This is a genomic window from Nocardia sp. NPDC004582, assembly GCF_053602115.1.
Window position 1 is genome coordinate 1 of sequence record NZ_JBSGCY010000040.1, and the last position, 46,317, is coordinate 46,317.

Annotated in this window: 46 protein-coding genes and 3 pseudogenes; 29 read left to right on the forward strand and 20 right to left on the reverse strand. The window is 69.4% G+C overall.

The window, feature by feature from the left end; all coding sequences use genetic code 11:
• The 3 genes and pseudogenes from ACWELJ_RS14105 to ACWELJ_RS14115 form a co-directional block, all read right to left on the reverse strand.
• The coding region (locus ACWELJ_RS14105) for an SDR family oxidoreductase (RefSeq protein WP_452366559.1) at positions 1 to 516 on the reverse strand (516 nt) is incomplete at its 3' end.
• Positions 517 to 565: 49 nt separating this feature from the next.
• Positions 566 to 1,584: pseudogene (locus ACWELJ_RS14110) on the reverse strand (alcohol dehydrogenase catalytic domain-containing protein).
• A 209-nt stretch (positions 1,585 to 1,793) separates the two neighbouring features.
• Complete coding sequence (locus tag ACWELJ_RS14115) at positions 1,794 to 2,726, reverse strand: helix-turn-helix transcriptional regulator (protein WP_452366560.1); 933 nt, start codon at positions 2,724 to 2,726, stop codon at positions 1,794 to 1,796.
• Between the two features lie 26 nt (positions 2,727 to 2,752).
• Between ACWELJ_RS14115 and ACWELJ_RS14120 the strand changes: the two genes are divergently transcribed.
• The 4 genes and pseudogenes from ACWELJ_RS14120 (at position 2,753) to ACWELJ_RS14135 (ending at position 6,759) form a co-directional block, all read left to right on the forward strand.
• Entirely contained in the window at positions 2,753 to 3,487 is a 735-nt protein-coding gene (locus ACWELJ_RS14120; protein ID WP_452366561.1) for an SDR family oxidoreductase, read from the forward strand.
• Positions 3,488 to 3,654: 167 nt separating this feature from the next.
• Complete coding sequence (locus ACWELJ_RS14125; protein ID WP_452366602.1) at positions 3,655 to 4,506, forward strand: oxidoreductase; 852 nt, start codon at positions 3,655 to 3,657, stop codon at positions 4,504 to 4,506.
• The gene (locus tag ACWELJ_RS14130; RefSeq protein WP_452366562.1) at positions 4,503 to 5,384 is read left to right on the forward strand and encodes an aldo/keto reductase; all 882 of its coding nucleotides are present in this window, start codon (positions 4,503 to 4,505) and stop codon (positions 5,382 to 5,384) included. Before ACWELJ_RS14125 ends, ACWELJ_RS14130 begins: the two co-directional genes overlap by 4 nt.
• Positions 5,385 to 5,521: 137 nt before the next feature.
• Positions 5,522 to 6,759 (forward strand): annotated as a pseudogene (locus ACWELJ_RS14135) (thiolase family protein).
• A gap of 79 nt (positions 6,760 to 6,838) precedes the next feature.
• Here the strand turns inward: ACWELJ_RS14135 and ACWELJ_RS14140 are convergent.
• Positions 6,839 to 8,521 (reverse strand): alpha-keto acid decarboxylase family protein, encoded by a 1,683-nt coding sequence (locus ACWELJ_RS14140; RefSeq protein ID WP_452366563.1) that lies wholly within the window; start codon positions 8,519 to 8,521, stop codon positions 6,839 to 6,841.
• Between the two features lie 195 nt (positions 8,522 to 8,716).
• Here ACWELJ_RS14140 and ACWELJ_RS14145 point away from each other — a divergent pair, with 195 nt between their 5' ends.
• On the forward strand, positions 8,717 to 9,139 hold the full coding sequence (locus tag ACWELJ_RS14145; protein WP_452366564.1) for a CBS domain-containing protein: 423 nt from the start codon (positions 8,717 to 8,719) through the stop codon (positions 9,137 to 9,139).
• 256 nt (positions 9,140 to 9,395) lie between these two features.
• On the opposite strand, the gene ACWELJ_RS14150 is transcribed toward ACWELJ_RS14145, so the two are convergent.
• Positions 9,396 to 9,587 (reverse strand): hypothetical protein, encoded by a 192-nt coding sequence (locus tag ACWELJ_RS14150; protein WP_452366565.1) that lies wholly within the window; start codon positions 9,585 to 9,587, stop codon positions 9,396 to 9,398.
• 291 nt (positions 9,588 to 9,878) lie between these two features.
• Here ACWELJ_RS14150 and ACWELJ_RS14155 point away from each other — a divergent pair, with 291 nt between their 5' ends.
• The 4 genes from ACWELJ_RS14155 to ACWELJ_RS14170 all read left to right on the forward strand — a co-directional run bounded on the left by ACWELJ_RS14155 (position 9,879) and on the right by ACWELJ_RS14170 (position 13,449).
• Positions 9,879 to 11,006 carry a carboxylate-amine ligase gene (locus ACWELJ_RS14155; protein WP_452366566.1) on the forward strand — a complete coding sequence of 376 codons (1,128 nt, stop codon included), beginning with the start codon at positions 9,879 to 9,881 and terminating at the stop codon, positions 11,004 to 11,006.
• Positions 11,007 to 11,096: 90 nt separating this feature from the next.
• Complete coding sequence (locus tag ACWELJ_RS14160; RefSeq protein WP_452366567.1) at positions 11,097 to 11,339, forward strand: hypothetical protein; 243 nt, start codon at positions 11,097 to 11,099, stop codon at positions 11,337 to 11,339.
• A gap of 111 nt (positions 11,340 to 11,450) precedes the next feature.
• Entirely contained in the window at positions 11,451 to 11,873 is a 423-nt protein-coding gene (locus tag ACWELJ_RS14165; protein WP_452366568.1) for a VOC family protein, read from the forward strand.
• A 205-nt stretch (positions 11,874 to 12,078) separates the two neighbouring features.
• Positions 12,079 to 13,449, forward strand: a complete 1,371-nt coding sequence (locus tag ACWELJ_RS14170; RefSeq protein ID WP_452366569.1) for a dihydrolipoyl dehydrogenase family protein — start codon at positions 12,079 to 12,081, stop codon at positions 13,447 to 13,449.
• A 72-nt stretch (positions 13,450 to 13,521) separates the two neighbouring features.
• Here the strand turns inward: ACWELJ_RS14170 and ACWELJ_RS14175 are convergent, their stop codons facing one another.
• From ACWELJ_RS14175 to ACWELJ_RS14225, 11 genes and pseudogenes are all read right to left on the reverse strand, one after another.
• Positions 13,522 to 14,307 (reverse strand): SDR family NAD(P)-dependent oxidoreductase, encoded by a 786-nt coding sequence (locus ACWELJ_RS14175; protein WP_452366570.1) that lies wholly within the window; start codon positions 14,305 to 14,307, stop codon positions 13,522 to 13,524.
• A 28-nt stretch (positions 14,308 to 14,335) separates the two neighbouring features.
• Positions 14,336 to 14,581: a hypothetical protein gene (locus ACWELJ_RS14180; RefSeq protein ID WP_452366571.1), complete on the reverse strand. Its 246-nt coding sequence runs from the start codon at positions 14,579 to 14,581 to the stop codon at positions 14,336 to 14,338.
• A gap of 152 nt (positions 14,582 to 14,733) precedes the next feature.
• A complete protein-coding gene (locus ACWELJ_RS14185) occupies positions 14,734 to 15,456 on the reverse strand; it encodes a hypothetical protein (protein ID WP_452366572.1) in 723 nt (240 codons plus the stop codon).
• A gap of 147 nt (positions 15,457 to 15,603) precedes the next feature.
• Positions 15,604 to 15,804: pseudogene (locus tag ACWELJ_RS14190) on the reverse strand (universal stress protein); the annotation flags it as partial.
• 139 nt (positions 15,805 to 15,943) lie between these two features.
• Positions 15,944 to 18,697, reverse strand: coding sequence for an AAA family ATPase (locus ACWELJ_RS14195; protein ID WP_452366573.1), 2,754 nt, complete (start codon positions 18,695 to 18,697; stop codon positions 15,944 to 15,946).
• A gap of 42 nt (positions 18,698 to 18,739) precedes the next feature.
• Positions 18,740 to 19,618: an alpha/beta fold hydrolase gene (locus ACWELJ_RS14200; protein ID WP_452366574.1), complete on the reverse strand. Its 879-nt coding sequence runs from the start codon at positions 19,616 to 19,618 to the stop codon at positions 18,740 to 18,742.
• Positions 19,619 to 19,635: 17 nt separating this feature from the next.
• Complete coding sequence (locus ACWELJ_RS14205; protein WP_452366575.1) at positions 19,636 to 20,643, reverse strand: zinc-dependent alcohol dehydrogenase family protein; 1,008 nt, start codon at positions 20,641 to 20,643, stop codon at positions 19,636 to 19,638.
• The gene (locus tag ACWELJ_RS14210) at positions 20,640 to 21,092 is read right to left on the reverse strand and encodes a hypothetical protein (protein ID WP_452366576.1); all 453 of its coding nucleotides are present in this window, start codon (positions 21,090 to 21,092) and stop codon (positions 20,640 to 20,642) included. Before ACWELJ_RS14210 ends, ACWELJ_RS14205 begins: the two co-directional genes overlap by 4 nt.
• 46 nt (positions 21,093 to 21,138) lie before the next feature.
• Complete coding sequence (locus tag ACWELJ_RS14215) at positions 21,139 to 21,783, reverse strand: VOC family protein (RefSeq protein WP_452366577.1); 645 nt, start codon at positions 21,781 to 21,783, stop codon at positions 21,139 to 21,141.
• A gap of 138 nt (positions 21,784 to 21,921) precedes the next feature.
• Positions 21,922 to 23,619, reverse strand: a complete 1,698-nt coding sequence (locus ACWELJ_RS14220) for a SulP family inorganic anion transporter (protein ID WP_452366578.1) — start codon at positions 23,617 to 23,619, stop codon at positions 21,922 to 21,924.
• Positions 23,620 to 23,714: 95 nt separating this feature from the next.
• Complete coding sequence (locus ACWELJ_RS14225; protein ID WP_452366579.1) at positions 23,715 to 24,614, reverse strand: universal stress protein; 900 nt, start codon at positions 24,612 to 24,614, stop codon at positions 23,715 to 23,717.
• A 175-nt stretch (positions 24,615 to 24,789) separates the two neighbouring features.
• Here ACWELJ_RS14225 and ACWELJ_RS14230 point away from each other — a divergent pair, with 175 nt between their 5' ends.
• From ACWELJ_RS14230 to ACWELJ_RS14325, 20 genes are all read left to right on the forward strand, one after another.
• Complete coding sequence (locus ACWELJ_RS14230; RefSeq protein ID WP_452366580.1) at positions 24,790 to 25,878, forward strand: HoxN/HupN/NixA family nickel/cobalt transporter; 1,089 nt, start codon at positions 24,790 to 24,792, stop codon at positions 25,876 to 25,878.
• Positions 25,879 to 25,913: 35 nt separating this feature from the next.
• The gene (locus tag ACWELJ_RS14235) at positions 25,914 to 26,288 is read left to right on the forward strand and encodes a hydrogenase maturation nickel metallochaperone HypA/HybF (protein ID WP_452366581.1); all 375 of its coding nucleotides are present in this window, start codon (positions 25,914 to 25,916) and stop codon (positions 26,286 to 26,288) included.
• Positions 26,246 to 27,094, forward strand: coding sequence for a hydrogenase nickel incorporation protein HypB (gene hypB / locus ACWELJ_RS14240; RefSeq protein ID WP_452366582.1), 849 nt, complete (start codon positions 26,246 to 26,248; stop codon positions 27,092 to 27,094). Before ACWELJ_RS14235 ends, hypB begins: the two co-directional genes overlap by 43 nt.
• 88 nt (positions 27,095 to 27,182) lie before the next feature.
• Entirely contained in the window at positions 27,183 to 28,238 is a 1,056-nt protein-coding gene (locus tag ACWELJ_RS14245; protein WP_452366583.1) for an NADH-quinone oxidoreductase subunit B family protein, read from the forward strand.
• A gap of 10 nt (positions 28,239 to 28,248) precedes the next feature.
• Complete coding sequence (locus ACWELJ_RS14250) at positions 28,249 to 30,045, forward strand: nickel-dependent hydrogenase large subunit (RefSeq protein ID WP_452366584.1); 1,797 nt, start codon at positions 28,249 to 28,251, stop codon at positions 30,043 to 30,045.
• A 30-nt stretch (positions 30,046 to 30,075) separates the two neighbouring features.
• The gene (locus tag ACWELJ_RS14255) at positions 30,076 to 30,975 is read left to right on the forward strand and encodes a NifU family protein (protein WP_452366585.1); all 900 of its coding nucleotides are present in this window, start codon (positions 30,076 to 30,078) and stop codon (positions 30,973 to 30,975) included.
• On the forward strand, positions 30,972 to 31,616 hold the full coding sequence (locus tag ACWELJ_RS14260) for a DUF5947 family protein (RefSeq protein WP_452366586.1): 645 nt from the start codon (positions 30,972 to 30,974) through the stop codon (positions 31,614 to 31,616). Before ACWELJ_RS14255 ends, ACWELJ_RS14260 begins: the two co-directional genes overlap by 4 nt.
• The gene (locus ACWELJ_RS14265) at positions 31,613 to 32,263 is read left to right on the forward strand and encodes a DUF6084 family protein (RefSeq protein ID WP_452366587.1); all 651 of its coding nucleotides are present in this window, start codon (positions 31,613 to 31,615) and stop codon (positions 32,261 to 32,263) included. The genes ACWELJ_RS14260 and ACWELJ_RS14265 overlap by 4 nt, the downstream gene beginning before the upstream one ends.
• Positions 32,260 to 33,645 carry a hypothetical protein gene (locus ACWELJ_RS14270; protein WP_452366588.1) on the forward strand — a complete coding sequence of 462 codons (1,386 nt, stop codon included), beginning with the start codon at positions 32,260 to 32,262 and terminating at the stop codon, positions 33,643 to 33,645. The genes ACWELJ_RS14265 and ACWELJ_RS14270 overlap by 4 nt, the downstream gene beginning before the upstream one ends.
• A complete protein-coding gene (locus tag ACWELJ_RS14275) occupies positions 33,633 to 33,752 on the forward strand; it encodes a DUF6893 family small protein (RefSeq protein ID WP_379277310.1) in 120 nt (39 codons plus the stop codon). Before ACWELJ_RS14270 ends, ACWELJ_RS14275 begins: the two co-directional genes overlap by 13 nt.
• Before the next feature lie 4 nt (positions 33,753 to 33,756).
• Positions 33,757 to 34,233 (forward strand): hydrogenase maturation protease, encoded by a 477-nt coding sequence (locus ACWELJ_RS14280; protein WP_452366589.1) that lies wholly within the window; start codon positions 33,757 to 33,759, stop codon positions 34,231 to 34,233.
• A gap of 3 nt (positions 34,234 to 34,236) precedes the next feature.
• Positions 34,237 to 34,479 (forward strand): HypC/HybG/HupF family hydrogenase formation chaperone, encoded by a 243-nt coding sequence (locus ACWELJ_RS14285; RefSeq protein WP_452366590.1) that lies wholly within the window; start codon positions 34,237 to 34,239, stop codon positions 34,477 to 34,479.
• Positions 34,476 to 36,776 (forward strand): carbamoyltransferase HypF, encoded by a 2,301-nt coding sequence (hypF, locus tag ACWELJ_RS14290; protein ID WP_452366591.1) that lies wholly within the window; start codon positions 34,476 to 34,478, stop codon positions 36,774 to 36,776. Before ACWELJ_RS14285 ends, hypF begins: the two co-directional genes overlap by 4 nt.
• A 17-nt stretch (positions 36,777 to 36,793) precedes the next feature.
• Positions 36,794 to 37,117 (forward strand): HypC/HybG/HupF family hydrogenase formation chaperone, encoded by a 324-nt coding sequence (locus ACWELJ_RS14295; RefSeq protein ID WP_452366592.1) that lies wholly within the window; start codon positions 36,794 to 36,796, stop codon positions 37,115 to 37,117.
• A complete protein-coding gene (hypD, locus tag ACWELJ_RS14300; RefSeq protein WP_452366593.1) occupies positions 37,114 to 38,226 on the forward strand; it encodes a hydrogenase formation protein HypD in 1,113 nt (370 codons plus the stop codon). Before ACWELJ_RS14295 ends, hypD begins: the two co-directional genes overlap by 4 nt.
• Positions 38,219 to 39,298 carry a hydrogenase expression/formation protein HypE gene (hypE, locus tag ACWELJ_RS14305; RefSeq protein WP_452366594.1) on the forward strand — a complete coding sequence of 360 codons (1,080 nt, stop codon included), beginning with the start codon at positions 38,219 to 38,221 and terminating at the stop codon, positions 39,296 to 39,298. Before hypD ends, hypE begins: the two co-directional genes overlap by 8 nt.
• Positions 39,299 to 39,382: 84 nt before the next feature.
• On the forward strand, positions 39,383 to 40,093 hold the full coding sequence (locus ACWELJ_RS14310; protein ID WP_452366595.1) for a DUF6390 family protein: 711 nt from the start codon (positions 39,383 to 39,385) through the stop codon (positions 40,091 to 40,093).
• Between the two features lie 63 nt (positions 40,094 to 40,156).
• Positions 40,157 to 40,717, forward strand: coding sequence for a CAP domain-containing protein (locus ACWELJ_RS14315; protein WP_452366596.1), 561 nt, complete (start codon positions 40,157 to 40,159; stop codon positions 40,715 to 40,717).
• A gap of 57 nt (positions 40,718 to 40,774) precedes the next feature.
• Positions 40,775 to 41,776 (forward strand): zinc-binding alcohol dehydrogenase family protein, encoded by a 1,002-nt coding sequence (locus tag ACWELJ_RS14320; RefSeq protein ID WP_452366603.1) that lies wholly within the window; start codon positions 40,775 to 40,777, stop codon positions 41,774 to 41,776.
• A 29-nt stretch (positions 41,777 to 41,805) separates the two neighbouring features.
• Complete coding sequence (locus ACWELJ_RS14325; RefSeq protein WP_452366597.1) at positions 41,806 to 42,798, forward strand: potassium channel family protein; 993 nt, start codon at positions 41,806 to 41,808, stop codon at positions 42,796 to 42,798.
• 7 nt (positions 42,799 to 42,805) lie between these two features.
• Here ACWELJ_RS14325 and ACWELJ_RS14330 read toward each other — a convergent pair whose 3' ends face one another.
• The 4 genes from ACWELJ_RS14330 to ACWELJ_RS14345 all read right to left on the reverse strand — a co-directional run.
• Positions 42,806 to 43,600, reverse strand: a complete 795-nt coding sequence (locus ACWELJ_RS14330) for an ABC transporter permease subunit (RefSeq protein ID WP_452366598.1) — start codon at positions 43,598 to 43,600, stop codon at positions 42,806 to 42,808.
• Entirely contained in the window at positions 43,600 to 44,532 is a 933-nt protein-coding gene (locus ACWELJ_RS14335; RefSeq protein ID WP_452366599.1) for an ABC transporter ATP-binding protein, read from the reverse strand. The genes ACWELJ_RS14330 and ACWELJ_RS14335 overlap by 1 nt, the downstream gene beginning before the upstream one ends.
• Complete coding sequence (locus ACWELJ_RS14340; RefSeq protein WP_452366600.1) at positions 44,529 to 45,443, reverse strand: universal stress protein; 915 nt, start codon at positions 45,441 to 45,443, stop codon at positions 44,529 to 44,531. The genes ACWELJ_RS14335 and ACWELJ_RS14340 overlap by 4 nt, the downstream gene beginning before the upstream one ends.
• 115 nt (positions 45,444 to 45,558) lie before the next feature.
• Positions 45,559 to 46,317 (reverse strand): flavodoxin domain-containing protein (locus ACWELJ_RS14345; RefSeq protein WP_452366601.1); only part of this gene is annotated, 759 nt, incomplete at its 5' end.

The window sequence follows — 46,317 nt, forward strand, 5'->3', positions numbered from 1 at the left end:
GGCCGCACCGACGGCGGCGGACACATCCGCGGCGGCCATCGGCTGCACGGCCGCACCCGACAGCCGCACCGCGCCGTCGGCGGTGGCGGAATCGGCGATCTGCCCGGCGAATTCGAAGAACTGGGTGGCGCGCACGATCGAGTACGACAGCGCGGAAGCTGTGATCAGCTCCTCCTGCGCCACCTTCGCCCGCAGGTACCCGGACTCCGGCAGGCGGTCGGTGCCCACCACCGACAGCGCCACGTAGTGCCCGACGCCGGCGGCACCGGCGGCATCGAGAAGGGTTCGGGTGGAGGTTCGGAAGAACTCCATGACGTCGTCGTCCTGGAACGACGGCGAGTTGGAGACGTCGACCACCACGTTCGCGTCCTGCAGTACCTCCTTCACGCCCTCGCCGGTGAGCGCGTTCACTCCCGTGCTGGGCGCGGCCGGAACCGCCTCGTGGCCACGTTCGACGAGGCCGGCCACGACCTTCGAACCGATCAGCCCGGTGCCACCGATAACGACGATCTTCACTGCCCACTCCTTCCACTCGAGCCCTTGCGGTGCGGGTTCCGGGACGCGATCACAGTCCTGTTGTCAGGACCACGCGGAACCGGGCTTTGCCGCTGAGGGCGTGGCGATATGCAGCGGGCGCGTCGTCGAGCGACCGCTCCTCGATCATGGCCCGGATGCCGGTCATGGCCGCGAAGTCGAGGGTGCGCTCGACGTCGCGGGCGGTGCCGGCCGGGTGCCCACGCACCGCCCGGGACTGAAAGATCAGCTGGAACGGACTGACCGGGATCGGCGTCGGAACCGCGCCGATGACGATCAGCTCGCCGTCGGTGGACAGGCCGTCGATCGTGGCGGCCATCGCCTCCGAGCTCGCGGCGGTGGCCTGCACGACGCGGGCGCCGCCGAGCCGGCGGAGTTCGGCGGCGACATCCTGGGTCGTGGAGTCGATGTAGTGCCGGGCCCCGAGTTTCGTGGCGAGCGGTTCCTTGTCCTCGCCCCGCGCGATCGCGACGGTGTCGAAGCCCATCTTCGCGGCGAACTGGACTCCGAGGTGCCCGAGCCCTCCGATGCCGAGGATCGCGACCAGATCGCCGGGACGGGCCTGGCTACGGCGCAGCGAGTTGTAGGTGGTCACGCCGGGCAGGCCATCGGTCCGGCATCGACCGCGGTGAACCCGTCGGGGATGCGGGCGATCGCGCTGGCCGGCACGACCACCGCTTCGGCGTATCCGCCGCGATACTGCCAGCCCGGCACCTGGAGGTTCTCGCAATGCATGAAGTCCCCGTCACGACAGTGGTCGCAGTACAGGCACGCACCGCCGAACCAGCCGACGGCCACCCGATCGCCGGGACGCCAGCGGGCAACACCGTCGCCGACCGCGTCGATACGACCCGCGATCTCGTGGCCGGGCGTCAGCGGGAACGTCAGGCCGGGCAACGCATTGGTGACGAACGCATTGTCGGAGTGGCAGATACCGCAGGCTTCGACGGTGACCCGCACCTGTCCCGGCCCCGGATCGGGTATTTCGCGAGTGGTCAGGAACAGTTCGCCGTCCGGGCGGTCCACCTGGACGGATCGGATGCTGGGCATCAGCGGAACTCCCTCCGGCTGTGAGCGGGCGTGCCATGCAGTTCGCGCAGAATCGCTACTGAGATCGATTGGCATCGAACAGAACTGCCTGAGCGCGGTCCTGTCCGTCACGGTCCTCCGCCGGACCGCCGGGGCACCTTCGAGGGTAATGCCCCCACCCACCCGGGTCGATACGAACACTCGTTCGACAGCCGGGGCGTTGCCGATTCTCAGAGTGTTCGCAGGGCCTTGTCGGATGGGGATCCGGGCTCGACGGTGTAGAGCCCGAGGGTTTGATCGAGATCGCCGCTGGGCGTGAAGGCTTCGAAGCCGAGGCTGAGTTCCCCGGCGGTCGGGTGGCGGTAGCGCTTGGTGCCGAAGGTCGGCCGATAGACGTCCTGCCGGGACCACCAGCGCCGGAAATCCGGATCGTCGGACAGTTCGCCGACCAGTGCGGAGAGCCTGGGATCACGCGGGTGGTGGCCGGCGTAGAGATGCAGCATGCCGATGTTCTCGCGAGCTGTCTCGGACCAGTCGAGGTAGAGGTCGCGGGCGGCGGGGTCGAGAAACATGAACCGGGCCATGTTCCACTCACCGGCCGCGGCGTCGTCGAAGCCGGGGTAGAAGGTGCGCGCCAGGCGATTCATCGCCAGTACGTCGAGCCGGTGTCCGAGAACCATCGCGGGGATCTCGGTGATGTTGTGCAGAACCCGCAGCAGACCGGGACGTACCTGCTGGAGGGCCGGTGGTGGCTGTGGGCCGGCGGGTTTCGCCAAGGCGAACAGGTGATCGCGTTCGGTGTCGTCGAGCCGCAGCACGCGTGCCACCGCATCGAGCACCGCGGCGGAGACATGGGTGTTGCGGCCACGCTCGAGCCGCACGTAGTAATCGACGCTGACCCCGGCCAGCTGTGCGACTTCCTCGCGGCGCAGGCCCGGCACCCTGCGGATCCCCGGATGCGGGGGCAGGCCGGCGGCCTCTGGGCTGATACGCGCCCGCCGAGAGCGCAGGAACTCCCGAAGGTCGGTTTCGATCACGGTTGCCCAGGCTAACGGCACTCGGTGCGCAGCGGGGGTACATCCGTGCCCCCGGTACGTCGTACCACGGGAAAAACCGTAGTCTGCCGGCGACTTCGCGGCGGTGGTGTGCTCAATGGGTCCCATCCACCACCGACGGAGGTCGTAAGGAAATGAATGAATCCAAGATCATCCTGGTGACCGGAGCATCCAGCGGTATCGGCGAGGCCACGGCTCGCCGGCTGGCCGCCGCCGGCCATCACGTCGTCCTGGGCGCGCGGCGCACGGACCGCTTGGCTCAGCTGGTCACGGAGCTGAAGGACGCCGGATACGACGCCGAGTACGCGCACCTGGACGTCACGAACCTGGATAACGTACGCGCGGTCGTGACCGACGTGCGCGCCCGCCATGGGCGGGTCGATGTCCTGGTCAACAATGCCGGTGTCATGCCGCTGTCGATGGTCGAAGACCTGCGGGTCGACGACTGGAACCGGATGATCGATGTCAACCTGCGCGGTGTGCTGCACGGCATCGCGGCGGTGCTGCCCTCGATGCGCGAGCGCAGATCAGGGCACATCATCACTATCGCGTCCACCGCCGCGGACCGCGTGGACCCGACCGGAGTGGTGTACTCGGCGACCAAGTACGCCGTCCGCGCCATCTCCGAAGGGCTGCGCCAGGAGACCTCCGATATCCGGGTCACCCTCGTCAACCCCGGGCTCACCCACACCGAACTCACGCACTCCGGCGGTGCGCCCGAACTGCAGAACGCGATCCGCGAAGCGCTCGCCACAGCCGGTCTCGACGCCTCCGCCATCGCCGCGGCCATCGACTACGCCGTCGGCCAGCCCGATGGCGTCGACGTCAACGAGATCGTCGTCCGCTCGACCACGTCGCTGCAGGGCTAGAAAGGCGCAATCGTCACGGTCTCCGGCCGCACCGAGCCGATGAAGTCGATCATCGCCTCGCGATACACGGTGCCGTGAACGGGGCGATCAGCCCCGGAAAGTCCCTATGGCACAGCGGCCACGGGGACAAAGCCTTCCCCGGACCAAGGAGTTACGCCATGCCGACGATGCACCCGAGAACCTGGTTGATCACCGGAAGCTCCCGCGGTTTCGGCCGCAGCCTCGCCCGCGCCGTCCTCGCCGCCGGCGACACTCTCGTCGCCACCGCGCGAAATCCTGTGGACGTCAGCGATCTCGCCGACGAATTCGGCGCACGGGTCCTGCCGTTCCCCCTCGACGTGACCCGGCCCGAGCAGGCCCGGCTCGCTGTCGCCGCGGCGGTCGAGCGTTTCGGGCGGCTCGACGTGGTCGTCAACAATGCCGGCTACGCCAATCTGGACTCGATCGAACACATCGCGGAGGACGATCTGCGCGCCCAGGTGGAAACCAATCTGTGGGGCGTCGTCAACGTCACTCGTGCCGCGCTGCCGGTACTGCATCGCCAGCGCGCCGGGCACATCATCCAATTCTCATCGATCGGAGGGCGGCAGGGCTCGCCCGCACTCGGTGCGTACCAGCTGTCCAAATTCGCGGTCGGCGGATTCTCCGAGGTGCTCGCCGCAGAGGTCGCTCCGCTGGGCATCAAAGTCACGATCATCGAGCCCGGCGGCTTTCGCACCGATTGGGCCGGCATGTCGATGCGCACCCCACTGGCCCTGGACCCTGATTACGAGCCCACCGTCGGGGCGATGATCACGCGACTGCGTGACAATCACGGCCGGGAGGACGGCGACCCCGACCGCGCCGCCCAGGTCATACTCGACCTCGTCGGGCTCGCGGACCCGCCACTACGACTGCTGCTGGGCAGCTATGCGCTCGAACGCGCCGCCGACATCCTCGAACGACAATCGGCGTCCGATCGGAAATGGGCATACCTGAGCAAGCGAACCGACTTTCAACCTCTGGACGGCGTGAAATGACAAGCGCGGCAACCGAAAACATCACCATCGGCGGCGAGTTGACCGTCGGCCGCGTCGGCTACGGCGCCATGCGGCTGACCGGGCCGAAGGTCTGGGGCGAATACCCCCACCGAGAACACGGAATCGCGCTGCTGCGCGCCGTCGTGGAGCAGGGCGTGACCTTCATCGACACCGCCGACGTCTACGGTCCGCACTCGAATGAGGAGCTCATTCGCGACGCACTGCACCCCTATCCGGACGATGTGGTAATCGCCACCAAAGGCGGCTTCGTCCGCGGCGGTCCCGAGTACAGCGATATGGGCGCGGTCGGGAACCGGAACTACCTGCGGCAAGCGGCCTACATGAGCGCTCGCCGACTCGGCTTGGACCACCTCGACCTGTACTACCTGCACACGCCGACAATGACCGACGCTCCCTACGAGGACATCATCGGCACCCTCGCGCAGATGCGTGACGATGGGCTTATCCGCCACATCGGACTGTCCAACGTCGATGCCGACCAACTGCGCGTTGCGCTCGACATCACCGACATTGCCGCTGTCACAGTGCATTACAACGTCGGCGAGCGTCGCGGCAGCGCCGTCCGGCAGCTCGCGCAGCAATCGGGCCTCGTCTTCTCGCCGTGGCATCCCGGGGCTCTCCCCACGGGCGAGAAGGGCAAGCCGTTCCACCGCGTGATCGATCCCATCGCCGCCGAACACCACGCCACACCACAACAGATCGCCCTGGCCTGGCAACTGCACCGTGGCGGCCAGTCGCTCCCCATCCCCGGTACGACCAGCATCGAGCACCTGAAGGAGAACCTCGCCGCCGCGAACATCGAACTCTCCCCGGCCCAGGTCGCCGCCATCACCGCCCTTGTCCCCGAAGACTATTGAGGCAGACTACGCGTCAGGGCCGCGGCGCGCCCCGGTCCGCGCCGTTGTGACGGATTTCCTCGGGGTCGGGGCAAGATCGGAAGCGCAACGGCGGCTCGCGCGTTGGGACCTCGAGGACACTGTCGAAGGAGATCATGATGGCGGAAGCGTATGTGCTCGGTGGTGTTCGGACCCCCTTCGCCCGGTACGGGGGTTCGCTGTCGCACATTCGGACCGATGACCTGCTGGGGATGACCATGAAGGGGGCGTGCGAACGCGTCGGCGTGGGTCTCGATCAGATCGAGGACATTGTCGCGGGGTGCGTCAATCCGGCCCACGAAGGGATGGGGGATGTCGCGCGGTGGGCGGCGCTGGCGGCGGGGTTCCCCGACACGGTGGCCGGGTGACGATCAATCGGTTCTGCGGATCGTCGCTGAGTGCGACCGTCAATGTCGCGCACGCGATCAAAGCGGGGGATCTGGGCGTCGGGATCGCCTGTGGCGTCGAATCGATGTCGCGGTCGGGATGGGCGTACATGAAGGGCGACAGCCCGTTCGGGCCCCGTGGCCCGGTCGTCCTGCTCGACACCATGTGGGCGGGCGCGGGCGGTCCCGCCAATCCGGCGCTGCTGGCGCGCAACGCTTACATCGGGATGATCGAGACGGCGCAGAACGTCGCCGACCGCTACGGGCTGACCAGGGAGGAGATCGACGCGTTCGCGCTGCGCACGCAGCGAAATGCCAAGGCGGCCAGGGATTCCGGACGGCTGGCCAAGGAGATCATGCCGGTCGAGATCGGCGCGACGAAGAAGACCCCCGCCCGCCTGTTCGAGCACGACGAATTCATCCGCGACGACACCACCGCCGAGAAGCTGGCGGCGCTGCCCCCACAGCCGGGGACGACGCAGATGACCGCGGCGAACTCGACTCCCCTGACCGACGGAGCCAGCGCGCTGGTGCTGGCCTCGGGTGAACGAACGGCCGAACTCGGCGTCGAACCGCTGGCGCGGGTGGTGTCGTCCGCGGTGTACGGGATCGATCCGCACTACATGGGTCTGGCACCGGCGTGGGCGTTGCCCCTGGCGATCCAGCGCGCGGACCTGACCCCCGAACAGATCGACGTGTGGGAAGTACACGAGGCGTTCAGCGCTCAAGCCCTGGGCGTGCTGCGTGAACTGCCCAACCAGCTCGACGGCTTCGTCATCCCCGACGAGAAGCTGACGCCGAACGGCGGCGCGGTGGCGATCGGTCATCCGTTCGGCGCCACCGGCGCCCGCTACGTCCTGACGCTGGCCACCGAACTGCGGGAACGCAATGCGCGCTACGGCGCGATCGGAGTCTGCATCGGATCCGGCCAAGGAGTCGCCATCGTCCTCGAAAACCCGTCCGCCACCTGAGAAATCAGCGGCGGCGGACCCTGCTTCACCGTCGGAATCGGAGCCGGCCCTTGGACGGAAGTCCGACCGGCCGGTGAGGTCATACCGGCCGAAGCTGGTTGCCTGCGTGGTGTTGCGGGCCGCGGGGCCCGTAGTCGAGTTCGGCTCCTCGGTTGCTGCTGGCGGTGACCGGAGCGGGAGAATCGAAGGGATCCATGATCGATTCGATGAAGATCAAGCTGTCATTGGGTGCGGAGAGGGCGTGGTGCAGGTCCGCGGGAGTCTTCGCGACGAATGATCGTGCCGTGGTGTCGGGGCGAAGCACTTTCGGCAGATCCGCGTACGCCCACGGGGCGATGTCGTTGTAGGACTCGGTCTTTCCGAGGTAACCGCGCTCGATGGTGTATCCCCCATTGTTGATCAGGAAGATCACCGGCTGGTGGTCGTGCCGCAGGATGGTCGACAGTTCCTGCGCGGTCAGCTGGAACGAACCGTCGCCGACGAACAGCAGATGGCGGCGGTCCGGCGCCGCGGTCAGCGTGCCGAGCAAGGCCGCGACCGAGTATCCGATCGACCCCCAGTTGACCGATCCGACGAAGGTGCAGCCCCGCGGGAGTTTCAGGCCGAAGAGGGCATAGGAGGTGCCGTTGTCGACGAGCAGTACATCCCCGGGCCGGATGTAGTCCTGGATGGCTTGCCAGTACGCCGCCTGCGTCAGCTCGGCTGACCGGTCGGTGCGAGTGCGTGGCGGCGCTCCTACCGGCCGAGGCGTCGCGCGATCGGTCACGCGCGGCACCGCGTCGATGACGCCGCGCAGGACTTCCTGCAGCGATACCGCCTGGTAGTTGTCCTTTCCGACGTCGGCCGAGTGCGCGCGCAGGTGGATCGTGTCGGCGGGCAGCGAAACGGTGAAGTCGCCCGTGGTCGCTTCGATGGGTCGGTATCCGATGCAGAGCAGGCAATCGGCGGCCTGCATCGCGTCGAGCGTGTGCCGCGCACTCGCTTCGCCGTTGTAGACGCCGGCGTAATAGGGAAACGTTTCGTCGATCACCGCCTTGGCGGTGTTGCTCACCGCCACCGGAATTCGCATCTTCTCGGCGAGTTCTGTGACCTGCTCGGCGACGCCGAACCGGTCCGCGTCCAGATCCACCAGAATCGCCGGCGACTTCGCGGCGGACAGGTGGGCGGCGACCGCGGCGACGCACGAGCTCAGCCGTTCGGGGTCGCTGGATGGCTGTTCGAGGACCAGCGGCTCGACCGGAACCTCGATCTCCAGGTAGGCGATGTCGGACGGCAGCTCCAGGTACACCGGCAGCTTCTCCCGCCAAGCGGTGAGGATGAGCCGGTCGATCTCGAGGGTCGCGTTGCTCGGGGTCAATCTGGCCTGTGCGGCGGTCACCTGCGCGAACGCGCCGAGAAAGCGGTCCCAGGTCCCATCGGCCATCGTGTGGTGCATCCCCAGGCTCCGATCGATGGACCTGAGGGGAATCGACCCGCAGATACAGACCACGGGAACATGTTCGGCATAGCAGCCGGCGATTCCATTGATCGCACTCATCGCGCCGACAGCGTTCGTCACCAGGAGAGCGCCCATGCCTTTCAGCCGTGCGTAGCCGTCCGCCGCGTAGGACGCGTTCAGCTCGCCGCAATTGCCGACCCATTCGATGCCGCCGCGTTCTTGGAGCTGCTGGAGAAATTCGAGGTTGTAATCCCCGGGGACCCCGAAGAGGTGGCTGATCCCGGCCTCCGACAAACGACGCAGCAGAAAGTCACCGATCGTCATTCGTCGCGTTTCGCGTTTGGACATCGCGACAATCGCTTTCCGACACCCTCGCCACGTGACCGGATCCTCACCAAAGATGCGGAATGGTCACGTCTTCGTGATGCTTCGGAATCTCGTACCTCCGGCGATGAGCGCGGAGAATTAGGGCGCTTCATCCCATTGCTCAGCACCAGCTGGATATGAGGAGGTAGCTCTATGACCACGGCCCGCGACATCATGATGCCCGGTGCGCAGTGGATATCCCACGATCAGACCGTCGCCGACGCGGCAGAGGTAATGGCCGAGCTCGACGTCGGATCGGTGGTTGTCGCCGATGAGAACGAACGAATGGTCGGCATCATCACCGACCGCGACATCGCCGTGAAGTGCGTGGCCCGGGGACTGTCCCCCGAGGACACCCGAGCCAGTGAACTGTGCGAGGCCACACCACGCTGGGTGGCCGACGACGCCGACGTCTCCGAGGTGCTCAGCTCGATGGAGAGCCACCGGGTCAAGCGGATGCCGGTGATCGACGGGCACAAGCGGATGGTCGGCATGATCAGTGAAGCCGATCTGGCCAGGCATCTCGACGAACACACCCTCGGGGAATTCGTGACCGCCATCTACGGAAGAGCGTGAGCCCCGAAACCAGCGATCGGCTCTGGAGGAGGTGTGAGCTGAGGCCCGCCATCCGCGCCCGGAGTTGCCGGTGTGGCCGATCGTGTAGGTGCCCGCGCCCTTCGGCGGCCAGGCAATTGGCGACTGACGGCGGAATTCGTTGGGCGACTCGGCAATTGAGCGCATAACGGTCGTGCGAACTGATCGCACGCCTGGCGGCCCGGGCGTCACGTGGTGAGCGCCCGGGCCCAGCCCGGATATCCCTCCGGAAGGCGACCTATGTGGCGACCGGCGGCTCGTCGGTGTGATGCATGATCGCGTCCCACCACGATTCGAGCCGGCTCGGATCCGGCCAGCGCACCACCGGCACATCATCGTCGGAACCACGGGCGATGGCGGGCGGCGTCCGGCGCAGGCCGACCCGCCGAGTGGGTCGGTGGCTGTGGGGTTCGTGCGGGCTTGCTGTCATGGCGCACCTCCGAATCCTGGCCCGACGCCGGTCGCACCGGGCGGGCTGGATTCTCAACTCGCGGCGGCGGTGTACGCCGAGGTCGGCCGCGCGCGAGTGGGTCTGTGCCACCGCAGAGGGGGGCCGACCTGCCCCACACTAGGCGTTCAAGGTCAAGGGCGGGCCACGGTCGGCCCAATTCCCCGCGAACTGTCCCCGATTCACCGGCTCGCGCCGGTGCCTGCGACGGCTCGCCCACCGTTGACGCTCCTGCGAACCAGGAGTTCGGAATCCGGGAGTAGCGTCATGGAAATGGACGCGGCCCAGTCGACCGTCGGCGTCGAAGAAGAGTTTGTGCTCGCGGACCGCGTGACCGGTGCGCCCGCCTCGAAGAACTCCGAGGTGGCCCGAATCGCGGCGGATCGTGGAATCGATCTGAAACTGGAACTCACCCGATGTCAGGTGGAGACGAACACCCGTGTGCACACCCGCACCGACGAGTTGATTCAGGAATTGCGCGATCTGCGACTCGGGGTGGCGTCCTGCGCCGAGCAGCAGAACACCCGGTTGCTCGCGGTGGCGATTCCGCCGACCGTGCCCCACGAATTCTCGGTGACCGACACACCACGGTATCGGCGAATCGCGGCGGACTTCGGTTTGCTCGCCCATGAGCAGGGATTGTGCGGCTGCCACGTTCACGTCGCTGTTCCGGACAAGGAAACCGCCCTCCAGGTCAGCAATCACCTGCGCCCCTGGTTGCCATTGTTCCTGGCGCTGACGGCGAATTCCGCGATCCACCGGGGCGTCGAGAGCGGGTTCGCCAGTTGGCGACACGTCCTGTGGCAGCGGTGGCCCAGCGCCGGACCGCCACCGTATTTCACGTCGACGCAGGATTACGACGCCATGATCGCGCTGCTGGTTTCGAGCGGCAGCATTCTCGACGAGACAATGGTGTATTGGGACGTTCGTCCCTCCATCAAATACCCCACCGTCGAGGTCCGGGTCAGCGACATCCCCGCCACGGTCGAGGAGACCGCCCTGCTCGCCACCCTGGTGCGTGCCACGGTCATGACCGCGCGAATGTCCTTGGAGCAAGGCATCACCGGATCCCCGGTATCGCACGAGCTGCTGCGCGCCGCGTACTGGAAAGCTGCCCGTTTCGGTCTCGACGGCACCGGCCTCCACCCCGGAAACGGACGTGTGCTCCCGGTGCACGTGCTGCTCTCGGAACTCGTCGATCACATCGGACCGGCACTCGAGGAGCTCGGCGACCGCGAATTCGTCACCACCGGCATCAATGCCGTGCTCGGCCGAGGCAATGGGGCATGCCGCCAGCTCGCGGCCTTCCGCCTGCGTCGAGACGTCAGCGATGTCGTCACCGAGCTGGCGAACGCCACCCTCGAAGGCTGCCACCGCCACCCCGCCGACGTGCGTTCCTGATCCGCCCGAGGAGGCCGACATGTCCGAAGACATCCCGGAAACTCCGTCCTGGGTGCCCCCACCGAGCTCGACCTGTCGGAGGTAACCCTCATGGTGCAGGATTGGGGTGGCCCGATCGGGTTCGCGGTCGCGACGCGGCACCCGGATCGGTTCTCCGCGTTCGTGATCGGCAATACCTGGGCCTGGCCGAAGTCGGATCCGGGGACGCGGGTGTTCGCCCGGATACTGGCCGGCCCCATCGGTGACTACCTGATTCTGCGTCGAAACTTCTTCGTCGAGCGGCTCATCGCCGCGATTCGGGAATGGGCGGCGCGTAACGGCGACGAGGACTGAACCGGCGGCAGCACCAGGTGCCGGCAGCAGCTGTCGGTCGCACCGATTAATTTGTGCGCGCGGCTCCGTCAGCATCCACGACCCCGGTTACCGCGAGGAAGAAGGACAACCATGACCACCGGAAAAGATCTCGTACTCACCCACGTCGCCGTCCTGGTCGGCGACCAGCAGCAAGCCCTGGAGTTCTACCGCGACGTGATCGGCCTCGAGGTCCGCCAGGACATGTCGTTCTTCGGCGACCTGCGCTGGCTCACCGTCGGCCCGGCCGCCCAGCCCGGCATCGAGTTCCTGCTCGAAACCCCCACCATGAACCCGAACGAGGCCGCCGTGCAGGCCAACCGCGCCCGCCTGGAAAGCCGCGCCATGGGCACATTGATCTTCCTGACCGAGGACGTGGATGCGACGTTCAAGCGCCTCGAAGCGGCCGGTGTGCCGGTCGAGCAGCCCCTGATCGACCAGCCGTACGGCGTGCGCGACTGCGGCTTCGCCGACCCGTGGGGCAACCACCTGCGCTTCTCCCAGCCGCAGGGCTGATCCGGTCGAGGCCTCCCCATCCGGCCAGTGCCCCGGGGAACCGCCCAGGGGAAACCACCGGTGCGAGCCGGACCCAGCGGAGCGGATTCTGGACCGAGACAGTAATCCGCACGAGAGGAGCAACGGCGATGGATACTCGATCCGATCGGTCCGAGACCTTCGACCAGCAGCTGGGTCGGCACGACGACGAGCAGGGAGTGGGAGCGTGAAGGACTACGACGTCATCGTCCTCGGCGGCGGCTCGCCGGGCGAGCACTGCGCGGGTGAATTGGCCGACGGCGGATTGCGGGTCGCCGTGGTCGAACGCGATCTGGTCGGCGGCGAATGCTCGTACTGGGCATGCATCCCGTCCAAGACGCTGTTGCGTCCCGGCGAAGCCGTCCAGCAGGCGCGGGAAGCCCAGGCGCGCGCGGAGATCGATGTGGCGGCCGCGCTGGCCTGGCGAGACTTCATGGTGTCGGACTACTCCGACACCGGCGCCACGGGCTGGCTGTCGAGCAAGGGCATCGACCTGATCCGCGGCGCCGGACGGCTCGCCGGACCGGGTGTGGTCGAGGTCGGGGGTGTGCGCTACACCGCCGACCACATCGTCATCGCCACCGGTTCGGAACCGAACCTGCCGCCGCTTCCCGGTCTGGCCGGATTGCCGGACGTGTGGACCAACCGCGAGGCGACGAGCCTGACCGCCGTTCCCCGCCGGCTGCTGGTGCTGGGCGGCGGGCCCGTCGGCGTCGAGATGGCGCAGGCGATCCGCCGGCTGGGCGCCGACGTCGTGCTGGTCGGTGGCCGGACCCACCTGTTGCCGCGCGAACCCGCACCGCTGGGCGAGGGTCTCGCCGAGATCCTGACCCGCGACGGCATCGAGGTCGTGCTCGGCGTGCGCGCCACCGCCGTGCGTCGCGACGGCGCGGACTTCGTGCTGAGCCTCGGAGACGGCACCGAACGCCGTGGCGACCGGCTGCTGGTGGCCACCGGCCGCACACCCCGAGTCCACGGAATCGGGCTCGAGACAGTCGGTATCACCGCCGAGGCGACCGGCATCCCCGTCGACGGCAGTCTGCGCGCCGCGGACGGCGTGTGGGCCGTCGGCGATGTCAACGGCGTGCGCCTGCTGACCCATGTGGGCAAGTACCAGGGTGAGGTCGTCGCATCCAATATTCTCGGCGAACCCCGCGAAGCCGACTACCGGGCCATCCCGAACGTCGTCTACACCGATCCGCAGGCCGCGTCGGTCGGTGTGGTCCAGGACCGATTCAGTGCGACGGTCCGGCTGGCTGATGTGGCCAAGACCGCCACCTTCACCCGCGACTACGCCGAGACGCCGGCGTTCCTGACGCTGCTGAGCGACGGCGAGCGGCTGACCGGCGCCTACGCACTCGGACCCGAGGCCGGCGAATGGCTGCAACAGGCCACCCTCGCCATCCGGGCGCAGGTGCCGCTGCGCGTCCTGCGTGATGTGGTGCAACCGTTCCCGACCTTCTCCGAGGCGTACGTGGCCGGGCTGAAGGAATTGCGCGCCAAGATCACCGAAGCCCGGGTCCCGAGCCTGACCGATCGACACCCCGGCGCTAGCTGAGACACGGCCGCGGCGGTTCGGTATCGGGTCTCGACAGACCTCGGCACGCGGCCCCGGCAGGCCTCGGTCGGCTCAGGTGGTGGTGATCAAGCCGCCGTCGATCACGAAGTCCGAGCCGGTGATGTTCGCGGCGCGCGGGCTGGCGAGAAAGACGGCGAGGTCGGCGATTTCGTCGGGGCGGGTGAACCGTCCGGTCACCGATGCGGCCGCGGCGGATCGCGCGACGGTGTCGGCTTCGTTGCCGGTCGCGGCGGCGATCGTCTGGGCGACACCGGTGTCGCCCAGCCACAGGTCCGTCGCGACGGGTCCGGGACTGACGGTGTTGACCCGGATGCCTTGGGGGCCGAGTTGTTTCGAGAGTGACTTCGCGGTGTTGGTGAGGGCGGCTTTCGCGGCGCTGTAGTCGATCACCGCGGGGTCGGCGAGGGTGGCGTTGACCGAGCTGATCATGATGATGCTGCCGCGACCGGCGCCGAGCATGGCGGGCAGCAGGGCGCGGGTGGTGCGGATCGCGGCGAGCAGATCCAGGGTGAGTGTGTCCAGCCAGTCCTCATCGGTGACGTCGAGGAAGCCGGTCAGCCTCGGCGTGACGCTGCCGACATTGTTGACCAGAATGGTTGTGTCGCCGAGCTTCTCGGCGGCCGCGGCCACGTCGATGGCGCCCTGGGGTGTGGCGAGATCGGCCTCGACGGGGTGCACCCGGCCACCGTCGGCCAGCGCACGCAGCTCGTCGCCGGTGTGGCGGGCACCGGCCACCACGATCGCGCCCTCCTCGACCAGGGCCCGGGTGATGGCCAAACCGATACCTCGGCTCGCGCCGGTGACCACCGCGAGCGCGTCGGTGAGCCTGAGATCCATGGGGATCCTCCTCGGTCCGGTGGGCTGTTCACAGGCCCTGGTCGGCCAGCCAGGCGAGCACCGCGTCGGCGACGTCCTTCCAGCCGCTGTCCACGGTGAGGGAATGGCCGCGGCCCTCGAATTGGCGCAACTCCGTGACCGCGGTGGAGTCGCGGTACTGCTTCAGTGTGGACCGCGTGACCACATCGGGCACGGTGTTGTCCTCGAGGCCCGAGATGAGCAGCAGCGGACCCCGATCCGCGTTGCCGGTTCGATCCCTCTCTGCACGAGCCAATGCATCGGCGGTGCCGGAGGTTCGGCAGCGCGTCGGCATACTTGCACTCGAGCATGCAGTTTAATCCGGAACAGTGCGCGTCGCCCCCATCTTCGGGCTGCGGACCAGCCGGACGGCCGCGGCCACCGGGTCGCGGCCGCGGCCGTGCCGGGTCAGCTGACCTTCACATTGTCGAGGTCGATCGAGACCAGCACCGGATCGTCGATGGGATGTCCGTTCGCGTCGCGGCCGAAGACGACACGCTTGGTGGGTACGACGATGCCGCCGACTGTCGCGAAGTCGCTCGAGTAGTGGGCGGCAGGCGAATTCGCCGAGATCTCGACCGAGTAGTCGCGCCTGCGGATCAAGCCGTCGGCATCGATGTAGAGCACCTGGTCAGCGCTGTGGGTGGCGATGGAATCCGGGTAGCGGACAGCCAATCGCCGCCAGGTCTCGCCTTCCTCGTGCCAGGTGCTCAGTTGCTCGGTGTGGACGCCGGGCAGGGTGAGCGAATACGGCTCGGAAAGGTAGGTCCACATCGCGTAGCCCGAGAAATAGGCCAATTGCAAGGTCGACCAAGGGGTTTCCAAGACGTGCCCGGCGAACGAGTCGCGCGGCGCGGTCAGTTCCTCGACCGTGCCGGTCGCGGGGTCGTCGGATTCGATGGCCACCCGGTCGGGGCGGAACGTCAGTCGAATGTCGGGCGTGGCCGCGGGCCGGAGCCAGGTGCGCTGTTCGGGCAGCCGGACCTCGACGGTCGAATCGTCGATGATTCCGTCGACGCCCTTGAGCGCCCACAACACCCCGCCGACGCGCTGATGCACCGAGATGGCGTCGATCCGCCGCCAGCGCTCGATACCGCCGTACGCGCCGATCACATCGTCGAGAAGATCCATGGCAGTCGCTCCTTGTCTCGCCCCGCGGGAACTTCCCGCGATATGAACCACGGTCCGTCAAACCGGTCATGCTTCGCGCCAGTGATCACCCCTGGCCCCGGGCCCGTGCGATGCGCGCCAGGGATCCCCAGCCGGTGCGTGCGCCTGGTCGGGCCGGATGACGAGGATCGGGACGGGCGCGGTGTGAACCAGAGCGGAGCTGGTGGAACCCAGCAGCATGCCGGGGAAACCGCCTCGCCCATGACTGCCGACCACCAGCAGCTGCGCCCGCTCGGACTCCTCGAGCAGGGCGTGAACCGGCCTGTCGCGCAGCAGGATTCGGCTGACCTGAACCTCGGGGAACTGTTCGGGGTGCCGTCGATGCCGACCAGCACCGGTTGACCGGCCGAGATCAGGTCCGGCGGCAGCGCCGCCGAGGTGATGATCCGCAGCGGCCGGCCGTACCGTGTGGCCTCGACCGCGGCCCAGGCCACGCTGTGTGTCGGGATCAGGTGGCGCGCGCGATCTCGCGGTCCGGGAGCGCGTCGCGCAGCTCGCGTCGTGAGCTGATCCCGAGCTTGCCGAAGACCTTGCGCAGGTGCCATTCCACGGTGCGGGCGCTGATGTAGAGCTCGCCGCCGATTTCCTGGTTGGTGCGGCCGTCGCGCGCCATACGGGCGATCTGGCCCTCCTGCGGGGTCAGGTCGTTGAGCGTGTCGGAGGTTCGCTTGCGAACCTTCTCCCCCGTGGCGAGCAGCTCGTGGCGGGTGCGCTCGGCGAATCCGTCGGCCCCCATCGCGACGAACTCCTCGAAGGCCGCCTTCAACTGGACACGAGCGTCGCTGCGGCGGCGTTCCCGGCGCAGCCACTCGCCGAACAGCAGACGCGCCCGCGCGAGCTCGAACCGCAGGCGGGTGCGGCCGAGATGCTCGACCGCCTCGGTATAGGAACGCTCGGCCGCGTCGCCGACGCTGACCAGGGCTCGCGAGCGCGCCAACAGCCCTGCCGCCCAATCCGATTCGGGAACCATCGCATAGGCGGTCAACCTGTCCAGCGCTCGCATCGCGGCTTCGGTCGCCCCGCTGCGAACGGCGGCCTCCACCAGATCCGGTAGCGCCTGCGCGGTGAAGGGGCCGAGGTTGCCCTCGCCTGCCCGGACCGCGGCGTCGAACGCCAGGTCGTAATGGCCGAGGCCGAGGTGGAGCAGCGCGGTCGCGCGATCGGTGATCTGCAGACCGAGTCCTTCGCCGCGAGCCGTCGCCTCCGCCGCCGCGGTCGCGATCAGCGGTGCGGCCTGGGCGGCGTTGCCCTGGTAGGCCAGCAGGAACAGGTCGCCGTACGACGCTCGCTGCGTTCCGGTCACCTCCTTGACCCGTTGCTCCTCGAGACCGAGCTCGCGGGCGTGCTCGACGTCGCCGCGCCACAGCACCACCACGCGATGGGCGTTGAGCGCGTTGGCCAGCGGCGCCAGCGCGCCGGCTTCCCGTGCCAGCGCCACATGCCGGCTGGTGGCCGCATCCCATGCCTCGAAGTCCCACAGGGACAGGGCCGCGTTCGCGATCAGCACGCCGCGGCGCAGGAACACATCCGGGGCGACACCGGTGTCGAGGAAGGACCGCACGGCCTGCCGGAGCGCGGGCGCCGCGGCGGCCGTTCCGTCCGTGACCAAGGTGGCCAGTCCGGGGCCCAGCGAATCGATCGGGCTCGCGGGACTCGCGGGCGGCGCCGAGCGGGCGGCCCGCGAGACCAGGGTCAGGTCGCCGTCCGGATGCGCCAGGCGCCCGGCGACGAGCGCGGCGCCCCAGGCGTCCAGGTAGGTGTCGCGGGCCAGCCTCGGGTCGAGGGACTCGAGCCGGCGAGCCGCCCGCACCAGTGCGACCGGAGCCTCGCGACCCGATCTCGCCGCGCGCCCGATGAGCCCCCGCACGAGATCCGCGCGGGCGCGTTGCAGGTCGTCGACCGCATGGGCCTCGGCTTCGGCGACCAGTCCCAGGGCCGTGTCGTAGCGGCCCGCGTCGAGGTGGGCCTGCGCGGCGTCCAGGGTGCGTTCGGTGCGTTCTCGCGCATCGGCGGTGAGCGCCGCGGCCCGCTGCAGGAACGACGCGGCCGCGGCGACTCCGCCTCGCGCCCTGGCACATTCGGCGGCGTCGTACAGTGCGGCCGCGAGGTCCCCGTCGGGTCCGGTGGCCGCGGCGGCGAGATGCCAGACCCGGCGTTCGGGCTCGGTCTCGGCATCCAGGGCAGCCGCGAGCGCGGCGTTCACCGCGCGACGCTGCTCCGGCGTGCCGGCACTGTAGGCGGCGCTGCGGATCAGCGGATGGCTGAACCGCACTTGTTCGCCCACCTCGAACAGGTGCTCCTCCTCCGCGGGCGCCGCGGCATCCGGTCCCAGGCCCAGCGACCGAGCGGCCCGCCACAGCACGGTGGCGTCTCCGGTGGGTTCCGCGGCGGCCAGCAACAGCAGCAAGCGGGTCGAGTCGGACAGCTCCCGGACGCGCCGCACGTAGTGGTCGTGGAGGTTGCCCGCCCCGATCGCCGGGAACGCGAATCCGCCCATCAGCTCGGCCTTTCCGCGCTGGGCCAGCTCCAGCAGGGCCAGGGGGTTCCCCTGGGTCTCGGCGACGATCCGATCGCGGACCCTGCGATCGAGCTGTCCCGGCAGGATCGCGGTCAACAGCGCGGCGGCCTCGTCGTGACCGAGACCGGACACCGAAAGCGCCGGGATGCCCGCGAGCAGTCGCTCACCCGCGGGCTCGCGGACCGCGAACACCATGAGCACCGACTCCGCCGCCAGCCGCCTGGCCACGAAGCCGAGCACCTGGACCGATGCGTCGTCGACCCATTGGGCGTCGTCCACCAGGCACACGACCGGCTGATGGGCCGCCGCCTCCGACAGCAGTCCGAGCACCGCCAGCCCGACGACGAACTTGTCCGGCGCCTCCCCCGCTTCATGCCCGAAAATCACTCGGAGAGCCCGGGATTGGGGATCGGGCAGCGCGGGAATCAGATCGAACATCGGCAGGCACAGTTGGTGCAGGGCCGCGAACGGCAGCTCCAGCTCCGACTCGACACCCGTCACCTGGACGACGCGGCAACCGGTCGCCTGCTCGGCGAGATACTCCAGCAGCGTCGTCTTGCCGATGCCGGCTTCGCCGCGCAACACCAGCGCACCGCTCTCACCGGTGCGCGCGCGGCGCAGAGCGTCGTCGAGGCGGTGGCGTTCTTGCGTGCGACCGCGAAAGGCGGTGGTCCGTGCGGCCATTCCGCCACATTAGCCACCGCCGTCGCGTTGAACCGCACACTTCTAGGCGGCAGGTCCGGCGAGGAACTCGTCGACCAGCGTCGCGAACTGGCCAGGGTACTGGAACAGGAACCCGTGGGCGGCGTCGCTGAAGATGCGCAACCGCGCGTTCGGCAGGTGGTCGACGAGCAGCTGCGAGTTCACCGTGGGGATCATCAGATCGTTGTCGCCGGCGGCCACGAGCGTCGGCTGGGTGATACCGGCGAGACGGGCCAACCGGCTCGGGTCCGGGATTCCCCATTCCACGATCGCGTCGTACTGGGCGCGCGTGACATCGGGTCCGTTCTGCCGGTCGGCATTGTCGGTGCGGCTGAAAATGCGCTGCACATAATCGATTCCGAGGGCGCGGCTGCTCTCGGTGACCCCGAAGAAGATGTGCAGCAGATCCTCGAGACCGTTGTCGGCCTGGTTCGCGGTGCGCTCGATGTCGAAGGTCCAGCCGTGCATCTGGCGACCGGCGCGCGGTCCGGTACCGGCCAGCACGAGCCGGCGCACGACCCGCGGGCGCAGCAGTGCGATCTCCTGGGCGACCATGCCGCCCAGCGAGAACCCGAGCAGGTCGACCTCGCCGAGGTCGAGGGCGTCCAGGAACGCGATCGCGTCGCGCGCCATCTCGGTCACCGTCACCGGGACCGTGCCGGTGGACAGGCCGACCCCGGTGTTGTCGAGCAGCACGACCTCCCGGTGCTCGGCGAGGCGGTCGACCAGGATCGGGTCCCAATTGTCGAGGTTGCCCCGGAAGTGCTGCAGGAACACCAGCGGCGGCCGGTCGGTGGCGGCGTTGCCGAAGCGGCGGTAGGCGTAGGTGACGCCGTTCGCGGCGTCGATGGTCTGGATCGGGGCGGTCAGCTGCGACGGCCCGGCGATCTGAGTGGTGGTCATCGGTGTCTTCCTCTGCTTCAGGCCCGGGCCGTGGGGACGATGAGGACCTTGCCGTTACGCTCGGTCTGCTGGGCGTGCTGGATCGCCTTGGCGAACTCGTCGAGCGGGTAGGTCGCGGTGATCTCCGCGCCGATCACTCCGTCGCCGACCAAGCCGGCGAGCTCGGCGTACATCCGCTGGACCTGCTCGCGCGGCGCGTTCCGCAGCCAGCCCACGATGTAGACCGACCGCAGGGCGATACCCCTGTAGATCAGGTCCCCGAGCGGGATCGCGGGGGTCTGGCCGGTCGCCGACGCGAACGCCACGACCGTTCCGCCGTCAGCCACCGCGGGCACCAATCGGGCCACCTGGCCCGGGTCACCGGTGCCCTCGAAGAGCACTCGCAGACGCGCTCCCGCGAGCGCCTCGCCCATCCGGGCGGGCAGATCCTCGCCGTCGACCAGGACGATGTCGGCGCCCAGTGCCTTCACCTCGTCGACGACCGCGGGGCGGCGGACGACGGCCAGGGTGTTGAGCCCGGCCCGCTGGGCCAGCGGGATGAGGTAGTGGGCGACAGCCGAGTTGGCCAGGTCCAGGCCGATCCAGTCGCCGGGCCGCAGGTCGGCATACTCGTGCAGCAGCACGTAGGCCGTGGCCGGGTTGACGGCGAGCATCGCCAGTTGCCGCGGGTCCACGTCCTCGGGGACGGGCACCACGTTCGTCGCCGGCACGACCGTCCTGGTGGCCCAGGTGCCGAACCGGAAGGTCGGGATCATGATCACGCGCCGGCCGATCAGGGCCGGGTCGACGCCCGCCCCGGCCTCGACGACCCGGCCGACGCCTTCGGCGCCCATCGCCGCGGGCAGATCCGGGTAGACCCCGAACCAGCCCATGGCGAACAGCGTGTCGGCTCCGTTGACGGGCGCGGCTTCGATCTCGACCACGACCTCGCCGGCGCCAGCCGTGACGTTCTCCTCGGAGACGAGGGCGATGTTGTTCTCGAGATCCGTGCCCACCGCGGTCACGATCACCTTCTCGACGGTCATGACCGCACTTCCTGACGCTTCTCGATCGCGGACACCGAATTGCGGAACGCCTTGGTCAGCACGCTCCTGCCGACGGTGGCGAGCACCGCTCCGAGGAACCAGCCGCGCGGGTTCTTGCCCTCGCGCACCACGACGTAGTCGATGTCGGTGGTTCCGTTGGCGCGCCGGGCCAGGTCGTAGGTGTGCCCCGAGGCGCGGCCCCACGCGTTGGACGCGGTGGTGGTCGCCACCACGTGCAACGGGTTGCTCCAGTCGTACCGGAGCCGCTCCCAGACCCCGCCGGATCCTTCGGTGACATCGGCGTGCCGGGCGTCGCGGGAGTGGACCTGGAGGTAGCTGCCGTCACTGTTGCCGAACAGCGTCGAACGATCGGGACCGAAGTCGGTGAGGGCCGCCACGAATTGCTCGGGCGTCACGCGCGTGTTCGCGTGCATGCGGATGGTGGTCATCGTTGTTCTCCTTGCTGGATATCTCGGGTGAGGTGGGGGTGGTCCGCTACTCGGGCAGCGGATCGCCGTGGTGTTCGGCGACCATGTAGGCCGCGTACCACTCGGGCCAGGCCGCGTCGTATTCGCCGCCGTTGCGGGCCTCGTGCTCGCCGTGCGCGGCGGCCGCGCGCTTCAGTGCCTCGACCAGGTCGCCCGTCGTGGCGTACGAGGTCTCGGTGGCCTCGACGCGCCCGGCGATGCGGGTGGTGACCTCTTGGAGCAGGAAGACATTGCCGTCCGGGTCGGTGAAGGTCGCGAACGATCCGTAGCTCGCCCGTTCGTCCGCCGCTCCCGCCACGCGCCCGGCGCCCGACAGGGGCTGGAACTGCGCTCCCGGTGCGCCCGGATGGAAGACCTCGCTGATCTCCGCGCCCTGGGCCGCGAGCGCGTCCCGTGCCTGCTCGACGTCGGAGACCACCAGGTACAGGCCTTGCGCCGTGCCGGGCTCCGCGGTCGTGATGTCGGTGCCGAACTGGATCGACGTCGGCGAGCCCGGGGGCGTGAACTGCACGACCCGGAAGCCGTTGTCGAATTCGAAGTCGGCGTCCAGGCGCCAGCCCAGACCGTCGTAGAACTTCTTGGACCGGTCCACGTCGGCGACCGGGATGACTACCGCCTCGAGCTTCAGCGCCCGAACCCCTGTGGTGTTCATTGCCTGCACTCCTTGTTCTGTGGCCAGCGGTGTTTCTTGCATGTCCCAGAGTGCGATCGGACGCGCTGCGTCGAACCCGTGCCGAACCCTGGTCGGCACCCGGGCACAGCCCGCGGTACGGGTCCACGGGTGCGGCGGCTACTCCCCGTCGGCGGGTCGGCTCCGGTAGGCCGCCAGGGCGGTGGGGAGGGTGGGGAACAAGTGGTCGGGGCCGATGCGGTCGGTGAGGCCGGCGGCGTCGAGCGCGGTGCGCAGATCCTGCTTGACCCGTGCCATCGCGAAAACCATTCCCCGGGAATCCAATTCGGATCTGAGCTGTTCGACGGCGTCCAGGGCGGTCAGGTCGACCTCGACATTGGCCTCCGCGTTGAGGACGAACCAGCGGATCGGGGCGGTCGCCGCGGCGGTGTCGACCGCGGCCAGCGCGCGGTGGCGGAAGTCCTCGGCGTTGGCGAAGCACAGCGGGGCGTCGTAGCGGTAGACCAGCAGTCCGGGAACGGTTTCGGCTTCGGGATAGTCGTCGATGTCGTGCATGCCGGCCAGGCCGGGGACCAGGCCCTGGATGGCGTCGTGCGCGCGGGCCACGCGGCGCAGCAGGTCCAGGATGGACAGGCCCACCGCGATCAGGATGCCGTACAGCACGCCCGCGACCAGGACCGCGGCCGCGGTGCTCAGCGCGAGCACCAGCTCGCTGCGCCGGAATCGGGCCAGCCGCCGGAACTCGGGCAGGTCGATCAGCCGCAGGGCGGCGTAGATCACCAGCGCGCCCAGGGCCGCGGACGGGAACGCGGCCAGCACCGCGCGACCCCAGAACAGCACGCCGAGCACCGCGGCCAGGGCGGCTATCGCGTACAGCTGGGTGCGGGCGCCGGCGGCGTCGGCGATGGTGGTGCGGCTGCCGCTGCAGCTGACCGGAAAGCCTTGTGAGACACCGGTGGTCAGATTCGCCGCGCCCATGGCGAGCAGCTCCCGGTTCGCGTCGACGGTGTCGCCGTGGCGGGCCGCGAAGGCGCGCGCGATCAACACCATGTCGGAGAATCCCACCAGGGCGATGCCGACCGCGGGCAGCAGCAGCCGGCCCACGTCGGCGGCCGCGATGGGCGGCACGCTCGGCGCCGGCAGGCCCGACGGGATCGCGCCGACCACGCGAATTCCGTGTTCCCGCAACGAGAAGACCGCCACGACCGCCGTCGCGGCCAGCACCGCCACCAGCGGGCCGGGGATGCGCGCGCCCCATCGCGCCGACGCCAGCAATACCGCGAGGGTGACCGCGGCCAGCAGCACGGTCGGCCAGTGCACGTCGCCGCGATGCGACACCAGCGACCGCACCTGATCAGGAATGGACTCGCCTTCGACATCCACGCGGCTGACCCGGCCGAGCTGACCCACGATCATGATTCCCGCGGTCCCGGCCAGATAGCCGACCAGCACCGGTTTCGACAGCAGATCCGCCAGCACCCCCAGCCGGGCGATCGCGCCGACCGCACAGCAGGCTCCGACCACCAGGGCGAGCACCGCGGCCAAGACCGCGTAGCGCCCGGAATCCCCCGCGGCCAGCGGCGCCAGCGTGACCGCCGTCATGAGCGCGGTGGTCGACTCCGGTCCCACCGACAGCTGTCTGGACGTCCCCAGCACGACGTACACGGCCAGCGGCGCGAGCGTGGCCCACAACCCCACGATCGGAGCCAGCCCGGCGACGGTCGCGTATGCCATCACCTGGGGAATCAGATAGGCCGCCACCGTGATACCCGCCGTGACGTCCGAGCGCAGCCAGCCGCGCCGGTAGCCCCGGAACTGTCGGGTTCCGGGCAGCCACCGCGCCACGACGTCGCCCATCAGTGCACGCTACCTCCCGCCGTCACGGCATCGAGGCGCCGGAAACGACCACGCGGGAACCGAGCGTCGCGACCACGTCGACACCCGCGATCACGTCACGCGCCGCGCACGATGACGATCGGGCAGTCGACGCTGTGCAGCAGGGCGTTGCTGGTGGAGCCCAGCAGCATGCCGGTGAAGCCACCGCGGCCGTGGCTGCCGACGACCACCAGTTGGGTGTGCTCGGTCTCGTCGAGGATGGATCGAACCGGCCTGTCCTTCACCAGGATTCGCCGCACCTCGACGTCGGGGTAGCGTTCGGCGTATCCGGCCATCTCCTCGCCGAAGATCGCGTCCTCCTGCTCCTCCATCGTCTCCCAGCCGGAGATCGGCAGATAGGGCCCGGTGACGTCGCTCCAGGCGTGCACCGCGGTCAATCCGGTCTTGCGCAGTGACGCCTCCTCGAAGGCGAGCTCCAGCGCCGGGACGCTGTTCGAGGTGCCGTCGACGCCGACCAGCACCGGCTGCCGGGCCGAGACGGGGTCGGCCGCCGCGGTCGTGTGGATCACGGCCACCGGGCACTGCGCGTGGTGGGCCATCGCCGAGGTGACCGAGCCGAGCAGCCCGCGCCGGAACGCGCCGAGCCCGCGGCTGCCGAGCACCATCATCCGGGCATGCCGCGACAGCCCGATCAGGTGCGGGATGATCGGCTCCGGCGTGACCTCCGACGACATCGGGACGCCGTTGCCCGGCAGGGTCTCCGACGCGATCCGGGTCGCCTCACCCACGATCCGCTCGCCGTCCAATTCGAGCCCGGCGACCTCCTCGGCGCTGTGGACCGCGGTCGGCGGCGGACCGGCGGGCGCGCAGATCGAGGTCACGATGCGCAGCGGGCATCCGTGGCGCGCGGCGTCCAGCATCGCCCACACCACCGCCTGGTACGAGACGGCCGAACTGTCCACCGCGACTACTATCGCCGGATTCGGATCCGCTTGCGAGCCACTGTTCTCGGTCATGATGAACTCTCCCGTTTCCGTTGTTCGGTTGCGTCCCGCGGGTTCGCCTCCCGTTCCCCGCAGTACCCGCACCGGCACGTCCCAAGCCGTCACCGATCCGGTGGCGTCGAGTGGCCTTGCCGCGCTGGTCGGCGCGGGTCTACGGTCGAGGAACCCGGGGCGCAGGGAGTCAGCAGTGGCGTCGACAGTGCAGCGGTTCACCATCACCAGGCGGGAGTGGCTGCGCCTGGCGGGGATTCTCGCGGTGGTCGCCGGGTTGCATGTGATCGGCTGGGGGACGTTGATCGGGATCGTCGCACCACGGCACTTCAGTGTCGGCGATCGGACGCTCGGGTTCGGGGTCGGCCTCACCGCCTACGTGCTGGGGCTGCGGCACGCCTTCGATGCCGACCATATCGCCGCCATCGACAACACGACCCGAAAACTCATGCACGACGGGCAACGGCCGCTGTCGGCCGGGCTGTACTTCTCGCTCGGGCATTCCACCGTGGTGTTCGGGTTGGCGCTGCTGCTGTCGGCGGGGGTGCACGCGGTGGCCGGGCCGGTCGCCGATGATTCCTCCGCGCTGCACCATTACTCCGGGGTGGTCGGTGCCGCGGTGGCCGGCGGCTTCCTCTATCTCATCGCGATCATCAATCTCGTTGTGCTGGCCGGGATTCTCCGGGCGGTGTGCGGGCTGCGTTCGGACCGGTTCGACGAGGACGAGCTGGAGAACCGGCTCGCCGGGCGCGGTTTCGTGACCCGGCTGCTCGGCCCGGTGCTGAAGTCGATCTCCCGGCCGTGGCAGCTGTTCCCGATCGGGTTGTTGTTCGGGTTGGGCTTCGACACCGCCACCGAGGTCGCGCTGCTGGTGCTGGCCGGAACCAGCGCGGCGGCCGGGCTGCCCTGGTACGCCGTCCTGTGCCTGCCGGTGCTGTTCGCGGCGGGGATGAGCCTGCTCGACACCATCGACGGCACGTTCATGAACTTCGCCTACGGCTGGGCCTTCGCGCGGCCGGCCCGCAAGGTCTACTACGACCTGACCGTGACGGCGCTGTCGGTGGCGGTCGCCCTGATCGTGGGCACGGTCGAGCTGCTGAGCCTGCGCGGCGACCGCACCGGCCCGGGCGGGATCGATTCGCCGCTGCTCGGCTGCCTGATCATCGGCGTGTTCGTCGGCGCTTGGGTGGTGGGGCTGGCCGGTTGGCGCTTCGGCCGGATCGAGCAGCGGTGGGTCCGCGAGCCCGCGCGGGACAGCGCGCGAGGCCCCGAGGCCGGGGAGTAGCGTGGATCTTCTCCGGTCGTCGAATCGAGGCCCCCGTGCACGAGATGGCGATAACCTGCGGCATTGTCGAGGCGGTGTGTGAGCACGCGGCCGGTCGGCGCGTGTACGGCGTGACCGTCGAGGTCGGGGCGCTGTGCGCGGTGATCCCCGCCGCGATGGAGTTCTGTTTCGAGATCGCCGCTGAGGGAACCGTCGCCGAGGGCGCGCGGCTCGAGATCATCGTGATCGCGGGTAGTGCGTCGTGCCGATCCTGCGGCAGCCGATTCCCGGTCGCCGATCCGATCCTGTTGTGTCCCTGCGGCAGCGCCGACGTGGAAGTCATCGCGGGCCGCGAGCTGCGTATCCGGTCCCTGGAGGTGAGTCGGGAATGTGCGCCACCTGCGGCTGCGGCGATGACGGATCAGCCGTGATCACCGTTGTCCCCCACCATCATTCACACGAGCATGATCTTCCGCACCGGCACGACGGTGATGCCGGCGCTCACGAGCACGCCCACGGGTACGGGCCGGGCGAGCACGTTCACCTCGCACCGACCGAGACGATCACGCTCGAACAGAAGGTGCTGGCCAAGAACGACGCGCTGGCCGCTTCGGTGCGCCGCAGGCTGGCCGAGCAGGCCGTCGTGGCGATCAATCTGACCAGCTCCCCGGGCTCGGGCAAGACGACGCTGCTCGAGCGCACGCTGCGCGACCTCGCCGACGTCCCGATCGCGGTGATCGAGGGCGATCAGGAGACCATGCTCGACGGCGAGCGCATCCGCGCCACCGGCCGCCCGGTGGTCCAGGTCAACACCGGCGCGGGATGCCATCTCGACGCCGCGATGATGGACACCGCGCTCACGGCGCTGTCCCCCGCCCCCGGCACCCTGCTGTTCGTCGAGAACGTCGGAAACCTGGTCTGCCCGGCCCTTTTCGATCTGGGCGAGCGCGCGAAAGTCGTGGTCATCTCGGTGACCGAGGGCACCGACAAACCGTTGAAGTATCCGCACATGTTCGCGGCCGCGTCGCTCGTGCTGATCAACAAGATGGACCTGCTGCCCTATGTGGATTTCGATGTGGAGCGGTGCCGCGCGTACGCGAATTCCATCAATCCCGGTATCGAGGTGCTGACGGTGTCGGCGACCACCGGAATGGGCCTGGACGCGTGGTACGAATGGCTGTTCGATCAGACGTCCGCGCAGCTCAGCAGCCTTGAGGAAGGTCAACGGCGAGAATAGACTGACGTGATCAGGGTCACATTTCGACGGGGTTCGGTGCTGCACGCGAACCGCGCAGGTGGCCACCAGCTTCTGAAGGGCGGCATTCATGCCAACTGGCGAAGCAGTCAAAGCCGAAGAGACGCTGATTCATGTTTTGTGGATCAACGCAGGCCTCAGTTGTGACGGTGACTCGGTGGCGTTGACTGCCGCCACCCAACCCAGTGTCGAGGAAATCGCTCTCGGATCCCTTCCGGGATTGCCGAAGGTCGCCGTCCACTGGCCGTTGATCGATTTCGAATGTGGCCCTGCGGGGGGCGCCGATGACTTCCTGGAATGGTTCTTCAAGGCCGACCGCGGTGAAATCGAGCCGTTCGTGCTGGTCGTGGAGGGTTCCATTCCCAACGAGCAGCTGCACACCGAGGGCTATTGGTGCGGGTTCGGCAACGATCCCGACACCGGTCAGCCCATGACCACCAGCGAATGGCTGGATCGCTTGGCGCCCAAGGCGACCGCGGTCGTGGCGGTGGGCACCTGCGCCACCTACGGCGGCATCCACGCCATGGCGGGCAACCCGACCGGGGCCATGGGCGTCCCGGACTATCTGGGCTGGGACTGGAAGAGCAAGGCCGGCATCCCGATCGTGTGCGTGCCCGGCTGCCCGATCCAACCCGACAATCTCTCCGAGACGCTGACCTATCTGCTGTACATGGCGACCGGCCAGGCGCCGATGATTCCGCTCGACGAAGCCCTGCGCCCGAAATGGCTTTTCGGCGCCACCGTGCACGAGGGTTGCGACCGGGCCGGCTATTACGAGCAGGGCGATTTCGCACACGAATACGGCTCGCCCAAGTGCATCGTCAAACTCGGCTGCTGGGGTCCGGTCGTGAAATGCAATGTGCCCAAGCGTGGTTGGCTCAACGGCGTGGGCGGGTGCCCGAATGTCGGCGGTATCTGCATCGGCTGCACCATGCCCGGCTTCCCGGACAAGTTCATGCCGTTCATGGACGAACCGCCGGGCGGGAAGCTGTCCTCCGCCGCCTCCGGACTGTACGGATCGGTGATCCGCAGCCTGCGCCACATCACGGCGCGCACCGTGGACAAGGAGCCGCACTGGCGGCATCGGGGCACCGAGCTCGAGACGGGTGCGCGACGCACCTGGTAGGAGAATTCCGATGACTCAGATCATTCCGGAACCCTCGCATCGCCTCATCGAGCCCGATTCGCTCGTGGAAATGGCGTGGGATCCGATCACCCGCATCGTCGGCAGTCTGGGCATTTACACGAAAATCGATTTCGCGAATCGCGAAGTGGTCGAATGCCACAGCACGTCGTCGATCTTCCGCGGCTACTCCATCTTCATGCGTGGCAAGGATCCGCGCGACGCGCACTTCATCACCAGCCGCATCTGCGGCATCTGCGGTGACAATCACGCCACCTGCTCCTGCTACTGCCAGAACATGGCCTACGGCGTGCAGCCACCGCATCTCGGCGAGTGGATCGTCAATCTCGGCGAGGCCGCCGAATACATGTTCGACCACAATATCTTCCAGGAGAATCTGGTCGGCGTGGACTTCTGCGAGAAGATGGTCTCCGAGACCAATCCCGGCGTGCTCGCGCTGGCGGAGAAGACCGCCGCGCCGCACGCGGACGCGCACGGCTATCGCACGGTCGCCGACATCATGCGCGCGCTCAATCCCTTCACCGGCGAGTTCTATCGCGAGGCGCTGCAGGTCAGCCGGTATACGCGAGAGATGTTCTGCCTCATGGAGGGTCGCCACGTCCACCCGTCGACACTGTATCCGGGCGGCGTGGGCACCGTGGCCACGATCCAGCTGATGACCGACTACATGTCGCGGCTGATGCGCTACGTGGAGTTCATGAAGAAGGTCGTGCCCATGCACGACGACCTGTTCGACTTCTTCTACGAGGCCCTGCCCGGCTACGACCAGGTCGGGCTGCGGCGCACCCTGCTCGGCTGCTGGGGTTCCTTCCAGGACCCCGAGTTCTGCAACTTCGCCTACCGTGACATGGAGGACTGGGGACGGCACATGTTCGTCTCCCCCGGCATCGTGGTGGACGGCAAACTGATCACCACCTCGCTCGTCGACATCAACCTCGGCATCCGAATCCTCTTGGGGAGTTCGTATTACGACGACTGGACCGATCAGGAGATGTTCGTGACCCAGGATCCGCTGGGCAATCCGGTGGACCGGCGGCACCCGTGGAATCAGCACACCAACCCCAAACCGCAGAAACGCGATCTCGAGGACAAGTACAGCTGGGTGATGTCGCCGCGCTGGTTCGACGGCACCGACCATCTGGCCCTCGACACCGGCGGCGGACCGCTGGCCCGGCTGTGGGCCACCGCATTGGCCGGGCTGGTCGATATCGGCTATGTGAAGTCGACCGGCCACAGCGTGCAGATCAATCTGCCCAAGACCGCCTTGCGCGGGCCGGTCGAATTCGAGTGGAAGATACCGGCTTTCGGCTCGAACACCATCGAGCGGAACCGGGCCCGCACCTATTTCCAGGCCTACGCGGCGGCCTGCGCGCTGCATTTCGCCGAGCAGGCGCTCGTCGAGATCCGGGCGGGCCGCACCAAGACCTGGGAGGCGTTCGAGGTCCCCGACGAGGGCATCGGATGCGGATTCACCGAAGCGGTCCGCGGGGTGCTGTCGCATCACATGGTGATCCGCGACGGCAAGATCGCCAACTATCACCCGTACCCGCCGACGCCGTGGAACGCGAACCCGCGCGACAGCTTCGGCACGCCGGGCCCCTACGAGGACGCGGTCCAGGGCCAGCCGATCTTCGAGGAGAACGACCGGGAGCACTTCAAGGGGATCGACATCATGCGCACCGTGCGCAGTTTCGATCCGTGCCTGCCGTGCGGCGTGCACATGTATCTGGGCGGCGGCAGGTCACTGGACCTGCTGCACTCCCCCACCCAGACGCCCGTCACCCAGTGACGAGGACCTCGACCGTGAGGAGGGACATCGATGGGATGCGATCGTCCGGCGGCGCGCGACGACCATTGGCGGCACGCCGGCGACCGGATCGAAGACCTCCTCGACGCGAGCTCCGCGGGCGGGCCGATCGCCCGCGAGCGTGCCGAACAGCTCGTCGGTGAACTCGTCGAGCTGTACGGCGCGGGACTGCGACGGGTCGTCGACCTGATCGACGACGACACGGTGCACCGGCTGGCCGCGGACGAACTGGTGGCCAGCCTGCTGATCGTGCACGGGCTGCACCCCGACGACGTTCCCACCAGGGTGCGGTCCGCCCTCGACAGCGTCCGCCCCTACCTGGGTTCCCACGGCGGCGACGTCAGCCTGGTCGACGTCGAGGACGGCATTGTGCGGCTGGAGCTCTCGGGCAGCTGCCGCGGCTGCCCGTCGTCCTCGGTGACCCTGGAACTGGCGGTCGAGGAAGCCGTCCGTGCCGCGGCGCCGGAGATCGAGCGCATCGAAGTCGTTGCCGCGCAGACCGATTCGACCTCGGCGGTGATTCCGGCCGAGTCGCTGTTCACCCGGGTGCACGCCGCGCCCGCCGCCGACTGGGTCGCCGTGCCCGAGCTGGCGGAACTGAGTCCGGGCGAGGTCGCCGGCTACGAGGTCGCCGGTCAGGCCCTGCTGGTCTGCCGCGTCGGTGACAACCTGCTGGTGTACCGCGACACCTGCCCGGCGTGCGGCGGCTCGCTCACCGGCGCCCAGCTGCATCGGCGGCCCGGGCATCCGGTCGGCGACGCCGTGCTGCGCTGCCCGTCCTGCCGGGCGCACTACGACGCCGTGCACGCCGGGGACCGGCTCGACGGGGAAGGCCACCTGCGGCCCCTGCCGGTGCTGCTGCGCGACGGCGTGCCCACGGTGGCCGTGCCCGCGCTGGAGCCCACCGCATGAGCGCCTCCTTCTCGGTGCTGCGCCGACTCGCGAACCGGCCCGATCCCCGCCCGGCCGGCGAGCGTTGCGAGATGTGCGCCGAGCCGATCGGCGCACCGCACCGGCATGTGGTCGACGTCGAGAGCCGCCACCTGCAATGCGTCTGCGCCAGTTGCTATCTGCTGTTCACCGAGCCGGCCGCGGCACTGCGCTACCGCGCCGTCCCGGACCGGTATCTGGCGTTCGGGCAGACCGCGATCACGGCCGCCGAGTGGGACGCGCTCGAGATACCGGTGGGACTGGCGTTCCTGTTCGCGAACTCCGCCCAAGGCCGAACCGTCGCGTTCTATCCGGGCCCGGCCGGCGCGACCGAATCGGAGTTGCCGCCCGAGCACTGGCGGGACCTGCTGCGCAACCATCCCGAACTCGACGTGCTCGCCGACGATGTGGAAGCGCTGCTGATCCGTATGCCCGGCAGCCCAGGCCGCGAGAGCCCCGGCGACTGCCTGCTGCTGCCGATCGACGCCTGCTACGAGTTCGTGGGGCGAATGCGGTTGCTGTGGAAGGGGTTCGACGGCGGTGCGGAGGCCCGGCACTACATCGACGAGTTCTTCGCCGCCATGAACGCCCGCGCGCTCGCCCGAGGCGGTGGGCGGCAGTGAGCCCCGCCTACTCGATCACCTTCGCGGTGCTCGACATCAAGCCCGAGCCCTACGCCATCGGGCCGACGCTGTCGGCGCGCGTCGGGATCGCGGCGCTCGCCGAGGAACCGGTGCACGCCATCGCCTTGCGCGCCCAGGTCCGGATCGAACCCAATCGGCGCGCCTACACCGACGCCGAGGGCAGCGGCCTGCTCGACCTGTTCGGCACCCGCGACCGCTGGCACGACACCCAGCGAACGTTCCTGTGGATGCACACCACGACGACAGTGCCCGGCTTCACCGGCGGCGCCGAGGTCGACCTGCCGCTGCCGTGCACCTACGACCTCGAGGTGACCGGATCGAAGTACCTGCACGCGCTGCGGGACGGCACGGTGCCACTGTTGTTCCTGTTCAGCGGAACCGTGTTCTTCAAAGGCGCGTCGGGTTTCTCGGTGCAGCAGATCCCGTGGGACCGCGACGACCGCTTCGACATGCCCGTGTCCGTGTGGCGGCAGCTGATGGACACCCACTACCCCGACACCGGCTGGGTGCGGATGCGGCGCGAGACCGTCGACGCCCTCACCGCCTACAAATCCGGGCACGGCTTCCTCGACTACGACCAGGCCGTCACCGAACTGCTGTCCACCCCGTCCCGGGAGCCGTCGTGAACGGGCACGTGCCCGGCAGCGCCCGCGACCAGGCGCGCGCGGTCGCCGATGCCGTGCTGTACGAGGGCTACCTGCTGTACCCGTACCACGCGAATGCGCGAAAGAACCAGTCCCGCTGGCAATTCGGGGTCCTGGGGCCCGAGGGCGCGGCCGCGGCGGGCTTCGGCGAGGAGTCCGCACTCGCCGCGCAATTCCTGGTCGACGCGGGCCCCGCCGCGACCCTGCGCCTGACGGTCCGGTTCCTGCAACTGCAGCGCCGCGCCGTCGAGGACGCCACCGGGCGGACGGTGCCCGAACTACGGGCAGGCGCGCGAGTCTGGACCGGATGGGACGAAGCCGTCGAGCGGGAGATCGACTCGGGGCCGAGACCGCTGTCGGACACCACGTTCCGCATCGACGTCGACGGCGGGGTCGATATCGAGGACTTCGCCGACGACGACGGCACGCCCTTCGGCAGCCTCGTGCGCACCCGCCGATCCCTGACCGGCCTGGCCGAGACCGTTGTCGAGCGGGTCGGCCGGTATCAGCGGATCAGTGTCACCGTCCGCAATCTCGGTGTCCCCGCGATCGACAAGGACGATGCCGTCACCCGATCCTTCCTCGGCGCGCACGTGCTGTGCGAGTTGCGCGACGGCGTCTTCCTGTCGCTGATCGACCCGCCGGACGCGGCCGCCGACGCGGCCGAGGCCTGCACCCAGCGCCGCTGCTTTCCCGTGCTCGCGGGTCCCGAGGGCACCGCGGACCTGCTGCTGATCTCGCCGATCATCCTCTACGACCACCCCCGCATCGCCGAGCAGAGCGCGGGGCCGCTGTTCGATTCCACCGAGATCGACGAGATCCTGACCCTGCGTGTGCTCACTCTCACCGACGCGGAGAAGGATCAGGCGCGGGCCACCGATCCGCGCGCCGCCGAGCTGATCGACCGCTGCGAGGCCATGACACCGGAGAGCATGCGGGGGCTGCACGGACTGCTCCGCGACGACAGCCTGCCGCGCGAGGACGACCCGCGCATCGACACCGTACCGGGATCCTCGCGCGTCCTGCCGGCGCTCGACCCGGACATCCCGTGGTGGGATCCGCTGTCCGACACCGCCGTCGATCCCGACTCCGACACCGTGGTGATCGGGGGAACCCCGGTCGCCCGGGGCAGCCGGGTGCGGTTGCGTCCCTCCCGCCGCGCCGACGCGCAGGATCTGTTCTACGCGGGCCGCACCGCGCGCGTCGCCTCGGTGCACGAGGACGTCGACGGTCACCTCCACCTGGCGGTGGTCGTCGAGGACGATCCCGCCGCCGAACTGCATGAATGGTACGGCCGCTACCTGTATTTCGCGCCCGACGAAGTCGAGCCGATCGAGAAAGGAATCCCGCCATGGAAATCGTAGGTGTGATCGCCGTCGTGCTCGTGGCCCTGGCAGCGCTGCTGGTGGCAGCGGTCGGCATCCGGTCGATACCGGATGTGCGCCGATACTTGCGAATCCGGCACATGTAGCGGGGTGATTCCCACGACGCGCGTGCTGGTCGCCGGTATCGGCAATATCTTCCTCGGAGACGACGGGTTCGGCTCCGAGGTGGTGCGGCGCATGCCGGCGAGCACCGAACCCGATGTGCGCGTGACCGATTACGGCATCCGCGGCCTGCACCTGGCCTACGACCTGCTCGACGGCTGGGACGCGCTGGTGCTCGTCGACGCGCTGCCCGATCGCGGCACGCCGGGGCAGGTGGACGTGTTCCACGCCGATCCCGGGGGCGGCGCGAGCGGTCTCGACGCGCACGCCATGCATCCGGAGGCGGTCTTCGCCGTGGTGCGGGCGCTGGGCGGGACCGTTCCGCCCACGGTGATCGTGGGCTGCCAGATCGGTTCCGTCGCCGACGGCATCGGCCTGACCGAGCCCGTGGCCGCCGCGCTGGACCCCGCGGTGGCCGCCGTAGAATCCGTGGTGACCGCGTTGCGGCAGCCGCAGGAGGTGTGAGCGATGTGCCTGGGCATTCCCGGCCGCGTCGTCGGACCGGTCGAGGGCTATCACGGTCAGATCGCGCTGGTCGACGTCTCCGGTGAGCGGCGGACGGTGAATGTCGGCCTGCTCGAGGACGATCCGGCCGGGCCCGGCGACTGGGTGATCATCCACATGGGGTTCGCGGTCGAGAAGACCGACGAAGCCGGGGCCGCCGCCGCGCTGGCGGGGCTGCGTCTGCTCGGGTCGGGTGAGGAGCCGTGACCGGGGCCCGGGTCCGGCGGCGGATCATCGTGCGCGGCGTGGTGCAGGGCGTCGGGTTCCGGCCCTTCGTGTACACCACGGCGGCCGAACTGGCGCTGACCGGATCGGTGTGCAACGACAGTTCCGGGGTGATCATCGAGATCGAGGGTGCCACGGACGGGGTGGACGCCTTCGTCGCGCGCCTGCGCGAGCGCCCGCCGCCGCTGGCGGTCGTCGAGACCGTCGAGCAGACCGCGCTCCCGATCCGCGGCGGGACCGGATTCCACATCGCCGGCACCACCCGGGGCGACGGGCGCACCCTCGCGTCACCCGATGTCGCGATCTGCGCGGAATGCGCCGCCGAACTTCAGGATCCGGGCAACCGGCGCTACCGGCACCCGTTCATCACCTGCACCAACTGCGGTCCGCGGTTCACCATCATCGCCGCCCTGCCCTACGACCGGCCGCAGACCTCGATGGCCGGGTTCGCCATGTGCGAGACCTGCGCGCGTGAGTACGCCGATCCCGGCGACCGCCGCTTCCACGCGCAACCCATCGCCTGCAACGACTGCGGACCGACCCTGAGCTTCTCCGGCCCCGAGTCCGGGGATCCGGTGCGAGCGGCGCGAAACATGCTGCGCGACGCCGGGATTCTGGCGGTCAAGGGCATCGGTGGCTATCACCTGGCCTGCGATGCCGCCGACAGCGCCGCGGTGACGGAGTTGCGCCGCCGGAAACGCCGGGGCGACAAGCCTTTCGCGGTCATGGTGCCCGATTTGGCGACCGCCGCGGCCATCGCGGAGGTGGACGCGACCGCCGCCGCCCTGCTCACCGGCCCGGCCCGGCCCATCGTCCTGCTGCCCCGCCGGACATCCGCCGCCGCGGATCCCGGCGGGCCGCCGCTGCCCGTGGACGCGGTCGCGCCGCACAATCGCGATCTCGGGGTGATGGTCGCCTACACGCCGCTGCATCTGCTGTTGTTCGGGCTGCCCGGTGACGCGCCCGGCCCGCGCGTGCTGGTCATGACGTCGGGCAACCTCGGCGGAGAACCGATCTGCCACACGGACTCCGATGCCCGGGAACGGCTGTCCGGGCTCGCCGACGCCGTGCTGTCCCACAACCGGCCCATCCTGGTGCCGTGTGACGACTCGGTGGTCAAGGTGGTCGACGGGGTCGAGGTGCCGTTCCGGCGCTCGCGCGGCTACGCGCCGCTGCCGCTCGCCCTGCCGCTGCCCGCGGCGCCGACCCTGGCCGTGGGCGCGGACCTCAAGAACACCTGCGCCGTCGCCGACGGCCGCTACGCCTGGCTGAGCCAGCACATCGGCGATATGGACGACGTCGCGACCCTGCGCGCGTTCACCACCGCCGCAGGGCATCTGGAGAAGCTCACCGGCGTCGCCCCGCAGCAGCTCGCCGCCGACGCCCACCCCCGCTACCGGTCCACCGCCTGGGCCGCGGAGCACGCGGGCACCCGCCCGATCCGGCTGGTGCAGCACCATCACGCGCACCTGGCCGCCGTCATGGGCGAGCACGGCCTGGACGCGAGCGCGACCGTACTCGGATTCGCCTTCGACGGCACCGGGTACGGGCCCGACCGCGCCATCTGGGGCGGCGAGGTGCTCGCGGCGAGCTACAAGGGCTTCCGCCGCCTGGCGCACCTGCGTTACGTGCCGCTGGCCGGCGGCGACCTCAGCGTGCAACGGCCGTATCGAATGGCCTTGGCGCACTTGCGGTCCGCGCACCTGGACTGGTCACCGGATCTGCCGTGCGTGCGCGCCTGCCCGCCGCGCGAGCGGCAGGTGCTGGCGCATCAGCTCGACACCGGGCTCGGCTGCGTGCCGACCTCCAGCATGGGCCGGTTGTTCGATGCCGTCGCCTCGCTGTGCGGGGTGCGCCACGAGGTCGACTACGAGGCGCAGGCCGCCATCGAATGGGAGGGCCTGTCCCGCGACGCCGACCCGGGCGCGGTCGCCTACCGGTTCGTCCTGCCCGGCGACACCGGCGGCGAGGCGGACATCGATCCGGCGCCCGTGCTCGCCACGGTGATCGCCGACCTGCGCGGCGGGGTGCCCACCGGTGTCATCGGCGCGCGGTTCCACGCCGGCGTCGCGCACCTGGTCCTGGAGCTGGCCCGGCGCTACGGCGAACCGGAGCAGCCGATCGCCCTGTCCGGCGGCGTGTTCCAGAACGCGCTGCTGCTCACGACCGTACTGCGGCTGCTGCGCGAACACGGTTTCCACGTCCTCACCCACCATCGCGTGCCACCCAACGACGGTGGGATCGCGTTCGGCCAGTTACTCGCCGTCGCGGCGAGCTGAGCGGAAGGAGAACAGCGATGTGCCTGGCAGTCCCCGGCAAAGTGCTCAGCGTCCAGGAGCGGGATGGCACCCGGATGTCGGTGGTCGACTTCGGCGGCGTCCAGAAGGATGTCTGCCTGCAGTACATCCCGGACATCGCCGTCGGCGACTACGTGATCGTGCACGTCGGCTTCGCCATCCAGCGGCTCGACGAGGAGTCGGCCATGCAGACGCTCGCCGAGTTCGAACACCTCGGCGTGCTGAAAGAGGAGTTCGGCGACGGATTCGCGATCGCCGCAGCCCAGGCCGGAGTGGCCAACCCGGAGACCACCCCGACCGCCGATCCGGAGGTGAAACCATGAAATACCTCGACGAATTCAGTAATCCGGAACTGGCGAAGCTGCTGCTGGATCGGATCCGCTCCACCACCACCCGGCGCTGGTCGATCATGGAAGTCTGTGGCGGGCAGACGCATTCGATCATCCGGCACGGCATCGATCAGCTGCTGCCCGACCAGATCGAGATGATCCACGGCCCCGGCTGCCCGGTGTGCGTGACCCCGCTCGAGCTGATCGACAAGGCGCTGGCCATCGCCGCCCAGCCGAATGTCATCTTCTGCTCCTTCGGCGACATGCTGCGTGTGCCCGGCAGTTCCAAGGATCTGTTCCGGATCAAGAGCGAAGGCGGCGACGTCCGCGTCGTCTACTCACCGCTCGACGCCCTCGAACTCGCCCGCGCCAACCCCGACCGCCAGGTCGTGTTCTTCGGCATCGGGTTCGAGACCACCGCCCCGGCCAACGCCATGACCGTCTACCAGGCGCAACGCCTCGGCATACGCAACTTCTCGCTGCTCGTCTCGCACGTGCTGGTGCCCCCGGCGATCGCCGCCATCATGGAATCGCCGAGCTGCCGGGTCCAGGCGTTCCTCGCCGCCGGGCACGTGTGCACGGTGATGGGCACCGCCGAGTATCCGCCGCTGGCCGAGAAGTACCGGGTTCCGGTGGTGGTCACCGGATTCGAGCCGCTCGACATCCTCGAGGGCATCCGGCGCACCGTCGACCAACTCGAACACGGCCGCCACGAGGTGGACAACGCCTACCGGCGCGCGGTCACCGCCGAGGGCAACCCGGCCGCCAAGGCCATGCTCGCCGATGTCTTCGAGGTCACCGACCGCGGCTGGCGCGGCATCGGGGTGATCCCGCGGAGCGGCTGGCGGCTCTCGCCGCGCTACCGCGAGTTCGACGCCGAACACCGGTTCGCGGTCACCGATCTGCACACCGAGGAGTCGCCGATCTGCCGGTCGGGCGAGGTGCTGCAGGGCCTGATCAAACCGCACGAGTGCGCCGCCTTCGGCAAGCAGTGCACACCGCGTAATCCGCTCGGCGCCACCATGGTGTCCTCCGAGGGCGCCTGCGCGGCCTACTACCTGTACCGGCGGCTGGATCTGCCCGCGGAGGTGGCTCATGCCTGACATGGTCGAAGCGGGTTCCGGCGCGGTCGATTTCGAGAACTGGGTGTGCCCGATGCCGTTGCGGGACTCACCCAGCATCGTGATGGGGCACGGTGGCGGCGGCGCGATGTCGGGCGAGCTGATCGAGCATCTGTTCCTGCCCGCGTTCGGGGCGGCGGCGCAGGCCGGGCTCGGCGACTCGGCGGTGGTCAGCGTCGGCGAGACGCGGCTGGCGTTCAGCACCGACTCGTTCGTGGTGAAGCCGTTGACCTTTCCCGGCGGATCCATCGGCGATCTCGCCGTCAACGGCACGGTCAACGATCTGGCGATGTCGGGGGCGCGGCCACTGGTCCTGTCGACGGCGTTCATCCTCGAGGAGGGCACGCCGCTCGTACGGATCGCGGAAGTGGCCTCGGCGATGGGCACGGCGGCGCTCGGCGCCGGGGTCGCGCTCGTCACCGGCGACACCAAGGTCGTCGACGCCGGGCACGGGGACGGCATCTACGTCAATACCGCGGGCATCGGCGTGCTCGATCCCGGCGTCGACATCCGGCCCGAACTCGCCGCGCCCGGGGACGTGGTCATGGTCAGCGGGGAGATCGGATTGCACGGTGTCGCGGTACTATCGTGCCGCGAGGGACTCGAATTCGGGACCACCGTATGCAGTGACACCGCTCCCCTGCACGGTCTGGTCGCGGCGATGCTGGCTACCGGCGCGACCGTGCACACCCTGCGCGACCCGACCCGCGGCGGGCTGGCCGCCAGCCTGAACGAGATCGCGCGCGCCGCGGGCGTGGGAATCACACTGGACGAGAACACGATTCCGATCCCCGCCGGGGTCCGCGATGCCTGCGGGCTGCTCGGCCTGGATCCGCTGTACGTGGCCAACGAGGGCAAGCTGGTGGCGTTCGTGCCCGCCGCGGACGCCGATCGGGTGCTCGCCGCCCTGCGCGCCCATCCGCTCGGGGTGCGCGCCGCGATCATCGGCCGCTGCGTGGCCGAGCATCCCGGCATGGTGACCGCGCGCACCGCGCTCGGCGGCACTAGGGTCGTCGATCTACCTGCGGGAGAACAGCTTCCACGTATCTGCTGACCCCACACACGGAGGCCCGCCATCACCGTCCCCCGCCCGCGTTCCACCGAGACCCCGCCACCCGGCCCGGGGGCCGGGGAGAGGATGTTCGCGCGCTACGCCTACCCGCCCAACGCGCTGGGCTACTGCGGTCCACCCGATACGGCGGCGCTGTCCGAGGGGTCACCCGCGCTGATCCGCGCCGCCGCCCGGCGCTTCACCGGCGCCTGGCCCTACCTCCAGGTCATGTCCGCCATGACCGGCATCACCGACCCTCTCGACCTGCGCCTGGTCGAATCCTATTGGCACGGTGGAGGAATCGGCGCGACCCTCGATCCGGCAGCCTTCTGTACCGAACTGCTCGCCATCCTGGGTCCCGCCGCGGGCCGGTACTGGACCCACCTGACCCCGCAACTCGCCCCGGAGGCCGCCCCCAACCACTGCTTCCACGTCTTCGGCGTCTACCCGTGGAGCCGCCTGCTCGGCACGGCGGCAACCTCCACCGCCCTGGAAGTCCTCGACAAATGCCGCATCACCCCGGCTCGCGTCGTGGCCCGCGACGGCTCCCACGTCCGGCTGGAGGCCAGCCCGCTGACCTGGGACGGCCACCGCCTCGACCTGGGCCCACCCGGCACCCGCACCGCGACCCTCACCGCCGACGGCCGCCTGACGACCGACCCGCAACCCGGCGATCACGTCGCCCTGCACTGGGATCGGCTGACCGCGCTGCTGAACAGCACGCAAACCGCGAACCTGACCGACAGCACCCTCCGGCAGCTCGCCGCCACCAACCAGCGCCTCGACATCGGCGGATAGTGTGCCGGTGCCGCCGACCCTCATCGAACTTCCATGAGTGCCACGACACTTGGAGGATCAGTGGTGTATTTCAAGCGATCCGCCACCGTCATCACCTGCCTGCTGGTTGGGGCCGCGGCTTCCCCGGTCGCCGCCCTGTCGGACCCGCCCATATGGATCGGAACCGGCTCATCCCAGGGACCCGGCGTCGGCTCGGCGCAGCCGCCCGCTCCCGGTGGCGCTCCGTCCGATCCGCAGACCGATGCGGCGCGAACCGGTGTGCTGGACCTGGTGAACGCCGAACGCGCGCGGCAGGGCTGCGGCGGATTGCGCCCCGACGCGCGCCTGCAGAGCGCGGCTCAGGGCCATTCCGATGACATGGCCGCTCGCGTCTACTTCGATCATCGCGACCCCGACGGGAGGATGCCGAACCAGCGCGTCGAGGCCGCCGGCTACCTGTGGCGCACCGTCGGCGAGAACATCGCCCGGGGCCAGGCCGACGCCGCCGAGGTGATGGCCGACTGGATGGCGAGCCCCGGCCACCGCGCCAATATCCTCAACTGCGCCTACACCGATATCGGCATCGGAGTCCACTTCGGCACCGAGGGACCCTTGTGGACACAGAATTTCGCCGCCCCCCTCTGACCCAGCGTTCACACTGAAGGAACTCCGACCGACCTCGAAGGATGACCGATGGAAGCGATGCGCGCATGGGCCGTGACGAAACCCGGCCCGATCGACGGTGAGCCGTTGTCGGCGCGGCGCATCCCGGTGCCCGAGCCCGGTCCCGGCGAGCTGCGGGTGCGGGTGCTCGCCTGCGGGGTCTGCCGGACCGATCTACACGTGACCGAGGGCGACCTGGCCGTGCACCGGGCTGACGTGGTGCCCGGCCACGAGGTGGTCGGGGAGGTGACCGCGCTCGGCCCCGACACCGGGACCGAGTTCGCCGTCGGCGACCGGGTGGGCATCGCCTGGCTGCGGCACACCTGCGGCGAGTGCCGGTTCTGCCGGCGCGGTGACGAGAACCTGTGCCCACGTTCGCGATACACCGGATGGGACGCCGACGGCGGCTACGCCGAGTACGCGGTCGTTCCGGCCGCCTACGCGCTGCCGCTGCCCGCGGGCTACGCCGACACCGAGCTCGCTCCCCTGCTGTGCGCCGGGATCATCGGCTATCGGGCACTGCGGCGCGCCGCGCTCCCGCCGGGCGGGCGGCTGGGGATCTACGGGTTCGGCGGCAGCGCGCACCTGGCCGCGCAGGTGGCCCTCGCCGAAGGCGCGCAGGTGCACGTCATGACCCGCGACGTCGCCGCCCGGCGGCTCGCGCTGGAACTCGGCGCGGCGTCCGCGCAGGGGGCGGCGGAACCGCCTCCGGTACAACTGGATTCGGCGATCCTCTTCGCACCGGTCGGCGAGCTGGTGTTGCCCGCACTGGCGGCCCTCGATCGCGGGGGCGTGCTGTCGATCGCGGGCATCCACCTCTCCGACATCCCGCCGCTGAACTATCAACGGCATCTGTTCCAGGAGCGCGAGATTCGCTCGGTGACCGCGAACACCCGCGCGGATTCGCGCGAGTTCCTGGCCTTCGCGGGCACGCATCGGCTGGAGGTCTCCGTGCACCCGTACCCGCTCGCGGAAGCCGATCGCGCACTGCGGGATCTGGCGCACGGGCGGTTCGCGGGCGCGGCCGTGCTGGTGCCCTGAATCGGCGCGGATCCTGCCAGACTGCACGGGTGACACCGTTGCGCCGCGTCATTCGCGTCCTGTCGGCCTTCCTGCTGGTGACAGCCATCGGCACGGCGGGCTACCGGTTACTCGGATTCGGGTACCTCGACGCGCTGTATCAGACCGTCACCACGATCACGACGGTCGGTTTCCGCGAGATCCATCCGCTCAGCCCCCTCGGCCAGGTATTCACCATGGCGCTCATCCTGTTCGGCGTCGGCACCGTGTTCTATATGTTCGGTGTCCTGCTCGAGGCACTCATCGAAGGCCATGTACACCGACACCTGGAACGGCGGCGAATGAAGCACCGGATCGAGAAACTGCGCGGACACGTCATCGTGTGCGGCTGGGGCCGCGTCGGGCATTCCACGGCGCAATACCTCAGCGGTCTCGGCAAGGACATCGTGGTGGTGGATCGCGACCCGCAACGCCTGGAGAACCTCGAACTCCCGTATGTCCTGGGCGATGTCACCGACGACGCCGTGCTCGAGGCCGCCGGCATCCAGCACGCCCAGGCCCTCATCGCCGCCCTGGACAGCGACGCCGACAATGTCTACGTCACCCTGTCGAGTCGCGCGCTGCGCGCCGACCTGACCATCATCGCCCGCGCCCGCACCGAGAGCTCCAAATCCAAACTGCTGCGCGCCGGCGCCAACCGCGCGGTCAACCCGCAGCTGATCGGCGGCCGCCGCATGGCCGCCTTCGCCCTGCAACCCAATGTCGCCGAATTCCTCGACGTGGTCATGCACGACGAGAACCTCGAATTCCGCATCGAGGAGATCGAGATCGGCCCGGACTCGCCGCTGCTCGAACGCACCATCGCCGACGCGGCCCCGCGGCACACCTCCGGCGCCCTCGTCCTGGCCATCCGCACCGGCGACGGCCGCTTCCTCGCCAACCCCGACACCGACACCCGGCTGCGCTCCGGCACGATCCTCATCGCACTCGGAACGCAGCCGCAACTCGACACGATCCGCGGGGCCGCGGGCCGCACGCACTGAGCCCCGCTCACACCGCCGAGATGTCCCGGCGGCCGAAGACCGGCAATGCCACGGCCAGGAACGCGACGGCGACCACCATCAGCCACAGATACCCCAGGTGCAGGCCGGCACCCATCGGGCCGTCGGCGAGCGCCTGCTGGAAGGGCGACCACGGCCCCCAGGGCCGCACCGAGTCGACGATCTTCGACGCGGCGTAGAGGACGTACGCGCCCACCGCGGCGACACTCGCGCCCGCGAGGGCGATCCGGCGCCGGCCGGTGGCCGCGCCGATCGACAGGGCCAGTCCGCCGAAGGGCGCGGCCAGCGCGATCATCGCCACCGAGCCGGTCGCCGCGGCGCCGAGCCCGACCCCCATGCCGAATACCGCGGAACAGGCGAGCACGGCCGCGAACAGCACGCTCCCGAGCACGATGAGTCCGGTCAGCAGGACCGCGCTCTGTTCGAGCAGCAGTCGCCTGGGCGTCACGCGCGTGATCAGCAGCACCTCCAGGGTGCCGGTCTCCTCCTCACCGGCGATCGCGCGGGCGCCGCGCGAGATCGCGAACACCAGGAAGAGGATGGGCAGCATCATGCTGTACAGCTCGGTATTGAGAAACCCCGCGCCGCTGGTGAATTCGTCGATCGCGAAGAGTCTGCGCAGGGATTCCGGATAGCTGTCGAGCATCTGCTTCAACCCGGCGATGTTCGAGATCGACGGCCACAGCGCCGATTCCAGCAGCACCAGGGCCACGATGCCGATGCTCCAGCCGATCAGCCCGCGGCGTTGGTCACGCAGAGACTTCAGATACACCGTGGCGAACATCAGCGATCCTGTCCGTAGTAGGTGAGGAAGACATCCTCGAGATCGGGTTCGTGACTGACGATGTCGGTCACGCCGTACGGCGCCACGAACTTCAGCAGCTCCGCCGTGGAGCCATCGACCTCGACGTGTAGCACACGATCGGCGCCGCCCTCGACCGACCGCACCCCGCCGACCGCACGCAGCAGGCCCGGATCCGGTGGCTCGGTGTCGAATTCGAGATCGATCCGGCGTAGCGACCGCGCGGTCAACTCGGCCACCGACGCCACCTCCACCAGCCGGCCGCTGCGCAGGATCGCGACCGTGTCGGCGACCGCCTGCACCTCCGAGAGCACGTGCGAGGACAGGAAGACCGTGCGCCCGGAGTCGCGGACCTCGCGCAGCATGGTCAGGAATTCCCGCTGGATCAGCGGGTCCAAGCCCTGGGTCGGCTCGTCGAGCACCAGCAGGTCCGGCTCGGTCATGAAGGCCTGCACGATGCCGACCTTCTGCCGGTTGCCGTGCGACATGGCGCCGATGCGCGCCGAGATGTCCAGGTCCATCCGCTCGACCAGCCGCCCCAGTACCGCGGGATCCACGCCGCCCCGCAGCCGGGCGAGGTAACTCAGATACTGCCGTGCCGTCAGGTCCTGGTAGGCGACGAACTGCCCTGGGAGATAACCGATGTGGCGCTGCGCGCGCGAGCGTTCGCGCACGACGTCGGCCCCGGCGACAGTGATCGAGCCGTGCGTCGGGCGCATCAGCCCCACCAGCATGCGGATGGTCGTCGTCTTGCCCGCGCCATTGGGGCCCAGATAGCCGAACACCACCCCGGGCGGCACCTCGAGACTCACCTCGGCCAGCGCCGGCGAACGCCCGTAGGACTTGGTCAGCTCCCGCATCACGATCATCGGTGGCGCCTGTCCGGCCCGGGCCGCACCCGCGGTCCCGCTCATCGGGGCGCCGACTGGGGTCGGACCACGAGCACCGGGCAGGTGGCGGTGTGTAGCAGGGCGGTGCTGACCGAACCCAGCACCATCGCGTCGAAACCGCCGCGACCGCGCGAGCCGACCACGAGAAGTTGTGCGCCGTCGGCGAATTCGAGCAGGGTGCGGACAGCGGTGTCACAACGGACATGCCGTTCGACGCGCACATCCGGGAATTGCTCGGCGAATCCGGCCAGGCTCTCGGCCAGCAGCGCGTCCTCCTGCTGGCGGATCGTCTCCCATCCGACCACCTCCAGATCGAAGCCGCTGGTGTCGCTCCAGGCGTGCACCGCGATCAGCGGGGCCTTGCGCAGCGACGCCTCCTCGAACGCCATCCGCACCGCGGGCAGGCTGTTCTCGCTGCCGTCCACCCCGACGACCACCGGCCGGTCCATGGCGGCGCTGATTCCGATGTCCGGTTCCCCGTGCACGATGGCCACCGGGCAATGGGCGCGACGCGCCAGCCCGGCGCTGACCGAGCCGAGGACGGCCCGCCGGATCGCACCGCGACCGCGGTTGCCCACCACCATCATCCGCGCCCGCGCGGACCGCTCGATCAGCGTCGGCAACACCAGCTCGTCGACTGTCTCGGCGGTGAGGGAGATGGTGTCCTCCGGCGCGACGTGGTGCGCGATCCGCGCGGCCTCGGCCAGCACGCGCCGCGCCTCGTCCCGCACCGCGGCGTGCTCGGCCATCCCGTGGGCGGTCCAGGGCTCACGGCTCGACTGGACGCCGTAGGCGACGACGATGTGCAGCGGCCACCCCCGCGACGCCGCTTCGGCGGCGGCCCAGGCGACCGCCTGGTAGGAGGTCTGGGAGCCGTCCGCCCCGACCACGATGGGTCGTGGGCTCGAGTCCGGTCGGGTCGCCGTATCCGGCATGATTCCTCCTGGTGGCGATGGTGTATCGAGCATCTCGCCGCCGCAGATCGGACCCCAGAGACCAACGTCACGACGAGTCGGGGCCCTCGGGCACCGATTCCGGGGCAACCCGGACTCAGCGACGCCGCGGCAGCTGCTGATCGGCGAGGTAGTTGCGGATGGTCGTCAGCGTCGCGCCCGCGCGCGAGGCCCGGACCGGCTCGGCGACCGGCGGGTTCGGTTGCGCCGCACCGGCATGCAGTGCGGCGGCCACATGGGTGGCCCAGGCGCCGATCGCGTCCCAGTCCCGCAGATCCGTGGCCGGGAGCACGTGCAGTGATGAGCCGGGCAGCGTGCGCATCCAGCGGTCGAGTCCGCGCAGCGCCGCGGGATCCCACCGGCCGCCGAAGAGTGCCTCGGAGAAGGGCGTGAGCCAGCGGTAGCGGTCGAGCAGCGCGTCCAACTGGGAACGGACCTCGGATTCGGGCTGCGCCGGCTCGATCCGGCCGGTCGCGAAGACGGCGACGTCGCGGCGAGCCAGCACCGGCCCGAACCGGTTCAGGAAGCGGCGGGCCGGGCGCGGCCAGCGGCCGTAGTAGAAGGGCGCGCCGAGTACGACGCCGCGATAGTCGTCGATGCCGCGCACGTCGCGCATGGCGGAGCAGTCGACCTCGAATCCCGACTCGCGGAGCGTGGCCGCGAGGAATTCGGCGATCTCCTGGGTCGCGCCGTAGCGGGTGGCGTAGGCGACCAGAATCCGGGCTTTCATGATGTCTTCCTTCGTGGTTCTCAGTGCGGGTACCTGCTTGACCAGGGTGGCGCGCGGGTCGTAGTTGCGGTAGACGCGGTGCCCGAAGCCCATGAGCTTCACGCCGTCTTCCTTGTTCTTGACCTT

Bases quoted from the DNA above. Each gene is read 5' to 3' on its own strand.
- ACWELJ_RS14260 (WP_452366586.1), top strand. From the start codon at position 30,972: ATGAGCGCCTCCTTCTCGGTGCTGCGCCGACTCGCGAACCGGCCCGAT.
- ACWELJ_RS14225 (WP_452366579.1), bottom strand. From the start codon at position 24,614: ATGACCGAGAACAGTGGCTCGCAAGCGGATCCGAATCCGGCGATAGTA.
- ACWELJ_RS14220 (WP_452366578.1), bottom strand. From the start codon at position 23,619: ATGGGCGACGTCGTGGCGCGGTGGCTGCCCGGAACCCGACAGTTCCGG.
- ACWELJ_RS14255 (WP_452366585.1), top strand. From the start codon at position 30,076: ATGGGATGCGATCGTCCGGCGGCGCGCGACGACCATTGGCGGCACGCC.
- hypD (WP_452366593.1), top strand. From the start codon at position 37,114: ATGAAATACCTCGACGAATTCAGTAATCCGGAACTGGCGAAGCTGCTG.
- ACWELJ_RS14215 (WP_452366577.1), bottom strand. From the start codon at position 21,783: ATGAACACCACAGGGGTTCGGGCGCTGAAGCTCGAGGCGGTAGTCATC.
- hypE (WP_452366594.1), top strand. From the start codon at position 38,219: ATGCCTGACATGGTCGAAGCGGGTTCCGGCGCGGTCGATTTCGAGAAC.
- ACWELJ_RS14295 (WP_452366592.1), top strand. From the start codon at position 36,794: ATGTGCCTGGCAGTCCCCGGCAAAGTGCTCAGCGTCCAGGAGCGGGAT.
- ACWELJ_RS14165 (WP_452366568.1), top strand. From the start codon at position 11,451: ATGACCACCGGAAAAGATCTCGTACTCACCCACGTCGCCGTCCTGGTC.
- ACWELJ_RS14175 (WP_452366570.1), bottom strand. From the start codon at position 14,307: ATGGATCTCAGGCTCACCGACGCGCTCGCGGTGGTCACCGGCGCGAGC.
- hypB (WP_452366582.1), top strand. From the start codon at position 26,246: ATGTGCGCCACCTGCGGCTGCGGCGATGACGGATCAGCCGTGATCACC.
- ACWELJ_RS14125 (WP_452366602.1), top strand. From the start codon at position 3,655: ATGCACCCGAGAACCTGGTTGATCACCGGAAGCTCCCGCGGTTTCGGC.
- ACWELJ_RS14310 (WP_452366595.1), top strand. From the start codon at position 39,383: ATGTTCGCGCGCTACGCCTACCCGCCCAACGCGCTGGGCTACTGCGGT.
- ACWELJ_RS14275 (WP_379277310.1), top strand. From the start codon at position 33,633: ATGGAAATCGTAGGTGTGATCGCCGTCGTGCTCGTGGCCCTGGCAGCG.
- ACWELJ_RS14160 (WP_452366567.1), top strand. From the start codon at position 11,097: ATGGTGCAGGATTGGGGTGGCCCGATCGGGTTCGCGGTCGCGACGCGG.
- ACWELJ_RS14340 (WP_452366600.1), bottom strand. From the start codon at position 45,443: ATGCCGGATACGGCGACCCGACCGGACTCGAGCCCACGACCCATCGTG.
- ACWELJ_RS14115 (WP_452366560.1), bottom strand. From the start codon at position 2,726: ATGGGACCCATTGAGCACACCACCGCCGCGAAGTCGCCGGCAGACTAC.
- ACWELJ_RS14145 (WP_452366564.1), top strand. From the start codon at position 8,717: ATGACCACGGCCCGCGACATCATGATGCCCGGTGCGCAGTGGATATCC.
- ACWELJ_RS14185 (WP_452366572.1), bottom strand. From the start codon at position 15,456: ATGGATCTTCTCGACGATGTGATCGGCGCGTACGGCGGTATCGAGCGC.
- ACWELJ_RS14195 (WP_452366573.1), bottom strand. From the start codon at position 18,697: ATGGCCGCACGGACCACCGCCTTTCGCGGTCGCACGCAAGAACGCCAC.
- ACWELJ_RS14155 (WP_452366566.1), top strand. From the start codon at position 9,879: ATGGACGCGGCCCAGTCGACCGTCGGCGTCGAAGAAGAGTTTGTGCTC.
- ACWELJ_RS14120 (WP_452366561.1), top strand. From the start codon at position 2,753: ATGAATGAATCCAAGATCATCCTGGTGACCGGAGCATCCAGCGGTATC.
- ACWELJ_RS14245 (WP_452366583.1), top strand. From the start codon at position 27,183: ATGCCAACTGGCGAAGCAGTCAAAGCCGAAGAGACGCTGATTCATGTT.
- ACWELJ_RS14205 (WP_452366575.1), bottom strand. From the start codon at position 20,643: ATGACCGTCGAGAAGGTGATCGTGACCGCGGTGGGCACGGATCTCGAG.
- ACWELJ_RS14285 (WP_452366590.1), top strand. From the start codon at position 34,237: ATGTGCCTGGGCATTCCCGGCCGCGTCGTCGGACCGGTCGAGGGCTAT.
- ACWELJ_RS14140 (WP_452366563.1), bottom strand. From the start codon at position 8,521: ATGACGATCGGTGACTTTCTGCTGCGTCGTTTGTCGGAGGCCGGGATC.
- ACWELJ_RS14250 (WP_452366584.1), top strand. From the start codon at position 28,249: ATGACTCAGATCATTCCGGAACCCTCGCATCGCCTCATCGAGCCCGAT.
- ACWELJ_RS14210 (WP_452366576.1), bottom strand. From the start codon at position 21,092: ATGACCACCATCCGCATGCACGCGAACACGCGCGTGACGCCCGAGCAA.
- ACWELJ_RS14320 (WP_452366603.1), top strand. From the start codon at position 40,775: ATGCGCGCATGGGCCGTGACGAAACCCGGCCCGATCGACGGTGAGCCG.
- ACWELJ_RS14130 (WP_452366562.1), top strand. From the start codon at position 4,503: ATGACAAGCGCGGCAACCGAAAACATCACCATCGGCGGCGAGTTGACC.
- ACWELJ_RS14330 (WP_452366598.1), bottom strand. From the start codon at position 43,600: ATGTTCGCCACGGTGTATCTGAAGTCTCTGCGTGACCAACGCCGCGGG.
- ACWELJ_RS14200 (WP_452366574.1), bottom strand. From the start codon at position 19,618: ATGACCACCACTCAGATCGCCGGGCCGTCGCAGCTGACCGCCCCGATC.
- ACWELJ_RS14335 (WP_452366599.1), bottom strand. From the start codon at position 44,532: ATGAGCGGGACCGCGGGTGCGGCCCGGGCCGGACAGGCGCCACCGATG.
- ACWELJ_RS14150 (WP_452366565.1), bottom strand. From the start codon at position 9,587: ATGACAGCAAGCCCGCACGAACCCCACAGCCACCGACCCACTCGGCGG.